Source organism: Corynebacterium fournieri, assembly GCF_030408775.1.
Lineage (GTDB): Bacteria > Actinomycetota > Actinomycetes > Mycobacteriales > Mycobacteriaceae > Corynebacterium > Corynebacterium fournieri.
In genome coordinates this window covers 2,207,082-2,263,851 of the sequence record NZ_CP047210.1, presented here as the reverse complement: position 1 = coordinate 2,263,851, position 56,770 = coordinate 2,207,082, and the positions used below count along the sequence as shown (strand labels likewise).

50 protein-coding genes, 3 rRNA genes and 2 pseudogenes (1 of these 55 running past the window's edge) are annotated in these 56,770 nt (G+C 64.1%); 34 read left to right on the top strand and 21 right to left on the bottom strand.

Annotation, left to right across the window (positions count from 1 at the left end; all coding sequences use genetic code 11):
- Positions 1-86: 86 nt before the first annotated feature.
- Together dnaB and CFOUR_RS10775 are read left to right on the top strand one after the other, a co-directional pair.
- A complete protein-coding gene (dnaB, locus tag CFOUR_RS10780) occupies positions 87-1,592 on the top strand; it encodes a replicative DNA helicase (RefSeq protein WP_085957148.1) in 1,506 nt (501 codons plus the stop codon).
- 119 nt (positions 1,593-1,711) lie between these two features.
- Positions 1,712-1,930: a hypothetical protein gene (locus CFOUR_RS10775; protein WP_085957149.1), complete on the top strand. Its 219-nt coding sequence runs from the start codon at positions 1,712-1,714 to the stop codon at positions 1,928-1,930.
- 45 nt (positions 1,931-1,975) lie between these two features.
- On the opposite strand, the gene CFOUR_RS10770 is transcribed toward CFOUR_RS10775, so the two are convergent.
- The 3 genes from CFOUR_RS10770 to CFOUR_RS10760 are packed head-to-tail and all read right to left on the bottom strand — an operon-like array spanning position 1,976 to position 4,666.
- A complete protein-coding gene (locus CFOUR_RS10770) occupies positions 1,976-4,246 on the bottom strand; it encodes a heavy metal translocating P-type ATPase (protein WP_413540773.1) in 2,271 nt (756 codons plus the stop codon).
- Between the two features lie 9 nt (positions 4,247-4,255).
- Complete coding sequence (locus CFOUR_RS10765) at positions 4,256-4,456, bottom strand: heavy-metal-associated domain-containing protein (protein WP_085957150.1); 201 nt, start codon at positions 4,454-4,456, stop codon at positions 4,256-4,258.
- Positions 4,457-4,465: 9 nt separating this feature from the next.
- Positions 4,466-4,666: a hypothetical protein gene (locus CFOUR_RS10760; protein ID WP_085957151.1), complete on the bottom strand. Its 201-nt coding sequence runs from the start codon at positions 4,664-4,666 to the stop codon at positions 4,466-4,468.
- Between the two features lie 125 nt (positions 4,667-4,791).
- Here CFOUR_RS10760 and trxA point away from each other — a divergent pair, with 125 nt between their 5' ends.
- On the top strand, positions 4,792-5,163 hold the full coding sequence (gene trxA / locus CFOUR_RS10755) for a thioredoxin (RefSeq protein ID WP_085957152.1): 372 nt from the start codon (positions 4,792-4,794) through the stop codon (positions 5,161-5,163).
- An 88-nt stretch (positions 5,164-5,251) separates the two neighbouring features.
- Complete coding sequence (locus CFOUR_RS10750; RefSeq protein WP_085957153.1) at positions 5,252-6,172, top strand: PspA/IM30 family protein; 921 nt, start codon at positions 5,252-5,254, stop codon at positions 6,170-6,172.
- A gap of 113 nt (positions 6,173-6,285) precedes the next feature.
- On the opposite strand, the gene CFOUR_RS10745 is transcribed toward CFOUR_RS10750, so the two are convergent.
- On the bottom strand, positions 6,286-7,722 hold the full coding sequence (locus tag CFOUR_RS10745; RefSeq protein ID WP_085957154.1) for an NYN domain-containing protein: 1,437 nt from the start codon (positions 7,720-7,722) through the stop codon (positions 6,286-6,288).
- A gap of 171 nt (positions 7,723-7,893) precedes the next feature.
- Between CFOUR_RS10745 and CFOUR_RS10740 the strand changes: the two genes are divergently transcribed.
- From CFOUR_RS10740 to rrf, 6 genes are all read left to right on the top strand, one after another.
- Positions 7,894-8,268 (top strand): GntR family transcriptional regulator, encoded by a 375-nt coding sequence (locus CFOUR_RS10740; protein WP_085957155.1) that lies wholly within the window; start codon positions 7,894-7,896, stop codon positions 8,266-8,268.
- A complete protein-coding gene (locus CFOUR_RS10735; protein ID WP_085957156.1) occupies positions 8,265-9,023 on the top strand; it encodes an ATP-binding cassette domain-containing protein in 759 nt (252 codons plus the stop codon). Before CFOUR_RS10740 ends, CFOUR_RS10735 begins: the two co-directional genes overlap by 4 nt.
- Positions 9,023-10,021 carry a hypothetical protein gene (locus tag CFOUR_RS10730; RefSeq protein ID WP_085957157.1) on the top strand — a complete coding sequence of 333 codons (999 nt, stop codon included), beginning with the start codon at positions 9,023-9,025 and terminating at the stop codon, positions 10,019-10,021. The genes CFOUR_RS10735 and CFOUR_RS10730 overlap by 1 nt, the downstream gene beginning before the upstream one ends.
- Before the next feature lie 553 nt (positions 10,022-10,574).
- Positions 10,575-12,092 (top strand): 16S ribosomal RNA (locus tag CFOUR_RS10725).
- A gap of 398 nt (positions 12,093-12,490) precedes the next feature.
- Positions 12,491-15,578, top strand: a 23S ribosomal RNA gene (locus CFOUR_RS10720).
- A 165-nt stretch (positions 15,579-15,743) separates the two neighbouring features.
- Positions 15,744-15,861 (top strand): 5S ribosomal RNA (rrf, locus tag CFOUR_RS10715).
- The 16S, 23S and 5S rRNA genes sit together here, the layout of an rRNA operon.
- An 882-nt stretch (positions 15,862-16,743) precedes the next feature.
- Here rrf and CFOUR_RS10710 read toward each other — a convergent pair.
- Complete coding sequence (locus CFOUR_RS10710; protein WP_230471809.1) at positions 16,744-17,724, bottom strand: pseudouridine synthase; 981 nt, start codon at positions 17,722-17,724, stop codon at positions 16,744-16,746.
- A 22-nt stretch (positions 17,725-17,746) separates the two neighbouring features.
- Here CFOUR_RS10710 and CFOUR_RS10705 point away from each other — a divergent pair, with 22 nt between their 5' ends.
- From CFOUR_RS10705 to CFOUR_RS10680, 6 genes are all read left to right on the top strand, one after another.
- Positions 17,747-17,893 (top strand): hypothetical protein, encoded by a 147-nt coding sequence (locus CFOUR_RS10705; protein ID WP_179154823.1) that lies wholly within the window; start codon positions 17,747-17,749, stop codon positions 17,891-17,893.
- A 58-nt stretch (positions 17,894-17,951) separates the two neighbouring features.
- A complete protein-coding gene (locus tag CFOUR_RS10700; RefSeq protein WP_085957639.1) occupies positions 17,952-18,848 on the top strand; it encodes a universal stress protein in 897 nt (298 codons plus the stop codon).
- Between the two features lie 104 nt (positions 18,849-18,952).
- Positions 18,953-19,222, top strand: a complete 270-nt coding sequence (locus CFOUR_RS10695) for a GlsB/YeaQ/YmgE family stress response membrane protein (protein ID WP_085957638.1) — start codon at positions 18,953-18,955, stop codon at positions 19,220-19,222.
- Positions 19,223-19,334: 112 nt separating this feature from the next.
- Complete coding sequence (locus tag CFOUR_RS10690) at positions 19,335-19,961, top strand: TetR/AcrR family transcriptional regulator (RefSeq protein WP_085957637.1); 627 nt, start codon at positions 19,335-19,337, stop codon at positions 19,959-19,961.
- A 24-nt stretch (positions 19,962-19,985) separates the two neighbouring features.
- A complete protein-coding gene (locus CFOUR_RS10685; RefSeq protein ID WP_435383873.1) occupies positions 19,986-20,831 on the top strand; it encodes a class E sortase in 846 nt (281 codons plus the stop codon).
- A gap of 3 nt (positions 20,832-20,834) precedes the next feature.
- On the top strand, positions 20,835-20,987 hold the full coding sequence (locus tag CFOUR_RS10680) for a hypothetical protein (protein ID WP_179154822.1): 153 nt from the start codon (positions 20,835-20,837) through the stop codon (positions 20,985-20,987).
- Here the strand turns inward: CFOUR_RS10680 and CFOUR_RS10675 are convergent, their stop codons facing one another.
- Together CFOUR_RS10675 and CFOUR_RS10670 are read right to left on the bottom strand one after the other, a co-directional pair.
- Positions 20,988-21,935, bottom strand: a complete 948-nt coding sequence (locus tag CFOUR_RS10675; RefSeq protein ID WP_085957636.1) for a TIGR00730 family Rossman fold protein — start codon at positions 21,933-21,935, stop codon at positions 20,988-20,990.
- Positions 21,935-22,480: a DUF2020 domain-containing protein gene (locus tag CFOUR_RS10670; protein ID WP_085957635.1), complete on the bottom strand. Its 546-nt coding sequence runs from the start codon at positions 22,478-22,480 to the stop codon at positions 21,935-21,937. The genes CFOUR_RS10675 and CFOUR_RS10670 overlap by 1 nt, the downstream gene beginning before the upstream one ends.
- Between CFOUR_RS10670 and CFOUR_RS10665 the strand changes: the two genes are divergently transcribed.
- Together CFOUR_RS10665 and CFOUR_RS10660 are read left to right on the top strand one after the other, a co-directional pair.
- On the top strand, positions 22,479-23,744 hold the full coding sequence (locus CFOUR_RS10665) for a sensor histidine kinase (protein WP_085957634.1): 1,266 nt from the start codon (positions 22,479-22,481) through the stop codon (positions 23,742-23,744). The two genes, CFOUR_RS10670 and CFOUR_RS10665, sit on opposite strands and share 2 nt — an antisense overlap.
- Positions 23,722-24,360, top strand: coding sequence for a LuxR C-terminal-related transcriptional regulator (locus CFOUR_RS10660; RefSeq protein ID WP_085957633.1), 639 nt, complete (start codon positions 23,722-23,724; stop codon positions 24,358-24,360). The genes CFOUR_RS10665 and CFOUR_RS10660 overlap by 23 nt, the downstream gene beginning before the upstream one ends.
- A gap of 83 nt (positions 24,361-24,443) precedes the next feature.
- Here CFOUR_RS10660 and CFOUR_RS10655 read toward each other — a convergent pair whose 3' ends face one another.
- On the bottom strand, positions 24,444-25,079 hold the full coding sequence (locus CFOUR_RS10655) for a DUF6474 family protein (RefSeq protein ID WP_085957632.1): 636 nt from the start codon (positions 25,077-25,079) through the stop codon (positions 24,444-24,446).
- An 87-nt stretch (positions 25,080-25,166) separates the two neighbouring features.
- Between CFOUR_RS10655 and CFOUR_RS10650 the strand changes: the two genes are divergently transcribed.
- On the top strand, positions 25,167-26,642 hold the full coding sequence (locus CFOUR_RS10650) for a TM0106 family RecB-like putative nuclease (RefSeq protein WP_290179441.1): 1,476 nt from the start codon (positions 25,167-25,169) through the stop codon (positions 26,640-26,642).
- Between the two features lie 147 nt (positions 26,643-26,789).
- Here the strand turns inward: CFOUR_RS10650 and CFOUR_RS10645 are convergent, their stop codons facing one another.
- Positions 26,790-27,962, bottom strand: a complete 1,173-nt coding sequence (locus CFOUR_RS10645; protein ID WP_230471808.1) for an MFS transporter — start codon at positions 27,960-27,962, stop codon at positions 26,790-26,792.
- A 182-nt stretch (positions 27,963-28,144) separates the two neighbouring features.
- Positions 28,145-28,747: a superoxide dismutase gene (locus CFOUR_RS10640; RefSeq protein WP_085957631.1), complete on the bottom strand. Its 603-nt coding sequence runs from the start codon at positions 28,745-28,747 to the stop codon at positions 28,145-28,147.
- 90 nt (positions 28,748-28,837) lie between these two features.
- Between CFOUR_RS10640 and msrA the strand changes: the two genes are divergently transcribed.
- Entirely contained in the window at positions 28,838-29,491 is a 654-nt protein-coding gene (gene msrA, locus CFOUR_RS10635) for a peptide-methionine (S)-S-oxide reductase MsrA (protein WP_085957630.1), read from the top strand.
- Here the strand turns inward: msrA and CFOUR_RS10630 are convergent, their stop codons facing one another.
- The gene (locus tag CFOUR_RS10630) at positions 29,492-31,408 is read right to left on the bottom strand and encodes an alpha/beta-hydrolase family protein (RefSeq protein WP_230471807.1); all 1,917 of its coding nucleotides are present in this window, start codon (positions 31,406-31,408) and stop codon (positions 29,492-29,494) included.
- 64 nt (positions 31,409-31,472) lie between these two features.
- Between CFOUR_RS10630 and CFOUR_RS10625 the strand changes: the two genes are divergently transcribed.
- The 7 genes from CFOUR_RS10625 to CFOUR_RS10595 all read left to right on the top strand — a co-directional run bounded on the left by CFOUR_RS10625 (position 31,473) and on the right by CFOUR_RS10595 (position 38,600).
- On the top strand, positions 31,473-32,228 hold the full coding sequence (locus CFOUR_RS10625; protein WP_329955425.1) for a glycerophosphodiester phosphodiesterase: 756 nt from the start codon (positions 31,473-31,475) through the stop codon (positions 32,226-32,228).
- Positions 32,229-32,234: 6 nt separating this feature from the next.
- Complete coding sequence (locus CFOUR_RS10620; RefSeq protein WP_085957629.1) at positions 32,235-32,924, top strand: glycerophosphodiester phosphodiesterase; 690 nt, start codon at positions 32,235-32,237, stop codon at positions 32,922-32,924.
- A 37-nt stretch (positions 32,925-32,961) separates the two neighbouring features.
- Positions 32,962-33,885 (top strand): DUF5926 family protein, encoded by a 924-nt coding sequence (locus CFOUR_RS10615; protein WP_290179437.1) that lies wholly within the window; start codon positions 32,962-32,964, stop codon positions 33,883-33,885.
- A 237-nt stretch (positions 33,886-34,122) separates the two neighbouring features.
- Positions 34,123-35,076 (top strand): carbohydrate ABC transporter permease, encoded by a 954-nt coding sequence (locus CFOUR_RS10610; RefSeq protein ID WP_085957628.1) that lies wholly within the window; start codon positions 34,123-34,125, stop codon positions 35,074-35,076.
- Complete coding sequence (locus CFOUR_RS10605) at positions 35,077-36,069, top strand: carbohydrate ABC transporter permease (protein WP_085957627.1); 993 nt, start codon at positions 35,077-35,079, stop codon at positions 36,067-36,069. It abuts the gene before it with no gap.
- 44 nt (positions 36,070-36,113) lie between these two features.
- Entirely contained in the window at positions 36,114-37,436 is a 1,323-nt protein-coding gene (locus tag CFOUR_RS10600; RefSeq protein ID WP_179154821.1) for an ABC transporter substrate-binding protein, read from the top strand.
- A 33-nt stretch (positions 37,437-37,469) separates the two neighbouring features.
- Complete coding sequence (locus CFOUR_RS10595; protein ID WP_085957625.1) at positions 37,470-38,600, top strand: ABC transporter ATP-binding protein; 1,131 nt, start codon at positions 37,470-37,472, stop codon at positions 38,598-38,600.
- A gap of 184 nt (positions 38,601-38,784) precedes the next feature.
- Here CFOUR_RS10595 and hutI read toward each other — a convergent pair whose 3' ends face one another.
- The 4 genes from hutI to CFOUR_RS10575 all read right to left on the bottom strand — a co-directional run bounded on the left by hutI (position 38,785) and on the right by CFOUR_RS10575 (position 44,365).
- Entirely contained in the window at positions 38,785-39,975 is a 1,191-nt protein-coding gene (gene hutI / locus CFOUR_RS10590) for an imidazolonepropionase (protein WP_085957624.1), read from the bottom strand.
- Between the two features lie 100 nt (positions 39,976-40,075).
- Positions 40,076-41,767 (bottom strand): urocanate hydratase, encoded by a 1,692-nt coding sequence (hutU, locus tag CFOUR_RS10585; RefSeq protein WP_085957623.1) that lies wholly within the window; start codon positions 41,765-41,767, stop codon positions 40,076-40,078.
- A 288-nt stretch (positions 41,768-42,055) separates the two neighbouring features.
- Complete coding sequence (gene hutH / locus CFOUR_RS10580) at positions 42,056-43,597, bottom strand: histidine ammonia-lyase (RefSeq protein ID WP_085957622.1); 1,542 nt, start codon at positions 43,595-43,597, stop codon at positions 42,056-42,058.
- Between the two features lie 33 nt (positions 43,598-43,630).
- Positions 43,631-44,365 (bottom strand): IclR family transcriptional regulator, encoded by a 735-nt coding sequence (locus CFOUR_RS10575; RefSeq protein WP_085957621.1) that lies wholly within the window; start codon positions 44,363-44,365, stop codon positions 43,631-43,633.
- A 37-nt stretch (positions 44,366-44,402) separates the two neighbouring features.
- On the opposite strand from CFOUR_RS10575, the gene hutG reads away from it, so the two are divergent.
- Positions 44,403-45,353, top strand: a complete 951-nt coding sequence (hutG, locus tag CFOUR_RS10570; RefSeq protein ID WP_290179432.1) for a formimidoylglutamase — start codon at positions 44,403-44,405, stop codon at positions 45,351-45,353.
- An 11-nt stretch (positions 45,354-45,364) separates the two neighbouring features.
- On the opposite strand, the gene CFOUR_RS10565 is transcribed toward hutG, so the two are convergent.
- Positions 45,365-46,822 carry a YjiH family protein gene (locus CFOUR_RS10565; RefSeq protein ID WP_085957618.1) on the bottom strand — a complete coding sequence of 486 codons (1,458 nt, stop codon included), beginning with the start codon at positions 46,820-46,822 and terminating at the stop codon, positions 45,365-45,367.
- Between the two features lie 186 nt (positions 46,823-47,008).
- On the opposite strand from CFOUR_RS10565, the gene CFOUR_RS10560 reads away from it, so the two are divergent.
- Positions 47,009-48,562: an alanine/glycine:cation symporter family protein gene (locus tag CFOUR_RS10560; protein ID WP_085957617.1), complete on the top strand. Its 1,554-nt coding sequence runs from the start codon at positions 47,009-47,011 to the stop codon at positions 48,560-48,562.
- Positions 48,563-48,707: 145 nt separating this feature from the next.
- Here CFOUR_RS10560 and CFOUR_RS10555 read toward each other — a convergent pair whose 3' ends face one another.
- A complete protein-coding gene (locus CFOUR_RS10555) occupies positions 48,708-49,034 on the bottom strand; it encodes a heavy-metal-associated domain-containing protein (RefSeq protein WP_063936943.1) in 327 nt (108 codons plus the stop codon).
- A gap of 284 nt (positions 49,035-49,318) precedes the next feature.
- Here CFOUR_RS10555 and CFOUR_RS10550 point away from each other — a divergent pair, with 284 nt between their 5' ends.
- The 3 genes from CFOUR_RS10550 to CFOUR_RS10540 all read left to right on the top strand — a co-directional run bounded on the left by CFOUR_RS10550 (position 49,319) and on the right by CFOUR_RS10540 (position 52,669).
- Positions 49,319-49,528 (top strand): heavy-metal-associated domain-containing protein, encoded by a 210-nt coding sequence (locus CFOUR_RS10550; RefSeq protein WP_034997583.1) that lies wholly within the window; start codon positions 49,319-49,321, stop codon positions 49,526-49,528.
- Between the two features lie 170 nt (positions 49,529-49,698).
- Positions 49,699-52,035 carry a heavy metal translocating P-type ATPase gene (locus tag CFOUR_RS10545; protein ID WP_085957616.1) on the top strand — a complete coding sequence of 779 codons (2,337 nt, stop codon included), beginning with the start codon at positions 49,699-49,701 and terminating at the stop codon, positions 52,033-52,035.
- Between the two features lie 367 nt (positions 52,036-52,402).
- The gene (locus CFOUR_RS10540; RefSeq protein WP_070472106.1) at positions 52,403-52,669 is read left to right on the top strand and encodes a metal-sensitive transcriptional regulator; all 267 of its coding nucleotides are present in this window, start codon (positions 52,403-52,405) and stop codon (positions 52,667-52,669) included.
- A 615-nt stretch (positions 52,670-53,284) separates the two neighbouring features.
- Here CFOUR_RS10540 and CFOUR_RS10535 read toward each other — a convergent pair.
- From CFOUR_RS10535 to CFOUR_RS10525, 3 genes and pseudogenes are all read right to left on the bottom strand, one after another.
- Positions 53,285-53,494 (bottom strand): annotated as a pseudogene (locus tag CFOUR_RS10535) (aa3-type cytochrome oxidase subunit I); the annotation flags it as partial.
- Positions 53,495-53,614: 120 nt separating this feature from the next.
- The gene (gene fdxA, locus CFOUR_RS10530; protein ID WP_085957615.1) at positions 53,615-53,938 is read right to left on the bottom strand and encodes a ferredoxin; all 324 of its coding nucleotides are present in this window, start codon (positions 53,936-53,938) and stop codon (positions 53,615-53,617) included.
- A 271-nt stretch (positions 53,939-54,209) separates the two neighbouring features.
- Entirely contained in the window at positions 54,210-54,545 is a 336-nt protein-coding gene (locus tag CFOUR_RS10525) for a cupin domain-containing protein (RefSeq protein WP_063936938.1), read from the bottom strand.
- Between the two features lie 143 nt (positions 54,546-54,688).
- On the opposite strand from CFOUR_RS10525, the gene CFOUR_RS10520 reads away from it, so the two are divergent.
- Both CFOUR_RS10520 and CFOUR_RS10515 read left to right on the top strand, forming a co-directional pair.
- Positions 54,689-55,414, top strand: coding sequence for a glycosyl hydrolase family 65 domain-containing protein (locus CFOUR_RS10520; RefSeq protein ID WP_076590083.1), 726 nt, complete (start codon positions 54,689-54,691; stop codon positions 55,412-55,414).
- A 251-nt stretch (positions 55,415-55,665) separates the two neighbouring features.
- Positions 55,666-56,542 (top strand): annotated as a pseudogene (locus CFOUR_RS10515) (fructose bisphosphate aldolase).
- A gap of 111 nt (positions 56,543-56,653) precedes the next feature.
- Here CFOUR_RS10515 and CFOUR_RS10510 read toward each other — a convergent pair.
- A protein-coding gene (locus tag CFOUR_RS10510; RefSeq protein ID WP_063936940.1) for a type II glyceraldehyde-3-phosphate dehydrogenase crosses the window boundary here: on the bottom strand, positions 56,654-56,770 show its final stretch. It continues 936 nt past the right edge of the window; the window shows 117 of its 1,053 coding nt (coding positions 937-1,053); its start codon lies off the right edge, out of view; its stop codon occupies positions 56,654-56,656.

The following is a 56,770-nucleotide window of genomic DNA, read 5'->3' as shown; positions in this document are numbered from 1 at the left end:
TGGGGATTGTTCACAGCCCCTGTGGATAACTCGGTGTGCGGTTTGCGTTACGGGGTAGTCTCATACACACAGCGAAAGGGGAGCACATGGGCGCAAACGACAGCTTCGACGACTACGTGCCGCCGCCGGAGCCGGCAACGGACTACGCAGACTTCAGCGATTCCGACTTCGAGACCTTCCAGGGCAACACCGGGGGATCTCAGCGCCGGGATAGCGGCGGCCGCGGCAACAAGTACTCCAACTTCAACCGCGGCAATAACGAGCTGCAGGAGTACCGCACCCCGCCTCACGACGAGCTGGCGGAGCGCTCCGTCATCGGTGCGATGCTGCTCAACCCGGACGTCATCTTGGACGTGGCGGAGGGCCTGCGCCCGGACGATTTCTACTTCCCCGCCCACCAGCTGATCTACCAGGCTGTGCTGGATCTGTTCGCCCAGGGCAGCAACGTCGACGTGCTCATTGTCGCGGGGCGGCTAGACCGGCTCAACGCGCTGGAGCGAGTCGGCGGCGCGCCGTATTTGCACACGCTGATCTCCGAGGTGCCCACCGCGGCGAATGCTCGCTACTACGCGGAGATCGTGGAGGAAAAGTCCATCCTGCGCCAGCTGGTCAACGCCGGCACGCAGGTGGTGCAGCTCGGCTACGAGGGCGAGGAGGGCATGGAGGTCGACGCGATCGTCGACCATGCCCAGCAGAAGGTCTTCTCCATCACCCGCAACCAGGCGGGCGAGGACTACCGTCCGCTGTCGGACCTGCTGAAGCCGACTATCGACGAGCTGACCATGATCGCTTCCGGCGGCGCGCTGGATGCGGGCGTGCCCACCGGCTTTATCGACCTAGACAAGCTGACCAACGGCTTGCACGCTGGCCAGATGATCATCATCGCGGCCCGCCCGGGCGTGGGTAAGTCCACGCTCGCACTGGACTTCATGCGTTCGTGCTCGATCCACGAGGGCAAGACGTCCGTCATCTTCTCGCTGGAGATGAGCGCGTCCGAGATCATCATGCGCATGCTTTCCGCGGAGACGGAGATCAAGCTGTCGTCCATGCGCTCGGGCCAGATGGAGGAGCGCGACTGGGAAAAGCTCACCCAGCGTCTCACGGAGATCCAGGACGCGCCGCTGTTTATCGACGACTCCCCGAACCTGACCATGATGGAAATCCGCTCCAAGGCCCGCCGCCTGAAGCAGCAGCATGGCCTGGACCTGGTGGTGGTGGACTACCTGCAGCTGATGAGCTCCGGCAAGAAGGTCGAGTCCCGCCAGCAGGAGGTTTCGGAGTTCTCCCGCCACCTCAAGCTTTTGGCCAAGGAGCTGGAAGTTCCAGTCATTGCCATTTCCCAGCTCAACCGTGGCCCCGAGGCGCGCACAGACAAGCGCCCGCAGCTGGCGGACCTGCGCGAGTCCGGCTCGCTCGAGCAGGACGCCGACATGGTGTTCCTGCTGTACCGCCCGGACTCACAGGACCGCGACGACGAGCGCGCCGGCGAGGCCGACATCATTGTGGCGAAGCACCGCGGCGGCCCGATCGACACTATCCCTGTGGCGCACCAGCTGCACTACTCCCGCTTCGTCAACATGGCACACGGCTAGCGCGGGTACTCCCCGGTGATGTTGATGCGACCGTGATCCGACGCAAGGTTTGCATGCCCTTTGCGGAGTTAGGAATGCCTTTCCAACGGTGACACGCTGCGCAAACGCGTTTAAGATGCGTGCCACAGCCCGCTAATGAAGGAGAGAGCCATGACCGTGCGTTCATCAACGGCCCTGCCGCGTGCGCCGCAACGGTGGCCAAGCTGGACCCGAGCATCACCGTGGCGAAGTCAGGCGAGGACACGCTCCTGCTCAACCTGCCGCGCAGCATCGACGAGATCGATCAGGCGACGGCGGATACGTCCTTGAAGTCGCGTATCCTGCGCCTGTTTGCTTAGCGACGGCCACGTGACCGTCGTCAAGCAATCGCCCCGCCGCCCCGTCTAGGCAGCAACCGACTGAAACGCCCGCAGGCGCAGCGAGTTCGATACCACGAACACCGAACTGAACGCCATGGCGATGCCGGCCAACATCGGGTTCAAGAAACCGAGCGCCGCCACCGGGATGAGAATGACGTTGTAAGCGAAGGCCCAGAAGAGGTTTCCCTTGATCGTCTTCAGAGTCTTGCGCGACAGGCGGATCGCGTCCGCCGCCGAGACAAGCGAGTTGCGCATCAGCGTGATGTCGGCGGCCTCGATGGCCACGTCTGTGCCGGTGCCCATGGCCAGGCCAAGATCCGCCTGCGCGAGCGCGGCGGCGTCGTTGACCCCGTCGCCCACCATGGCCACGTGCTTGCCCTCTGCCTGCAGGCGCTTGACCACCTCCACCTTGTCTTGTGGCAGCACCCCGGCGGTGACATCGGCAGGGTCGATGCCCACCTCCGCCGCCACGGCCTGCGCGGCGCCGGCGTTGTCGCCGGTGAGCAGGTGCGGGGTGAGCCCCAGATCGCGCAGCTGCGCCACCGCCTCGGCAGAATCCTCCTTCACCGTGTCGCGGACAGCGATCACACCGGCCAGCGCGCCGTCGACCTCCACCGCGACCGGCGTTGCGCCGGCGTGTTGGGCCTCATCGAAGGCGCCGGCCAGCGCGTCCAGGGGCACGGAGGGGCGGCCGACGCGGACAGAATGGCCGTCGACAAGCGCAGAAGCACCATTTCCTACCTCGTTTTGGAATTTCTCAAACTCCAGCACATCGTCCGTGGCGTCCGCGATCGCGCGGGCGATCGGGTGCTCGGAGCCGGACTCCACGCCGGCGGCCAGGCGCAGCACCTCCTCGGCGGTGAATCCGGGCGCGGCGACGACATCCGCGACACTCATCTGCCCGGAGGTGACGGTGCCGGTCTTATCCATGACCACGGTGTCGACCTGGCGGGTGGATTCCAGCACCTCCGGGCCCTTGATCAACAGCCCCATCTGGGCGCCGCGGCCCGTGCCCACCAAAATCGCAGTCGGCGTGGCCAGGCCCAACGCGCACGGGCAAGCGATGATCAGCACCGCCACCGCGGCGGTGAACGCGTGCGCCGTGCTGTGGCCCACCAGCAAGTGCCCGACCAGCGTCACCAGCGCAACTACTACTACAGCGGGCACGAACATCTGGGAGATCCGGTCCACCAAGCGCTCCACCGGCGCCTTGCCAGCCTGGGCGTCGCGCACGAGCTTGCCCATCTGCGCCAGGGTGGTTTCGGAACCGACCCGGGTGGCCTCCACCACCAAGCGGCCGGATGTGTTCAACGTGGCGCCGGTGACTGCGGAGCCCTCCGTGACCTCTACAGGCACGGACTCGCCGGTGAGCATGGACTCATCCACTGCGGAGTGCCCGGACACGACGCGCCCGTCCGTGGCCACCTTTTCGCCGGGGCGCACGATGAACTGGTCGCCCACCGCCACCTGGGAAATAGGCACGCGCACCTCTCTGCCGTCGCGGATGACGGCAGCATCCTTGGCGCCCATGTCCAGTAGCTGGCGCAACGCTTCCGAGGACTGCCCTTTGGCGCGCATTTCAAACCAGCGCCCGAGCAGCAGGAAGGTGATCACCACACAGACGGACTCGAGATAGATCTCGTCCATCCCCGCGTGCGAGGGGAAGAGAGACATCTCCATGGTCATTCCCGGCTCGCCCGCGTTGCCGAAGAACAGGGCCCAGACGGACCACAGGTACGCCGCGGAGGTGCCCAGCGTGATCAGCGTGTCCATCGTCATTGCGCCGTGCTTGAGATTCGTCCACGTTGCGCGGTGGAACACACTGCCAGCGGCGAAAAACACCAGCGTCGTCGCCGCGAACGCCGCCCACTGCCAGTTGGAAAACTGCAGCGCCGGCACCATGCTCACCACCATCACCGGCAGCGACACCAGCGCCGCCCAGATCGTCGTGGTCTTGAGCTTTTCGGCTGCCTCCAGCCGGGCGTTCTCGAGCTTTCCGCCTGATTGCGCCCCTTCGGTCTGACCCTCAACCGCGCCGCCGCCGGCGTCGTCGGTCATTTGAAAGGCGTCGTAGCCTGCGTTTCGTACCTCGTCGATAAGCAACTGCGGCGTTGCCCTGGCGGGGTCGAACTCGACGCTGGCGGTCTCCGTGGAGAAGTTCACGGACGCGTCCACGCCGTCGAGTTTGTTCAGTTTGCGCTGCACGCGCGAGGAGCACGACGAGCAGGTCATCCCCGTCACGCCCAGCTCGACGTGCTGCAATGCTGTGGGGGTTTCAGTCATAACCCCCACCATAGGCCTGGCTTAAGCCAAGGTGTAACCGGCTTCCTTCACCGCCGCGGCGATGTCGTCGGTGGAAAAACCGTCGCCCTCCACGGTCACCTTGCCGGTAGTGTGGTCCGCCTTCACTGCGGTCACACCCGCGACTTCAGAGATCTCTTCCTGCACACTGAGCTCGCAGTGCCCGCAGGTCATTCCCTCGACGTTGAACTCGCGTCCTGCCATTGGATCCTCCTAGATTTCGAGCGTGTACCCGGCGTTCTTCGCCGCTTTCACAATATCCTCGTCCGCAAACGTGAAGCCGACGACGGTGAGTTGTCCCGCCTCGAGGTCCAGTTCAAACTCGTGGGTGCCGTCCACCAGCGACAGCTCGTCTTTGAGCGAATCGACCGCGACTTCGTCCTTCGGGCCCGAGATCCGGTACGTCTTCGTCATGGCTGCTGCAAGCCTCCTACTGTTTCCGCATTGTCCTCGCCCGGCTCGGAATAAGGCGGGCGTTGTTAGGGTTGTACCCGTTGCAATTCCTTCAACAATAACCAAAAAGCCCTAAGGAGCGTATCTTGAGCACCATCGATGTAACCGAGGACACGTTCGAGCAGACCGTTACCCAAGACGGAATCGTTTTCGTCGACGCGTGGGCAGAGTGGTGCGGCCCCTGCAAGCAGTTCGCGCCGACGTACGAGAAGGCGTCTGAAACGCACACCGACGTCGTGTTTGCCAAGCTCGACACGGAAGCGCACCAGCAGCTCGCCTCCGCGCTGGAGATTCAGGCCATCCCGACGCTGATGGCGTTCCGCGACGGCATCATGGTTTTCCGTAACGCGGGCGCTATGCCGCCGGCAGCGTTCGACGACCTGATCCAGCAGGTCAAGGGTCTCGACATGGACGACGTGCGCCGCCAGATTGCGGAGCAGAACGCCTCCGAACAGTAGGCCCGCTGCAGAAGCGCCCGCGACACGGGCGCTTTTTTCATGCGTACACTCGCTTTACGACGCAATCACCTCACGGAAGGACACCCCCATGGCGAACCCGTTTAGCAAGGGCTGGAAGTACCTCATGCAGTCGTTCGACTCCAAGATCGACCAAAACGCGGACCCGAAGGTGCAGATCCAGCAGGCCGTCGCGGCGGCGAAGGAGCAGCACAAGGCCGTTTCCGAGCACGCCGCCAACATCATCGGCAACCGCAACCAGCTGCAGATGAAGATGGAGCGGCTGATCAAGTCCCAGGAGGACCTGCAGACCAAGGCCCGCACCGCCCTGCAGGCCGCAGATAAGGCGAACTCTGCGGGTGATGCGGAGAAGGCGCAGCAGTTCAACGACGCGGCCGAGGTGATTGCCACCCAGCTGGTCTCCGTGGAGCAGGAGCTCGAGCAGACGAAGCAGGCCTACGCTTCTGCCGAGCACGCCGCCAAGGAAGCGCAGGCGAAGCAGCAGCAGTCGGAGGCGCACCTAAAGGAGCAGCTGTCCCAGGTCTCCCAGCTTGAGTCCCAACTCAACCAGGCCCGCATGCAGGAGCAGCAGGCCAAGACGATGGACTCCATGAACCAGTTCAACGACAGCAACGTGCCTACCCTGGACGGCGTGCGCGACAAGATCGAGCGCCGCTACGCCAACGCGCTGGGCCAGCAGGAGCTGATGAAGGACAACATGACGGACCGGATGGCCGAGATCGAGTCCGGCACCGCCGATGTCGCCGCTTCCAGCCGCCTCGACCAGATTCGCGCCTCCATGGGCGGCGAGCTCGAAGCCGGCACGGGTGCTGACCGTCAGATCGAGGCTGGCGACGAGGAGAAGGAGACGCCGGCAGCTTCCGGCAGCTCCCGCCGCATCGCCGCTGAGAACGAGGGCGGGGACGCGAACGAGGGCGCGAACAAGAATGCCGACAAGAACACCGACGACATCCTCGCCGACGCGGAGAAGTACATGAGCGACGAGGACTAGCTGCACCCGATTTGTGCACCCAGCACGCGAGAACGGGTGGGCAAATTTTCAGGTAGGCAAGGCAAAAGGCGGCGCCCCGGCCACTTCGGGGTGCCGCCTTTTTTACCTTGCCGCTATTGCTGCCGGCGGATGTTGATGAGCACGCCGCGGATGCCGGAATGGAACCCGTCGCGCAGGTTGACGCGCTGGGTTTCCGTCAGCGTGTACTCGTGCAGCGTTTCGCAGGCGAACTGCAGCAGCGGCCGGTCGATCTCCGGGGGCAGCCCGCCGCCGGAGAGGAGATGGGCGCTGTCGCGCTGCTCGCTGGACGCAGCGTTTTCAAACCACCAGGTGGCGTACTGCTGGCCCACGTCGTAGGGGGTTTGGAACCCGGCGGAGGTCCACACCTCTTCGGGCAGCGGCACGTAGCGGGAGCGAAGCTTGCGTCGCGGGGCCATCATGGACGGCTTCGGTGCAGGCTTCGGGCCCTGCTTTGGGCCCGGCTTCGGGTTCGGCTTCGGGTTCGGCTTCGCCGTACCCGAAGCGCTGGCGGACAGCGAGGCTGGCGACGGAGCACCGGAGCCCGGCGCGGCTGGATGATCCGGCTCGCTGGAGACTCGGTGGTTGCCGGGCTTGTTTGACTCGTTGTTGGCCTCCACCTGTGCCTCGGAGGGCTCGTCCACCTCTGGCTCGCATGGGCGGTGGGTGCGCTGCTGTGACGCCGGGGTGCCGACAATGTCGGACGGCTTCGGTGCCGGCTCCGCCGCGGATTCCGCCGACGGGGCCGGCTTGGGGGCTGTGTCGGTGCTTGGGTCAGCAGCAGGTTTCGGCGAGTCACCGGTGGGGGCGTCGGCCGCTTTCTCGTCCGCAGCGCCCCCGCCGGAGGCGGCAGCCTCGCCGCCTTTGCCGGCGTCCGGCCCGAGCGGGTCCGGGCCCAAACCGGGCACGGCGGTGGGACCGTCCACCTCGTTGAGCGGAGCTGCGTCGTTAAGCGGGCGCTCCCTGATGCTCGGCGGCAACGGTCCTTCGAGGACCTGCAGGCGCATGGCCTCCGCGAAGTCTTCGCGCGGGTCGAGAATGGTGGTGCTGTCGCATGCGTGGCGCAGGGCGGAGGACATGGAGTCCCAGCCGAAGCCGTAGAGGTGCATGCGCGCACCGTGGTTGGTCACTTCCTCGACACCGGGGATCATGTCCGCGTCGCCGGAGACCAGCACAAAGTCGGTGAATTTCTCGCTCACGGCGTTAACAACGAGGTCGGCGACGAGACGGGTGTCCACGCCTTTTTGGGTGCGACGTTCGCCCCACTCGATGAGTTGGCCGGTGCGCAGCTGCACGCCGTCGCAGGTGCGCAGGGCGCGCTGGTAGCGGTGCGGGCCGGAGTCCGGGATGCCGTCGTACCAGAGCTGGCGGTGGATGGGTTGGTCGAGTTGGTTGGTGATCATTTTGCCGAGGGTCGTCACAACCTCCGGCAGGTCAATTTCTAACTGTGCGCGTGCGCCGATTTCCCACGAGTTGTAAAAGCTCGCAAGTAGGTATGACGTGTCGACGAACACCAGTGTGCGTTCAAGCATGGCTCCTAAATTCCGATTCTTTTCGTTACTAAGTTGCGTTACACGCACCATCTTGCCTGAAAAACCTCGGGTGTTCCATGTCCGGTTTCTCACTTTCCCTTGCAGTCGATCGTCCTGCGTGATAGTTAGTTAGTTACTCGAGTAACTAACCAATCAACCGAAGGGGAGCGCATGAATACGGACGCCGAGCCGCTCTTCGTGCAGATCGCCAGCTTCGTCGCCGACCTCATCGTCGACGGCACTCTCGCCCCCGGGCAGCAGGCGCCGTCAACAAACGAACTCGCCCAGTTCCACGAGATCAATCCGGCGACAGCGCGCAAGGGGCTCGCATTGCTTGTCGACGATCACGTGCTGGAAAAGCGCCGCGGCCTGGGCATGTTCGTCACCGAAGGTGCCCGCGAGCGCATTTTGGCCAAGCGTCGCGACGACTTCGCCGGCGCATTCATCGCCCCGCTGATCGACGAAGCCCTGCACTTGGGCTACTCCCGCTCCGACCTCCACGACCTCATCGACCGCGTCGCAGAAAGTAGAGGCATGTACCAATGACCATCCACACCAGCCAACTGACCCGCACTTTCGGCTCCAAGAACGTCCTCAACGGCGTCGATCTGGACTTAGGCCCCGGTATCCACGGCCTGCTCGGCCGCAACGGCGTGGGCAAATCCACCTTGCTGCGCATCATCGGCGGGCAGCTCAAGCCAACGGCGGGGACCGTCGAGGTGTTCGGGGAACGCCCCTTCGGCAATGCCCGCGTCATGGACCGCACGTGCCTGACCGGCGTGGACACCGCGTATCCGGGCAGCTGGTCCGGTGCGGACGTAATCAAAGGCGCCCAATTGCGCTACCGCACATGGGATGAGCGGCTCGCCAGCGTGCTGGCAGAGGAGTTCTTCCTCGATGAGGCCCTGGAAACCCGCTACGAGAAGCTTTCCCGTGGCCAGCGCGCGATGGTCGCCATCGTCATCGGCCTGGCAGCCGGCACAGACCTTCTGCTTCTCGACGAGCCCTACGTCGGCCTCGACACCCACAACACCTCCGTGTTCTACCGCCACCTGCTCGCGCAGGCCGACACGGGACGCACCATCGTCATGGCCACTCACCACATCGAGGATGCGGCGAAGGTGCTGGATACGGCGGTGGTGCTGGGCCGTGAGGGGGCCGTCGCCAAGCAATGCGCCCCTGCGGACGCCGACGCCTTCGCGGTAGCCGGTGGTGAGCTTTTGCCTATCGACGACGCAACGCGCCATGCCCGTCCCGCGCGATTCGACGACCTCATCGAGCACTACCTGGAGGTGTACTAATGAACACGACCTTGTTTGGATTCTTCCGCCACCAGTTCACCGCGCCGCCGCTGACCAGGCTGTTCTGGATGGTGCCGCTGGGGCTGATGTTCGCCCTCAGCTCGGCCATCACCGATCACCCGCTGAACGCCGTGTTCGCGCCGTCGCTTGTGACCTTGTTTGCCATTGGCGCGCTGTCGACGGAGGAAACCACCTATGCGGCTTACGGCATGCCCCGCAGTTCGAAGCTGCGGCTGAACGCGATGGCCGTGGCACCAGCGGTGATCGTGGGCGCGGGGGTTGCCCTGGCGCTGCGGCCTGATTGGGTCGGAGTGGTGGGTGCGTTGGGGGCTGTCGCGATGGGCCTGATCATGGGGCAGCGCTACGTCACCGGCGAAGTGCCCGGGCCGCGTGAACGCGTTCGGTCGCGGCTAGGTGCGCGCGGCTTCCTTGTGGAGCTGGTGTGGAAGCCGCAGTTGCTCTGGGCTTTGGGTATCGCGGTGGCGCATTGCGTGACGCTGTACCTGGCAAGCTTCATTGGTTCTGAGCCGCTCCGAGCGTGGATTGGGTCTTTGCCGCTGCTGGTTTGGTACTGCGTCTACTCTATGCCCGGCACGGGGATCGCTGGCCCGGACGTGGGCGCGAGCTACGGGGTGCCTCGTCGGCGCTGGCTGGGCGTATCGCTCGCGGCTTCAGGCGTGTCGGTGCTGCTCTATGCGGTAGTCGTTGTTGTCGCCTCGAGTACGAGTTGGGCCGCGGTGGCGGTCGGGGCGGCGGGTGCGTTCGCTTGCGCAGTACTGGGTACCGCCATAAAGGCTCGGCGCAGTGACCTGGGGCTGCTGCCGGCGATGTTTTTGGCCATCCCTGCCTCGCGCACAGTTGAAGTGGAGAGTTTCGCGGACGGTGAAGTCGTATACGTCCTAGGCGTCGCGGGAGCACTATTGCTGATCGGTGCTGCGATGCAGGTGGTGTATTTGGGTGGCTATATGAACCCAAAGACGTCTTATAAAAACCGCTAGAACCCTGGTTTGTGCTGGGGGTTTGTGTTGTTGTTGGGGTGTGTGTAACTTATATCGAGTCAGCGAGACCGACAACGCCCCGCTGGAGAGCAGATAAAAGGTTCTCTGGTTTGTGTGGCGGGCAGGAAAACAATCGCTGATAGATTCCAAAGTCACTTTGAGGCTGGCTCACGTTGTGTGGGTTGGTTTTGGGTGTGCTGGTGTTGTTTGAGAACTCGATAGTGTGCCAATGTACTTTTGTTGCGTGGGTGTGTTTGCCTGCCTTTTCGTGCACTGTGTGGTGCGTGCCTTTTTAAGGGTGTGTGCCGGTGGTGGCGTGGTTGAATTCCATTGATGGATCGCGTCATTGTTTGGATCGGTGTGCGTGGGGTGTGGTTTTCATGTTTCACGTATGTTTTCATCGACCCCTTTGTTTTGCCCCGTCGGGTTGGGGTCGGTGGTTTGAACCTTTGTAATTTTTGGATTTTGCCAGTCTGACACTTTTGTGGTGTTGGTTTGGTTTGTTTTTGGTTGGGTATTGGGCTTTTCACGGCCTGTTTCTGCTGAAACATATTTTGTGGAGAGTTTGATCCTGGCTCAGGATGAACGCTGGCGGCGTGCTTAACACATGCAAGTCGAACGGAAAGGCCCAAGCTTGCTTGGGTACTCGAGTGGCGAACGGGTGAGTAACACGTGGGTGATCTGCCCTGCACTTCGGGATAAGCCTGGGAAACTGGGTCTAATACCGGATAGGACCACTTCTTGGATGTTGTGGTGGAAAGTTTTTTCGGTGTGGGATGAGCTCGCGGCCTATCAGCTTGTTGGTGGGGTAATGGCCTACCAAGGCGTCGACGGGTAGCCGGCCTGAGAGGGTGTACGGCCACATTGGGACTGAGATACGGCCCAGACTCCTACGGGAGGCAGCAGTGGGGAATATTGCACAATGGGCGCAAGCCTGATGCAGCGACGCCGCGTGGGGGATGACGGCCTTCGGGTTGTAAACTCCTTTCGCTAGGGACGAAGCGTTTTTGTGACGGTACCTGGAGAAGAAGCACCGGCTAACTACGTGCCAGCAGCCGCGGTAATACGTAGGGTGCGAGCGTTGTCCGGAATTACTGGGCGTAAAGAGCTCGTAGGTGGTTTGTCGCGTCGTTTGTGTAAGCCCGCAGCTTAACTGCGGGACTGCAGGCGATACGGGCATAACTTGAGTGCTGTAGGGGAGACTGGAATTCCTGGTGTAGCGGTGGAATGCGCAGATATCAGGAGGAACACCGATGGCGAAGGCAGGTCTCTGGGCAGTAACTGACGCTGAGGAGCGAAAGCATGGGTAGCGAACAGGATTAGATACCCTGGTAGTCCATGCCGTAAACGGTGGGCGCTAGGTGTGAGTCCCTTCCACGGGGTTCGTGCCGTAGCTAACGCATTAAGCGCCCCGCCTGGGGAGTACGGCCGCAAGGCTAAAACTCAAAGGAATTGACGGGGGCCCGCACAAGCGGCGGAGCATGTGGATTAATTCGATGCAACGCGAAGAACCTTACCTGGGCTTGACATGCACCAGATCGCTACAGAGATGTAGTTTCCCTTTGTGGTTGGTGTACAGGTGGTGCATGGTTGTCGTCAGCTCGTGTCGTGAGATGTTGGGTTAAGTCCCGCAACGAGCGCAACCCTTGTCTTATGTTGCCAGCACGTTATGGTGGGGACTCGTGAGAGACTGCCGGGGTTAACTCGGAGGAAGGTGGGGATGACGTCAAATCATCATGCCCCTTATGTCCAGGGCTTCACACATGCTACAATGGTCGGTACAATGCGCGTGCGAGCCTGTGAGGGTGAGCGAATCGCTGAAAGCCGGTCGTAGTTCGGATTGGGGTCTGCAACTCGACCCCATGAAGTCGGAGTCGCTAGTAATCGCAGATCAGCAACGCTGCGGTGAATACGTTCCCGGGCCTTGTACACACCGCCCGTCACGTCATGAAAGTTGGTAACACCCGAAGCCAGTGGCCTGTCATGGGAGCTGTCGAAGGTGGGATCGGCGATTGGGACGAAGTCGTAACAAGGTAGCCGTACCGGAAGGTGCGGCTGGATCACCTCCTTTCTAAGGAGTTTTTTGTTTGCCCGCAGTTGTGGGTGTGTGGTGGTTGAGTCGCCGAGTGTGTGACTGCCACTTGTTTTAAATTGTTCACTGGGTGGACATGCACCTGTGGGTGGTTGGTTGCCGGCCGGATGTGTGGTTGGTGGTTGATTGCCTGGTTGTGGGTGTGTGCTGCATGGTGTTGGTGGGCTTGATTGCTTGCGTGATGAGAGTATGTAGTTGGTGCACTGTTGGGTGTCTGGGGCAGCATTGGTTTGTCCTTGTTGGGCCCTGCTTTTCGCTGGTGATGGTTGTTGTTGTCGCTGGTGGGGTGGGGTTGTGTTGTGTGAGAACTGTATAGTGGACGCGAGTATCTTTCTTTTTTGTGTTTTGGTGTTTATACCTTGATTGTTTGTGTGTCCGTGTGTTTTGTTACGGGCGTATGGTGGATGCCTTGGCATGCTGAGCCGATGAAGGACGTGTGAGGCTGCGTTATGCCTCGGGGAGTTGCCAACAAAGCGTTGATCCGAGGATGTCCGAATGGGGAAACCCAGCATCAGTTGTGTGGTGTTACCCGCAGGTGAATACATAGTCTGTGTGGGGGTTGACGCGGGGAAGTGAAACATCTCAGTACCCGTAGGAGAAGAAAACAATTGTGATTCCGTGTGTAGTGGCGAGCGATAGCGGATGAGGCTAAACCGTGTGCGTGTGATACCTGACAGGGGTTGCGTGTGCGGTGTTGTGGGGCGTAGACGTTTGCAGGCTGTCGACTGTGAGCATGATTTATACGTGTCAGCGGAAGCATCTGGGATGGTGCACCGGAGTAGGTGATGAGTCCTGTACGTGAAGGCATGTGTGGTTGTGTTGTTTATGTTTTCCCCGAGTAGCAGCGGGCTCGTGGAATCTGCTGTGAATCTGCCGGGACCACCCGGTAAGCCTAAATACTCAGTGTGACCGATAGTGAATTAAGTACCGTGAGGGAATGGTGAAAAGTACCCCGGGAGGGGAGTGAAAGAGTTCCTGAAACCATGCGCTTACAATCCGTCAGAGCACCTTTTCGTGTGTGATGGCGTGCCTTTTGAAGAATGAGCCTGCGAGTCAGCGGCATGTCGCGAGGTTAACCCGCCTGTGGGGGAGCCGTAGCGAAAGCGAATCCGAAGAGGGTGGCAAGTGGCATGTCCTGGACCCGAAGCGGGGTGATCTACCCATGGCCAGTGTGAAGCAGCTGTAAGAGGTTGTGGAGGCGCGAACCCACTTAGGTTGAAAACTGAGGGGATGAGCTGTGGGTAGGGGTGAAAGGCCAATCAAACTCCGTGATAGCTGGTTCTCCCCGAAATGCATTTAGGTGCAGCGTGATGTGAGCTTGCCGGAGGTAGAGCTACTGGTTGGTTGAGCGGGACTATCATCTTAGCGACGTCAGCCAAACTCCGAATACCGGTTTATAGTGTTGCATTGCAGTGAGACTGTGGGGGATAAGCTTCATAGTCGAGAGGGAAACAGCCCAGATCGCCGGTTAAGGCCCCTAAGGGTGTGCTAAGTGGAAAAGGATGTGGGATCGCGAAGACAGCCAGGAGGTTGGCTTAGAAGCAGCCATCCTTGAAAGAGTGCGTAATAGCTCACTGGTCGAGTGGTTCCGCGCCGACAATGTAGTGGGGCTCAAGCACACCGCCGAAGCCGCGGCAAACATTTTTTGTTTGGGTAGGGGAGCGTCGTGTGTGGGGTGAAGCCGTACCGGAAGGAGCGGTGGACTGCATGCGAGTGAGAATGCAGGCATGAGTAACGAATGGCAAGTGAGAATCTTGCCCGCCGGATGACTAAGGGTTCCTGGGTCAAGTTCGTCTTCCCAGGGTGAGTCGGGTCCTAAGGCGAGGCCGACAGGCGTAGTCGATGGTCAACGGGTTGATATTCCCGTACCCGTATGCACGCGCCCAGTATCGAAGCGGTGATACTAACCACCCTGACCCGCCGACGTTGTTCCACCCTTGTGGTGGGATGGTTGGTGGTGATGCGTGGGGCCTGATCCGTTGTAGGTCAGTGATGGGGTGACGCAGTGAGGTAGCCTATGCCGCTGATTGGATTGCGGTGCAAGCGTGTGGCACGACAGCTAGGTCAAATCCGGCTGTCATAAGTGTGAGGCGTGATGCGTAAACCCGAATGGGTGAAGTTGGTGATCCTGGACTGCCGAGAAAAGCCTCTAGCGATGTGTGTGTACGGCCCGTACCCATAACCGACACAGGTGGTCAGGTAGAAAATACTCAGGCGAGCGGGTGAACTGTGGTTAAGGAACTCGGCAAAATGCCCCCGTAACTTCGGGAGAAGGGGGACCTCAACGCGTTGCCTTCCATACGGTTGGTGTGCGTGTTGGGGTCGCAGAGAAGAGAGGGGAGCGACTGTTTATCAAAAACACAGGTCCGTGCGAAGACGGTTAAGTTGATGTATACGGACTGACGCCTGCCCGGTGCTGGAAGGTTAAGAGGACCCGTTAGGACTTTTGTCCGAAGCGGAGAATTTAAGCCCCAGTAAACGGCGGTGGTAACTATAACCATCCTAAGGTAGCGAAATTCCTTGTCGGGTAAGTTCCGACCTGCACGAATGGCGTAACGACTCCCCTGCTGTCTCAACCACAGGCCCGGTGAAATTGCAGTACGAGTAAAGATGCTCGTTTCGCGCGGCAGGACGAAAAGACCCCGGGACCTTCACTATAGCTTGGTATTGGCATTCGGTGCGGTTTGTGTAGGATAGGTGGGAGACTTGGAAGCATGCACGCCAGTGTGTGTGGAGTCGTTGTTGAAATACCACTCTGACCGTAGTGGATATCTAACCTTGGCCCATGATCTGGGTTGGGGACAGTGCCTGGTGGGTAGTTTAACTGGGGCGGTTGCCTCCCAAAATGTAACGGAGGCGCCCAAAGGTTCCCTCAGCCTGGTTGGCAATCAGGTGTTTAGAGTGTAAGTGCACAAGGGAGCTTGACTGCGAGACTTACAAGTCGAGCAGGGACGAAAGTCGGGACTAGTGATCCGGCACCTACTTGTGGATGTGGTGTCGCTCAACGGATAAAAGGTACCCCGGGGATAACAGGCTGATCTTCCCCAAGAGTCCATATCGACGGGATGGTTTGGCACCTCGATGTCGGCTCGTCGCATCCTGGGGCTGGAGTAGGTCCCAAGGGTTGGGCTGTTCGCCCATTAAAGCGGCACGCGAGCTGGGTTCAGAACGTCGTGAGACAGTTCGGTCTCTATCCGCCGCGCGCGTTGAAACTTGAAGAAGGCTGTCCCTAGTACGAGAGGACCGGGACGGACGTACCTCTAGTGTGCCAGTTGTTCCGCCAGGAGCACGGCTGGTTGGCTACGTACGGGAGGGATAACCGCTGAAAGCATCTAAGCGGGAAGCCTGTTTTAAGATGAGGTTTCATTTGAGGTTCCCAGAAGACGACTGGGTTGATAGGCCGGACCTGGAAGCACAGCAATGTGTGGAGGCGACCGGTACTAATACACCAATAAACACCAACACCAAACAACCAACATAGGGTTGTAAACACCGCACGAAACACAACACAAATGTTGTGCTCGCGTCCACTGTGCAGTCACTGACACAACACACCAACCACCACGCTGGTTGGCCGAACAACTGCATACACCAGTCGCACACGCGACCCAGGCATGCCCCCCAAGGTGTGTCGGTGGTTGATAGCGGCGGGGAAACGCCCGGTCCCATTCCGAACCCGGAAGCTAAGCCCGCCCGCGCCGATGGTACTGCCCCCGGGAGGGAGTGGGAGAGTAGGTTACCGCCGACCCAACAACTTCACAATAAAGCACCCGCCGTTGATCACCACCACGATGACCAACAGCGGGTGCTTTCACATATGCAGCCCCCTTTTGGCCCGCCGCCCGCACACCGCAGCCGGCGCACACCGCCAGCACACCGGCACCCGCATTGCGGAACCACACCCCAACCAACCATTGGAGCACACCAACCAATCACGGGGTCGATCGCCCCAGCGGCTACCAGTTGCGGGCTCACCCATTGCGGAATCCACGCATTGCGGACAAGCAAACCGCCACCAATCATTGGCCACGACCCACCAACCGGAGAGCAGTACGTTGCGGAATTTCCGCATTTCGGATAACCAGACGACCACCAACAATGGCCGACACCAACCAACCGGGCAGGTCCACCAGGCGACCTTCGGTCCCGTGGCTACTGAGGCAGACTGGCCCATTGCGGAATCTCCACATTGCGGACAACCAGACCGACTCCAATCATTGGTCAGCCCCCACCAACCGGAGACCAGTACGTTGCGGAATTTCCGCATTGCGGACAACCACACCACAACCAACAATGGGGCACACCAACCAACCACGTCGGCCACGGGGTTGATCCTCCCGGCGGTTAGTTGGTGCGGAGTGACCCATTGCGGAATCCCCGCATTGCGGACAAGCAGACCGCTACCAACAATGGGTCAGCCCCCAACAACCGGAGCGCAATGCGTTGCGGAACACGAATGCGCACCCACGATGACATCGCCGCTGCGCTGAAAGTCGAGCACCGGACGTCGAATACACCGCCGAAACCGCACGAACTCGATCTCCGCTAGCCGACCAATACGAGCTACCCCACACCGCGGAACTTCCGCATTGCGGACAACCCCGAATACCAACCCCAACAGGCCAACGGCCTAGGGCACCGGCCACTCCCCGTGCAGCTGAAACGCTCGAGGTTCCCCGCTCAACGGATCAGTGAAGCCGAGCAGGGTGCAGCGCAGAAGCATCGGCACTGAAAAGTCCTCGCCGTCGGCGGGAAGAAGCTCCGGGTAGATGCGGTCGCCGAGGATGGGGGCGGCTTCCTGCATCATTTGCACTCGGAGTTGGTGGGTGCGGCCGGTTTCTGGCTGCAACGTGTAGCGGCCGAGGGGTTCGGTGAGGCCGTAGTGGGCCTGCAATGCGGTTTCGACAGGCAGCGGGAGCCGGGAGACGTCGGCGACGACGGTGCGGCTGTTAGGCTCGGCGCCCGGCACGACGCGGGCGGCGGGTTCGCCGGACTGTTTGGTCAAGTGGTGGAGCCAGGGGGTGGCCGGAGGGACGTCGTGAAGCGGGGCGATCGCCTCGTATTCCTTGCGCACCTCGCGTCGCGCGAAAAGCTCCTGGTAGGCGCCGCGGATGGCGCGGCGTTTGGTCAGCAGGAGCAGACCGGATGTGGCGCGGTCAAGGCGGTGGGCGGGTGTGAGTTCTTCGTTTCCGGTGGCGCGTCGGAGGCGCACGGTGGCGGTTTCGGTGATGTGCGAGGCGCGCGGCATCGTGGCCAGAAATGGCGGTTTGTCCACGACGAGGATGTCGTCGTCTTCGAAGACGGTGGTGATGTCGAAGGGGACAGGCCGCTCGGGCGCTGGGCGCCGGTAGAAGTAGACGTCGGTGCCGGGGGCCAGCCACTCATCGGGTGTGAGTGCGGAGCCGTCGCGCTTGACGACGTTTCCTTCGGCAAACCGCGACAACACCGCGGATTCATCGTCCACGGGGTGCCGGTGGCGTTGGGTGGATATGAGGTGCCAGATGAAATCGCCGGCTTTGATGCCCGGGCCTTCTGGCACGCGGGCGCGAGTGGCCCCGAGGCCGTTGCGGGGCGGCAGCGGGCCGGTTTTCTGCGTCTTCTTGCGTGCCATTGTGTGTAGTAGATTAGCCGCCATGGATCTTGGAGCATTGGTTGAGCCGCTGGTGGCGTTCTTCTCGCAGGGCATTGGCAAGCAGGTGTTGGATTTCCTCCGCGTGATTTACGAGGTGCTGTTCCCGGCTAACGCTCCGGCGGCGACCCCGCAAGAACTGCCACGCTAGTGAAGTAAACAGCACTAGACTGTGGGTATAACCAGCCGATCCTAGGGAAGGTGAGTTTATGACCCACGAAGATATCGTTGTAGTTGCCGTCGACGGCAGCCCCGCCTCTGATAACGCAGTGCGTTGGGCTGCAAATACGGCGATGAAGCGCGACATTCCGCTGCGCCTGGCTGCTGCGTACTCAATGCCGCAGTTCCTGTACGCGGAGGGCATGGTGCCTCCGCAAGAGGTGTTCGACGAGCTGCAGCGTGAAACTCTGCAGACCATCGACCGTGCGCGCGACATCGCGCTTGAGGTAGCGCCGGATCTGCGGATCGGCCACGCTCTCGCGGAGGGTTCGCCTATTGACATGCTGCTGGAGATGTCCAAGGACTGCACGATGGTGGTCATGGGCTCTCGCGGCTTGAGCGGCCTGTCCGGGATGGTGCTCGGTTCCGTCTCCGGTGCCGTGGTTTCTCACGCGTCGTGCCCGGTGGTGGTTGTGCGTGAGGACAACGCGGTCACCGACGTGAACAAGTACGGCCCCGTGGTCGTCGGCGTAGACGGTTCGGAGGTTTCGCAGCGTGCTACTGAGGTCGCTTTCGAAGAGGCGGCCGCGCGCGGTGCGGAGCTACTCGCAGTGCACACCTGGGTGGACACCCAGATCCAGGGCCCGGGGGCCGGCTACGCGGTCTCGGAAGACCACTGGAAGGCAGTGCAGGAGGAAAAGGACGAGCTGCTGACTAACGCCCTGAGCGAGCTCAGCGAGAAGTACCCGGATGTGGTGGTGAAAAAGTCCATCACCCGCGACCGCCCAGTGCGCGCGCTTGCCTCTGCCGCGGAGGGTGCGCAGCTGCTGGTCACCGGTTCTCACGGCCGTGGCGGCTTCAAGGGGATGCTGCTCGGGTCCACCTCCCGTGCGCTCCTGCAGGAGGCGCCGTGCCCGATGATGGTCGTGCGTACCCAAGATTCGTAAACGAACCGTTATGTAATTGCATGCGGGGCGTTGCACATCCCGCCGGTTGCAGGGGGATAATGGCCACGGTACTGATAGAGAAAAATGAGAAGGGTTGAAAAACTATGACACCTACCTTGGGCTTTTTGGGTTGGATCATTATCGGCGGTCTGGCTGGCTGGATCGGTTCGAAGATTCAGAACCGTGACGCGCAGATGGGTATCGGCCTGAACATTCTGGTCGGCATTATCGGCGGTCTCCTCGGCGGCTGGCTGCTGTCCGTTTTCGGCGTTGATGTCGCAGGCGGCGGTCTGTTCTTCAGCTTCCTCACCTGCCTGCTCGGCGCGGTGATTCTGCTGTGGATCATCAACATGGTCACCAGCCGCCGCCGCTAGGTTTGGCGCTACAAAATCCCCCGGTGCGTACCGGGGGATTTTTTGTGCGCAGTGGACTATACGTACCGGTTTGTCTATATTGAGAGGCGATCAACGCACGAAGGAGTTTTCCTTGGCCACCACCAGCAAGAAGAAGCCGACGACGCGACGCCGCGATCGGCCGAGCCCGCGCCAGCGGCTGCTCGATGCTGCGACGAAACTGTTCACGGAAGAGGGCATCCGCGTCATCGGCATCGACCGCATCCTGCGCGAGGCCGATGTGGCGAAGGCGTCGCTGTATTCGCTGCTGGGCTCCAAAGACAACCTGGTCATCGCCTACCTTGAGCAGCTGGATGAGCAGTACCGGGCCCGCTGGGGCGAGCGCGCCGCGAAGGCGCCGGACGCGGACGCAAAGATCCTCGCCTTCTTTGACATGGCCATCGATGAGGAGCCCGAAAAGGACTTCCGCGGCTCGCCCTTCCTCAACGCCGCAGGCGAGTACCCGCGGCCCGAGGTGGAGTCGGAGGAGCGCATCGTCGCCGCGTGCGTGGCGCACCGCTCCTGGATGCGCGAGACCATCACCGTGCTTCTCACGGAAAAGAACGGCTACGAGTCCTCGGCGCTGGCGGACGAGCTGCTGATCTTCCTCGACGGCGGCCTGTCGGGCGCGCGGATTCTGCACAGCGTGGAGCCGCTGCGCACCGCCCGCGCGTTGGCGGAGAACACGTTGGGCGCACCGCCGCCGGATTACTCCATCTAGCCGGCTGACGCTACGCTCGTGCGCATGACCACGGCCCACACGCACCCACAGGTGCCAGTGCCTTTCCCAGAGTTCCAGGCGCACCAACCAGAGCAGAAACGCGATCGCGTGAGTGCCTCGCAAGTCATCGGCGAGCTGCTGCTCACCATCGGTGTGGTGCTTTTGCTCTTCGCGTTCTACGAGTCTTTTTGGACCAACATCGCGTCCCACCGCATGCAGGACGAGGCGCAAACGCGTCTGGAGGAGCAGTGGGTCAACCCCCGCCAGGCCAAGACGGGGCAGCTCGGCGACGCGTTTGCCAAGATGTACATCCCGGCGTTCGGGCAGGACTACCAGTTCGCCATTATCGAGGGAGTGCAGGAGCATCAGCTGCTCACCGGACCGGGCCACTACCCGGGCACGCAGCTGCCGGGCCAGGACGGCAACTTCGCCGTCGCCGGCCACCGCGTGGGCAAGGGCGCGCCGTTCAATGACCTGGGCGCGCTCAAGGCGTGCGACGCAGTGGTGGTGGAGACGCAGACGGAGTGGGTGACGTACCGCGTGCTGCCGATGGCGCAGGACCCAGCCGGCCGCCGCGGGGAGGGCGCCGGCTGCCTGCCGGGTCAGCTCAATGAGCGCGTCGCGGCCGGCGACTACGCCGGCGTGCTGGGCCGCGAGATCACGCTGCCCGGCGACATCGAGGTGGTCAACCCCATCCCGGGCAACCGGTCCACGAAGGTCGAGCCGGGCATGGAAGGCCTGATCACGTTGACGACGTGCCACCCGCAGTTCTCCAATGCGGAGCGCATGATCATCCACGCGGTGCGCACGGAGGTTACGCCGAAAGACTCCTCGGGCGCCGTCCCGGACGCTATGAAGGAGGTGCGATAACCCATGTACGCGGCATTGTGGCGCAAGCTTCCCGGCCCCGCCTGGGTGAAGTGGCTGCTCACCCTCATCATCCTGGCAGGTGTGTTCCTCCTGCTCATGGAGGTTGTCTTTCCTTGGGTGTCGTCGTTGATGCCCTACAACGACGTTGCGGTCTAGCTAGAGCCAGCGTGGCACGGGCGGCGCCCAGGCGCGCAGCTTGGCCAGCAGCTCGTGCGGGTCGTCGGCGACGACCATGTGGGCCCGGTCGGTGGGGCGCATGAAACCCTCGGCCACCATGTGGTCCACCATCGCCACCAGCGGCGCCCAGAACGCGCTGCCCAGCAAGCCGATCGGTTTTTGGTGCAGCCCGAGCTGTTGGCTGGTCCATTCCTCGAAGAGTTCGTCGAGGGTGCCGGCGCCGCCGGGGAGGGCGACGATGGCGTCGGCAAGCTCGCTCATGCGCGCCTTGCGCTCGGACATCGTGGCCACCACCTCGAGCCGCTCGAGGCCGTCGTACTGCAGCTCGTAGTTGGCCAGGTGCTCCGTGAGCACGCCGATGCTTCTCGACGATCCTTCGGCCACCTCGCCCATCAACCCCACCTTCGAGCCGCCGTAGACGAGCGTGATGCCGGACTCCGCCAACGCCTCGCCGAAGGAGCGGGCCAGCGCCGCGTTCGCCGGGTTGGTGCCCTCGCGGGCGCCGGCGTAGACCGCCACGGCGGAAATCTCGCGCGAGCGAAGGGCAGGGAAAATCTCGGTGCGCAGCAGCGGCGCAAGTTCTGTGTCGGGGATGTCGGGGGCGGTGGGGTCGATCCAGCGTGCCTCGGCGATCTCGGCGGCGGGCGCCGGTGCCAGGCCCGCGCCGGGGTGCAAGAACACCGTGGAGGTCACCGTGTGGCCGGGCTCGTTGGACGCGGGGGCGCTGAACTGGCCGAGGTAGCTCAGCCGCTCCGGGTCGACGCGCACGCCCACCTCCTCGAGGGTCTCGCGCACGGCCGTGTCCACCAGCGTCTCCCCGTCTTCCGGCTTTCCGCCCGGCAGCTGAAAGCGTGGGCTGGAGTGCTTGCGCACGCACAGCACGCGGCCCTTGTCGTCGGTGAACACGATGGCGGCTACGGAGATCATCACAGAGCTAGGTTAGCGATGACCTTCTCGGCGACGGATTCGGCTTTGACGGACTCGTTCTGGTTGGTGAACACCGCCACCGCCGTTGTCCCCTTGGCCACCGCGAACGCGGCACCGATGCGGCCCGGCACGTCCCCGCCGCCGTGGCGGCCGCCTTCCCAGCCGCCCGGCAGCGAGGCGGGCTGGGTGTTGGCGACCGGGGTTACGTAATCCACCACCGCGCGGGCGCTTTCGACCGAGTCCATGTGGCGCACCATCACCGTCAGCTGCGGCTCCTCCGGGTAGGACCAGTACTGGCAGGCCGGCGGGTCGAAGCGGGTGTCCGTGCCCACGCCGGTGACGCGCTGCCCGTTGGTTTGGGCGACCCATTCGGTGTCCAGGTAGGGGCACTCGGTCCAGCCGTCGCGCGGGGTCTCCGGCAGCGCCTGGACGGGCAGGGCGGGTTCCGGGGAGGGGGTGGCCGAAGGGTCGTCGCTAGGCAAAGGCTCCTGCGAGCACCCGGCGAGGGCGAGCAGGAGCAGGGCGGTGGGTACTCTCAGACGCATGAGCTCCAGATTAGTGCTGTTGGAGCAGCATCCCGGCAAAACCGCCGACTACCGGGCGCTCGACGCGGGCATCACGGTGCTGGCGGTGTGCCTCATGCTCGTCTCGTTCGGGGCGCTGGCGCGGATGCCGCTGAACTCCGCGCTGCTGCACATTGTCATGACATCGGCGTTCGCGTTTTTGCTGTTCTACGGCATGGTGGAGATGTATCGCTGGGGCGCGTGGGGGCGCGTGGCCTGGATGCTGGGCGCGACCGCGGTGTGGGTGGCGGACATGACGGTCTCGCCGGTGGCCGTTTACTGGGTGTTCGTGCTGTTTTTCGTGGCGCTGCGCGCCTTTAGCAACTGGGTCGGCTACGCGTGGGTGGTGGCGTGTCTGGCCATCAGCATCGCTATGCAGATCCCTGAGGGGCTCACGCTCGGCGGGGTGATGGGCCCCGCGCTGTCCGCGGTGGTTGTGGTGGCCATCAACTACGCGTTTGCCACCATCACCCGCGTGAGCCGCGAGAGGCAGCAGCTTATCGACGAACTGTTGGCCACCCGGGACCGCCTCGCCGAGACGGAACGTGCGGCCGGCGTGGCCCAGGAACGCGAACGCCTCGCCCACGAGCTGCACGACACGGTGGCGCAGAACCTCTCCTCCATCCAGATGCTGCTGCACTCGGCGGAAAAGGACATCCGCAGTAGCGGGTTGCCGCAACAGGCCGCGCAACAGCCGCTGCGGAAGATGGAGACGGCGCGCCGGGCGGCGTCCAACAACCTGGCCGAAACGCGCGCCATGATCGCCGCGCTGGCGCCGGCGCCGCTGACGGAGTCGTCCCTGCGGGATGCGCTCGGGCGCGTGGCAGGCGATTTTGGCGCGGCCGGCGGGCTGGACATCGAGGTGGACGTCGACGGCGACGCCGTGCCACTGCCCATGCGGGTGGAGGCCGGGCTGCTGCGCATCGCCCAGGGCGCGGTGTCCAACGTGGTCAACCACGCCGAGGCCACCGCTGCGCGCATCACCCTGACCTACGCGCCGGATGAGGTGCGCCTGGACGTGGTGGACAACGGGCGCGGCTTCGACGTGGACGCCCAAGCCCTCAAACCCAGCGGCCTGGGCCACCTGGGGCTGGATGCGATGCGCTCGCGCGCCGCGGAGCTGGGCGGGCGCCTGGACATCGAGTCCGCCCCCGGCGGGCCGACGGCACTTTCGGTGGCCGTGCCGGTTACTATCAGCCAAAAGATTGTCAAGGAGGGCGACGTTGATCCGGGTATTGCTGGCTGACGACCACGAGATTGTCCGCCTCGGCCTGCGCTCCGTGCTGGAGGAGGCCGAGGACATCAAGGTGGTGGCCGAGGTCGCCACCGCCGAAGGCGCGATCGCCACCGCGCAGGCGGGCGGCATCGACGTCATCCTCATGGATCTGCGCTTCGGCGCGGGGGCGGAGGGCCAGCGGGTGGCCACCGGTGCTCAGGCCACCGCCGCGATCCGCGCGAACATGGCCAACCCGCCGAAGGTGCTGGTGGTGACCAACTACGACACGGACGCCGACATCCTCGGCGCCATCGAGGCCGGCGCCGTGGGCTACCTGCTCAAAGACGCCCCGCCGGAAGAACTTGTCGCCGCGGTGCGCTCCACCGCGCGCGGCGATGCCACCATGTCCCCGGTGGTGCGCGACCGGCTGGAATCGAGGGAGCGCACCCCGCGCTCCTCGCTCACCCCTCGCGAGCTGGAAGTGCTCCAGCTCGTCGCCGCTGGCTCCTCCAACCGGGAGATCGGCCGCCAGCTCATGCTCTCCGAGGCGACGGTGAAATCCCACCTCGTGCACATCTACGACAAGCTGGGCGTGCGCTCGCGCACCTCCGCCGTGGCGTCTGCGCGCGAGCAGGGCGTGCTGTAGCGGCCTCGTTCCTCGGCCGCTACAGCGGAGAAAGTAGGCGTTCCTCGGCCGCTACAGCAGGGGGAAGCCTTACAGTAGCGTTCCTACTTCGACAGCTTGGTGTGCACGTCGGCGGCGAGGTTGTTCAGGTCCTCGTCGATGGAGTTGTGCGCCAGGCGGCGCTGCTCCGGGTTGGCGTGCTCAGCGTTGCGCACGGCCTGCTCCAGCTCGTCCAGACGGACGCGGGCGTCGCCCTTGAACCCCTCGCCGAGGGAGTCGGACTGCTCGATGTTTTGCCGTACGGCGTCGATACGCGCCTTCAGCTCAGCGCCGCGGCCGGAGTGGCGGGCGAGATCCTGCGAGGTCAAGCCCAGACCGGCCGCGCGGTTGTTCACCTGGTTCTGCTGCAGGGAGGTCAGCGCCTTGTACGCCAACGGCAGCAGCACCGGCACCAGCACGCGGGCGGCGGAGACCCACTGCTTGGCTTTCTTCTGGGTGATGCCGGACTCCTCGATGCGCTTCAGGTGCGCCTTGGCCAGATCCTTTTCGTGCTTCTGCTTGCGCTTGAGCCCCTTCTTCTCTTCCTTGAGCAGGCGCTTTTCCGCCTTGTCCAACAGCTTGGCCACGCGCTGGTCGGCCTTTGCCTCTTGCTTGGCCAGCTGGCGGGCGTGGCTCTGCGCCGCCTTGACCTCAGCCTTCGTCTTCGCGCGGGACTTACGGATGGCCTCAAAAACACCCATGGTCTGTTCTCCTCTAATCGTTCGCTCTAACGCCCATTCACTGTACCTGCCAGGGCACTGACCCGGCCCAGGTATCGTTTGGACATTGTGAGCTTCCAACCTGTGCGCGCTTCGGACCTTGTGGGCTGCCGCTTCCGCCTGCGGCAGCGCCGCGCGCACCCGGACGTGCCTGAACTGCCGGAGGCGTTGCTGCGCCAGCCGCAGATCGACGCCGCCCGCGCCGCCGTATTCGATCTGCTGCCGGTCAAGCGTGCACTTGGCGACGGCGCCGGCAAAGTCTTCGTCCGCGTCGACATCGACCCAGCGGGCGACCGCGTCGCAGCCACGCAAGATGCTTTACGACGTCGCGCGCACCTGATCACCAACGCCACCCTCGTCGGCGCGGTGGACGGCGTGGAAGCCGAAGCCGACGTGGACGTCCTCGTGCGCGCCGACGCGGGGTATCTGCCGGTGATGATTTCCAACCACCGCGTCGCCCGCTCACATCCGAGTGCCGAGCTGGAGATGATCCCCACCGGGCGCCTGGGCCTGGGCCAACCGCTGACGGTGCACGCGAAGCCGCGCCACCACACCGTGGACGGCTACCGCGTGGCGCTAGCGCACGTGCTGTTGGGCGAGCGGGCGGACGGCCGCGGCGCGGTCATCGGCCAGGACCGCGCCCGCGCCTACCTGTGCGAGCCCGAGCGCTACGTCGAGCCGCTGCTCCGCGTGCTGGGCGAGCCGTTGCCCACCGAACCGAAGCGACTGAAGCAGTGCGCCACCTGCCGCTTTTGGCCGCTGTGCGAGCCGCGCCTGGTTGCACTCGACGACATTTCGCTGCTCCTGCCCGGCGGCCGCGGCGACGTCTGGCGCGAGCGCGGCATCCACACCGTGCAGCAACTCATCGACGACGCACCTGCCGAACCCGCCGCCCTCGCCCGCGCCTGGCGCGCCGGCGTGCCGGTGCTGCGCCGCCCCAGCCTCGCCCCGGCGCCCCGCGCCGACGTGGAGGTGGACGTGGACATGGAGGCCTACCTGGACCAGGGCGCATACCTGTGGGGCACGTTCGACGGCACCGACTACCGCGCGTTTGTCACCTGGGACGAGGTCGGCGGCGACGCCGAGGAAGGAAACTTCGCCGCGTTCTGGTCCTGGCTGATGGCGCGCCGGTCCGAAGCGCATGCTCAGGGCAAGACCTTCCGCGCCTACTGCTACGCCGCGGGAGGGGAGAACCACTGGCTGCGCTCGTCAGCCAAGCGCTTCGCCTCTGTGGACGCCGAGGAAGTGGCCGCGTTCATCGCCTCCGACGAGTGGGTGGACGTGTTCGCCCACGTGCGCCGCTCGTTGGTGGGCACCGACGGGCTGGGGCTGAAGGTGCTCGGCCCGGTGGTCGGCTTCGAATGGGAGGACGACGACGTGGACGGCGAGCGTTCCGTGGCGCTGCGCCGCGCGGGCCGCCTCGGCGACCAGGCCGCCCGTGAGATGCTGCTGCGCTACAACGAGGACGACTGTCGCGCCACCCGCGCCGTGCGCGACTTCCTGGACTCAGGTGCGCCGGGCGTGCCCGAGTTCGGGGCCGTGTAGCAAAGCGGTATAGCACCGTCCAGTCCGCTGCTATACGGTCCTCGCTGCGCGGCGGCGTTTCCCCAGTTCATATTGGTGACGATGTGCGATAAGAGCATGGTGGTATAGCAGGGCCATCGCGCTGCTATACGGTCTGCATCGGGCGCGCTACCTCTCCGCCTTCCACAGCGCCGCGGCCACCAGGGCAAGCGTGCCGAGCATCGTGGCGAGCACGGCGACGAACCCGACCCACGGCAAACCTTCGTACGCCCAGCCGGTTGCCGCACCGAGGATGGACGAGCCCATGTAGTAGCAGAACACGTACATGCTGGAGGCCTCTGCGCGGTCGCGTTCCGCGATGAGCCCCACCCAGCCGGAGGCGATGGAGTGCAGCGCGAAGAAGCTGGCGGTAAACACCAAAAGGCCCACCAGGGCGACCCACAGGCTGGACGCGGCCACGGCGAGCGCGCCAGCCAGCATCAGCAGCGCAGAGGCGAGCACCACCAGGCCGCGCCCGTAGCGCTTGGAAAACACGCCGGCGCGTGCGCTTGACCAGGTGCCGGAGAGGTACACCACGTAGACCAGGCCGCTCAGTGCCGCGGGCAGCCCGTAGTCCAGCACGGCGCGGAAGCCGAAGAAGTTGTACATGGACACGAACACGCCCATGGCGATGAACGCGGTGGCGTAGAGCCCCACCAGCCTTAGGTTGCGCAGGTGGCCCAGCATCGCGCGCAGCTCCACGCTGGGGCGTATCGATGCCTTCGGGTGAAAGTTGCGCTGCTCCGGCAATGCCCACGCCGCCAGTGCCGCCAGGGTGAAGGCCACCATCGCGCTGCCGAACATGGCCCAGCGCCAGGTGGTCAGCTCCAACAGGGCCGCCGGGATCAGGCGGCCGCTCAAGCCGCCGATGGAGTTGCCGGCGATGTACAGGCCCATCGCGCCGGGCAGGTCGGACGCGTCGAGTTCTTCGGACAGCCAGGTCATCGCCACCGCCGGCGTGCCCGCGATGAGCGCGCCCTGGACCGCGCGCAGGGCGATGAGCTGCCCCGCGGTCTGCGCCAGCGGCAGCGCCGCCCCGAGCGCGGTCGCGCCCAGCGCCGAGACCACCAGCACCCGGCCGCGCCCGTACTTCTCGGACAAAATCGACGCCGGCACCACGCACAGTGCGAGTGCGCCGGTGGCGGCGGAGACAGTCAGCGCGGCGGTGGAGGGGCTGACATCCAGCTCGGTGGTGAAGGTGGGCAACAGTGCCTGGGTGGCGTACAGGGTGTTGAAGATGGCGAGCCCGAACGCCAGCATGGCCAATGTTGCGCGACGGTACTCCAGGCTGCCTTTCTTCATGCCCACCATGCTAGGAAATCCGCAACAAATTTTTGCCGAAATGGTTGCCAGATAAGGCAAGGCTAACCTAGTATGGCTTGTGAGTTCGCAGGGACTCGACGTATCACAGGGAAAGCCAACGCCCGCCCTTCCGGAAACGGAAGTGGCGGGCGCTGGTGTGTGGAGGGCGGAACGAGACGTCGTTAAGCAGATGCCTTTGCGTAGCGCTCGTTGACGTCGTCCCAGTTGACAACGTTCCACCATGCCTCGACGTAATCAGCCTTGACGTTCTTGTACTGCAGGTAGAACGCGTGCTCCCACATGTCCAGCATGAGTACCGGGGTGAAGTCCACGGAGACGTTGCCCTGCTGGTCGGTCAGCTGCTGGATGATCAGGCGGCCAGCGATGTGGTCGTAGCCCAGCACAGCCCAGCCGGAGCCCTGCAGGCCGGTGGCGACACCGGAGAACTGCTTCTTAAAGGCCTCGAAGGAACCGAAGTCGCGGTCGATGGCCTCAGCGATCTCGCCGGTCGGGTTGCCGCCGGCGTTCGGTGCCATGTTCTTCCAGAAGATGGAGTGGTTGGTGTGGCCACCCAGGTTGAACGCGAGGTTCTTGGACAGGGCGCGCAGGCGATCCGGGTTGGCCTCGCCGTTGCGCTCAGCCTCGAGGGCCTCGAGCGCGGCGTTTGCGCCAGCAACGTAGGTCGCGTGGTGCTTGTCGTGGTGCAGCGTCATAATCTCGGCGGAGATGTGCGGCTCCAGCGCGTCGTATGCGTAGGGGAGATCAGGAAGCTCGTAAACAGCCATGATTGATTCCTTTCGTCTGCGAATCAGTTGCGGGGCCCATGGTAGAGAAAATTCGGGAACAGTGTCGCGGGGTGCGTCGTTGTAGAGGGCATGGGATTTTTGTTCGCACCTGAGCCAAAGCTTGTCGACGTCAACTCCGCCCTGCCCGGCCGCCCCGAACCGGTCCTGGCCAACCCGCGCGAGCACGCGGTGCTGGGGACTCCCACCACCGGCCCGTGGCGTGAGGGGCAAAAACGCGTGCTGGTGGGCATCGGCTGCTTCTGGGGCGCGGAGAAGATGTTCTGGCAGATGGACGGCGTGAACTCCACGTCGGTGGGCTACGCCGGCGGGATCACCCCGAACCCGACCTACCGCGAGGTGTGCTCCGGGCAGACCAACCACGTCGAGGCGGTGGAGGTGGTTTACGACCCGCAGGTGACCAGCCTGAAAGAAATTGTCAAGGCAGCGCTGGAGGCGCACGACCCGACACAGGGCTACCGCCAGGGCAACGACGTGGGCACGCAGTACCGCTCCGCCTTCTACACGGACACCGAGCAGGAGGCGGAACAGATCCGCGGGTGGATCCGCCAGTACGACTCGGAGCTGAAAAGCGCCGGCTACGGCGACATCACCACCGAGGTGAAGTCCGTGGAAAAAGACGGCGTGCGCTACTACCTCGCCGAGGAGGAGCACCAGCAGTACCTGCACAAGGTGCCCGACGGCTACTGCCCGCACCACTCCACCGGCGTGGCCTGCGGTATCTAGTTAGTAGCCGTGCTTGGAGGGGAACCCGCCTTTGGGCTTGCGGGTCTTCGTGGCGTCGTTGTGGATCCAACGCGCCACGCGCACGAGCTCGGGGCGGGTGAGTAGCCCCTCGCCGGCGGAATCGCCCTGGCCGTGGACCACGGCGTTCCAATACGCCACGGTCTCGTCGTGGTAGTTGTGCCCGTGCGGGGAGGGGTAATCCTTCGACGGGAGCTGGTCGATGCCGATCTGCCAGTAGGTGACCAGGGGCATCCAGCGCATCGTGTCCAGCGCGTCCAAGTGCTGCGCGGCCGGGGCGGGCACCCCGCGCGAGCCGGGCTCCTTGAGCCAATCCGGGGCCTTCCACGCCAAGGACGGCTCCCACCACACCACCGGGTCGGAGGCGTGCTGGGCGAAGACGAACCGGGGCGCGTCCCAAGCGTGGGCATAGTTGTTGCCCTGGAAATCGCGGCGGATGTGCGTGGGGTGGGCGGTGAAGCGGACGTGGCGGCCGCCGTCGATAAGCGGGAGGCGCTGCGGGGAGCCTTTCTCGCGGTGCTTCGTCAGCTCGCTGTGGTTGCGCGCGAAGCCCGGTGTGCCGGTGAACACGCCGCCCGCGGTGTGTTCCAAAAACTCCTCCACGTTGTCGAAGGCGTCGGAGACCCCGTACGCGCCGAGGGATTCGCCGCCGACGTAGAGCCTTGGGCGCCTGTCCGGCTCGATGGTCTCCAGCTCGCGGCGGATCGCCTCGATGAGCACGCGCGAAGAACGCACCGGGTTTTTCCGGTCCGCCATGTACGAGTACGCCGACGGCAAGTAGGAGTACTGCATGGACACGATCGCGGAATCGCCGCGGGTGACAAACTCGAACCCGGAGGTGTGAAAGTCGTTGATCCACCCCGTGCCCGCCGCCGACATCACGGCGATGTGGCTGCGCTCGAACGCGCCGGTGCGGCGCATTTCCTGCACCGCAACGGCAGCCATCTCCTCAAAGTCCGGCTCGGTGTCTGACTCGGTGTCCAGCCCCACGAAGATGCGGATCGGCTCCATCGCCTCGCCGCTGACCAGGCGCTCGATGTCCTTTTGACCCGGCCCGCCGGCGACCACCGCGCGGCCCTGACGGCCCATCGTGTTCCAATCCACCGCAGAACCGGGCGAGCCCGCGCGCTCCGGACGCTGCGGCTGCGCCGCGCCGCGCATGAACTCGCGATCCAACTCCAGCGCCTGGCGGCTGACGCGCTCCGCAAAACGGCGCACCACCATCCGGTCGCCCACTAGCACCAGCACCGCGGTGCCGCCGGCGATCGCCAGGGGCCACGACGCCACCGGCGGCAGCTTCTTGCCCAACAGCTCGTTGATGGCGTCGATGAACGCCTGAATTGCGTCGCCCACCAGCAGGACCGCGCCGTAGCCGAGGGTGCCCAGCGTGATGCCCAGCGCTTGGGAGCTGACCTTGAACGTGTCGTCGCTTTCCACCAGCGCTTCCTGCTGGGCGCGGCGGCGCAGGGCTGTGACGAAAACGCCGCAGGTCACCCCCGTCATAGCCAGCCGGAGCGGGGCAGGAATGGTGGCCCTTGGCGAGTCTGGGACTGCGGGGCGGATGGCTTGCGAAGCTACCGTCGCAAAGCCATGCCCAATGCCCTGCAACACCCCCACATTCGCGGCAGTCGCCCACCAGCTGTGCGGCAGCAACGACGGTGAGACCGCGCCCCACGTGGCCACCTCCGCACCCGCCAAGCCAGCGCGGAAATTCGGCGGCAAACGCCGCAGTGCCCCCATGCGCACGCCCGGAGTGATGTCGCTGAGCACCTCCAGCGCGCCCATAGGCAACGCAAGCACACCGTCGCGCCTGACGGAATAACGCTTCCGGGCGCGCGCAAACGCATCGGGGAGCTTGAGCACGGCCTCACGGGCATTGCGGAAAAGATCGTCTGGCACGACTGCGATTGTTCCAAATTTGTTCCGGTCGCGGGGACGATAGCGCCGGGGTAGCCTCGCAGCCGTGAACGCGAAGATGCCAAAGATCGTGGCCCACCGCGGATTGTCCGGGCACCACCCGGAACTGACGCGCCGGGCGTTCGAAGAAGCGCTGAAACTGCCCATCCACGGCATCGAATGCGACGTGCGCCTGACCCGCGACGGGCGCGTGGTGGTCTTCCACGACGCCTCCGTGGCCCGCACCACCGACGGCCGCGGGCGCATCGACTGCCTGGACTTCGCCGATCTGCGCGAGCTCAACTGCGGCACCGAAGACGAACCGCAGCAGATCATGTGCCTGGAAGAGCTGCTGGAACTCATGCAGGACTACCCGGACAAGCACATCTATATCGAAACCAAGCACCCCACCATCTACGGCCCCGAAATAGACGAGCAAACCCTGCGCACCCTGCGGTACGCCGGCCTGCACGAATCCGAGAACGTGCACGTGATCTCCTTTTCCCACCGCGCCGTGCGCTACTTCACCCACATGGCGCCCGAGCTGGAGACCTTCTACCTGTTCCGCCTCAAAGAGATGCGGTGGAACCGCAAAGCCCGCATGTTCTCCCGCCCCTACGGCGTGGGCCCGGCCCTGCAGCACCTGCAGCTGCGACGTGAGCTGTTGGGCTACCGCGGGCTGAAAACGTACACGTGGACCGTGAACACCCCGCGCCAGATGCGCTGGTGCGCGGACAACAACGTCGACGTCATCGCCACCGACCTGCCCGACGTGGCGCTGACGACGTTCGAGCAGGTGCCGGCCGCGGCGATTGCGGGGTAAGCAGCCGTGACCGGCATCATTGCGCACCGCGGCTTCAACGGCCTGTACCCGGAAAACACCCGCCGCGCCTTCGAGGAGGCGCTCAAGCTGGACATCGCGGGCATCGAATGCGACGTGAACCTGTCCAAGGACGGCCAGGTGGTGGTCATCCACGACCTCACCGTGGACCGCACGTCCAACGGCAGTGGCGAGGTGGCGCAGCTGCTTGTCGACGATCTAAAGCAACTCAACATCGGCACCGACGACGACCCGCAGGAGATCATGCTGCTCGACGAGCTGCTGGACCTGCTGGACGAATACCCGGGCAAGCACATCCTCATCGAGACGAAGCACCTGTCGCCCTTCGGCGCCGAATTGGAAGAGGCGGTGGCGCACGTCCTGCGCGCCCGCGGAATGGAGGCGGACGAGCGGGTGCATCTGATCTCCTTCAACCCCGAGGCGATCGAGCGTTTCCAGCACCTGCTGCCCGCAATTGAGACATTTCTCCTGGTGGATGAGCCGTTCGTTCAGGTCGGCGACTGCAGCGCCGGGCCGAGTGTGCGGGAGGCGAAAGCGCATCCGGAGCTTTTTGACGGCCAGCTGCGCACCTACGTGTGGACCGTCAACCTGCCCCGGGACATGGAGTGGCTGCACCAACACGGGGCCACGCTGATCGGCACCGACCTTCCCCACATCGCGCTGCAGACGCTGTCTTAGGCGTTTTCGCGCGCGGGTGTGCTGTAGATTTGCGCCCATGGTGCAACGCAAGCCGAAAAAGAAGAAAAACCGCGAAGAGCTGCCCGAGGGCATGTCCCGCCGCGAGGCGAAGCTGGCCGCCCGCGCCGCCGAGCGCGCCCAGTTTCAAAAGGACCCCCGCCCGTTCGGCGGGCTCGCCGCAGAGGCGGACCTGGTCGCGCTGCAGGAGTTCGTGCCGTCGGCCGTAACCGCGTACGACATCAAGGGCACGCCCGTCAACATCGTCACCGTTCTGCCGGGCGCGGTTGCCGCGCTGGTGCGCGAGGAGTCCGAGGGCGGCGAGCGCTTCGTCGCGCTGCAGGTCACCTCCCACTCGCAGAACCCGGGCCGCGACCTCGCATACGCGCTGAACTGGGTAGTCGACGCCAAGCCGGGCGAGACGCTGCAGTCCACCATCGCCGACGGCTCGCAGCCGGAGCTTTCCTCGCTCATCGACGGCTCCGCCACCCCCGACATCACCACCTACCAGGACTTCTCCTGGTGGTTCCCCGCGGGCGCGAGCGTTCCGCCGCAGATCCAGCAGGCGCTGCAGCAGGCCAACGACGCCGTGCTGCCCTCCGAGAAGGTCGGCGCGGACCTGCCGGGCGCCGTCTGGTGGGTCAACCCGGGCGGCGGCAAGGCTCACATCCGTTGGGTGCGTACCGAGGACAACGAGGCACAGATGCTTTCCGCGCTGGCCCGCATCGCCGCACGCGGCGAGCTGAACCTGGGCGAGGGCACCAAGTTCGCCGGCGCCTTCCGCACCCACGGCCTGGTCGTTCCGGTGTTCGACCTCGATCCGTCCGTGGAGGCAGACTCGTACGAAAAGGCCCTGGCCGCGCTGAACACGCAGATCGAGGCGGAGTACACCAACGACGCCGCGCTGAACGCCGAAGAGCGCAAGCAGTTGGACAACATCAAGTCCCGCCAGGTGACCATTTAGCGGTCCGGCGCGGGCACCCCGGTACTCCAGCACCCCGGCGCCCCGGCATCCCGCGCCGGATCCGGCTACTAGGATCCGGCTACCCGTTGGTTTTTCAACGGGTAGCCGGTTCTTGCTAGCCGGTTTCGCGGGTTGGGGCGGGCGTTGCGTGGCGCGCACTGTTCGTTGGGTGAACGTTTTCTTTAATAAAACTCTAAGTTAACTGCGAGTTCATGCTCAGGTTCTACTGTGCCCGCTATGAACGCGATGATCCCGGCTGTCTCCGTGGAGCCGCAGGTCTCCGAGGAGTACGCCGCCTCCCGGGGTAAGAGGCGCCACAAGGTGGATTGGCGCCAGGTGGGTCTTGCCGCACTGCTGATCGGCCCGAACCTGCTGCTGTTGATCCTGTTTACGTACCGTCCGCTCATCGACAACATCAGGATCTCGTTTTACAACTGGAACATCTCCTCGCCGTCGATGACGTGGGTGGGCCTGCAAAACTACATCGACTGGTTCCAGGCCCCGGAGACGAAGACGATTGTGTGGAACACCCTGATCTTCACCTTCTTCGCGGTGGCAGGATCCATGGTGATCGGACTCGCGCTCGCGGTGTTGCTCGACCAGAAACTCTTCGGGCGCGCGGCGGTGCGCTCCATGGTGTTCGCCCCGTACGTCATCGCGGGCGCGGCGATTGGTGTGGTCTTCCAGTTCGTGTTCGACCCGCGGTACGGGTTGATCCAGTACTTCCTCAACCTGCTGCACACCCCGGTGCCGAACTTCTACCAAAACTCCGGCTGGGCGCTGTTCATGATCACGGTGACCTACATCTGGAAAAACGTCGGCTACGTCTTCGTCATCTATCTCGCCGCGCTGCAGGGCCGCCGCCACGACCTCGACGAGGCAGCCGAGATCGACGGCACCCCGGCAGCGCGCCACTTCTTCCGTGTGGTGCTGCCCCAGCTGCGGGGAACCACCTTCTTCCTGCTCATCACCGTGCTGCTGAACTCGTTCCAGGTCTTCGACGTCATCAACGCGATGACCAGGGGAGGCCCATTCACCTACGGCACCACAACCATGGTGTTCCAGGTCTACACCGAGACGTTCGTCAACGGGCGTGCCGGTTACGGCGCCGCCGTTGCCACGGTCATGTTCCTCGTGGTCCTGGTCATCACCGTGCTCCAGATCAAGCTGCAGGAAAGGCTGGACAAGTAGATGTCGACGAAATTTTCGGCAGATGCCGGCAAAGCGAAGCTGACGTCGCAAAGCCCAGCCGCAATCGAACGCGACGAAAACGCCCTGCCGCCGGTGCCGGGCAGCCAAGCAGCGGGGGAGCCGGTCGTCACCGACGCGCAACGCAAACGCAAAGGCGCGCCGGCGGAGACGAGCTCCAAGGGGATGAAAACAGCTGGCTACGTCGCACTCGTGCTCACCGTGCTGCTGATCATGGTGCCGCTGTACTTCATCGTGATCACCTCGTTTAAGACCTACCAGGACGTCTACTCCGACCCGATCACGTTCTGGCCCGACCCGGTGGTGCCCGAAAACTACGCGCGGGTGTGGGAGACCTCCGGCTTCCCGCAATACCTGCGTAACTCCATCGGCATCACGCTCATCCTCACCGTGATCAAGGTGGTCCTCGGCGTGCTGTCCGCCTACGCGTTCGCGTTCCTCCGGTTTCCCGGACGCAACCTGCTGTTCCTGCTGGTGATTGCGGCACTGATGGTGCCCAACCAGATCACCATCATCTCCAACTACGCACTGGCCGCCTCACTCGGCTGGCGGGACACCTGGACAGGCGTGGTCGTGCCGTTGGCGGGCGTGGCGTTCGGGTGCTTCCTCATGCGCAACCACTTCCAGTCCCTGCCAACCGAGATCATCGAGGCCGCAGAGATGGACGGAGCGGGCTTTTTTACCAAGCTGTTCAAGGTCGTCTTGCCCATGTCGTGGCCCACGCTCTCGGCGTTTTTGCTCATCACCGTGGTCAACGAGTGGAACGAATACCTCTGGCCGTTCCTGATCACCGATACGCCGGCCGCGGCGACGCTGCCCGTCGGCCTGACCCGCCTGCAGGACGCGGAAGGCGTGACCAACTGGGCGCCGGTGATGGCAGGCACGGTCCTGACGACGCTGCCCATGATCATCGTGTTCATCCTGCTGCAAAAGCAGATGATCAAGGGCCTGACCGCGGGCGCTGTCAAGGGCTGACCCGCCACAGATTTCCCCACACCAACTCAAGAATGGAGAACCCTATGTCCACCAACTCCCTGACCAAGCGTCTCGGCGCCGCAGCCCTGGCTGCACTCACCGCAGTTTCCCTGACCGCATGCGCGGGCGGCTCCACCAGCGACTCCGGAAACCAGGGCGGCAATGCCGCCGGCGACGAAAACAAGATCGTGTTCTGGTCCAACCACCCGGGCAAGTCCCGCGACCTGGAGCAGGAGCTCATCGACGCGTTTGAGAAGGAAAACCCGGACCTGAGCGTCGAGCTCGTGGACGGCGGCGCGAACTACGAGGAGCTCGCCCAGAAGTTCAACGCTGCGCTGGCCGGCTCGGACCTGCCGGATGTCATCGTCGCCTCCGACGTGACCTGGTTCAACTTCGCGCTCAACGACGCCACCACCCCGCTGGACGAGCTCTGGGAGTCCGAGAACATCAACTCCGACTCCTACGTTGACACCCTGCGCGACGACTACCTCTTCGAAGGCAAGCACTACGGCGTGCCCTACTCCCGCTCCACCAACCTGATGTACTGGAACACCGACGACCTCAAGGCAGCAGGCTTGCCGACGGACCGAGGGCCGGAGACCTGGCAGGAATTCGACGAGTGGGCAGGCAAGCTCAAGGAAAAGACCGGCAACCCGTCGCTGGTGATCCCGGACGGCTCCAGCTACCTGGACTGGTACTTCCAGGGCATGGTGTGGGCGTTCGGCGGCGGCTACTCCAAGGAGTGGGAGCCGACCTTCACCGACCCGAAGACCATCGAGGCGGCGAAGTTCCTGCAGGATCAGGTGCAGAAGGGCCACATCGAGATCAGCACCGACCCGACCGTCGCGTTCGGCAACGGCAACGCGTCGGCTCTGCTGGAATCCACCGGCTCTCTCGGCGGGCTGAAGGAGTCCGCGACTGTACCGTTTATCACCACTTACCTGCCGGGCCCCGGCCCGTCCGCAGCCACCGGTGGTGCTGGTCTGGCGGTGCCCAACGGCATCTCGGACGCGCGCAAGAAGAACGCGGTGAAGTTCATCGACTTCATCACCAACACCGAAAACACCATCAAGTTCTCCCAGAAGACGGGGTACATGCCGGTGCGCAAGGACGCTCTGGAAAACGCTGAAGAGCGCACGTTCCTCGACGAGAACCCGAACGCGGAGACCGCGATCAAGCAGCTCAACGAGAACACCAAGCCGCAGGACTTCGCCCGCGTCTTCGTGCCGGGCGGCGGCAAGCGCATCGGCGGCGCCCTGGACCGCATCACCGTCGGCGGCGAGGACGTGGAGAAGGTCTTCGCTGACCTGGACAAGGAAACCCAGCAGGTCATCGACCGCGACATCACCCCGAAGCTGAACAAGTAGCCCACCCGGCTCGAGCACACGAAGGAGCCGCACATGGCAACCGTTGAGTTCCGCCAAGCGTCCCGTATCTACGACCCGTCACGCCCTCCCGCAGTCAGCCGCGTGAGCCTGGACATCGCCGACGGCGAATTCCTGGTCCTCGTCGGACCGTCCGGCTGCGGAAAGTCCACGACCTTGCGCATGCTCGCAGGACTGGAGCCGGTTGATGAAGGGCAGGTCTTCATCGACGGCAAGGACGTAACGGAAACGCGTCCGCGTGACCGCGACGTTGCCATGGTGTTTCAGTCGTACGCGCTGTACCCGAACATGACTGCGCGCCAGAACATGGCGTTCGCGCTGGAAAACGCCAAGGTGGATAAGGCAACCATCGCGGAGCGCGTGGACTTCGCGGCAAAGATGCTGGAGCTTGAAGACCTCATCGACAAGAAGCCGGCAGCAATGTCGGGCGGCCAACGGCAACGCGTGGCCATGGGACGCGCGATCGTGCGCCAGCCCAAGGTGTTCCTCATGGACGAGCCGCTGTCCAACCTCGACGCGAAGCTGCGCGTGTCCACCCGCGCGCAGATCCTCCAGTTGCAGCGCAGGCTCGGCACGACCACGGTTTACGTCACCCACGACCAGACTGAGGCAATGACGATGGGCGACCGCGTCTGCGTGCTGAAAAAGGGCATCCTCCAGCAGGTGGACACCCCGACGAACCTGTACAACAACCCCGGCAACACCTTTGTGGCTACCTTCATCGGCTCGCCCGCCATGACGTTGATCGAAAACGTGCCGTTCATCGACGGGCACGTCGTCGGCGGCAAGGGCCACGCGCTGGACTACTACATCCCCCGCGAGTTGGCGGCGAAGGTTGATTCCGAGCGCGTGATTGTCGGCGTGCGACCCGAAAACTGGGAGATCGTCGGCGTGAACCAGCCCGGGGAGCACTACGGACTGCCCGTGCAGGTGGACATCGTGGAGCACCTCGGCTCGGAGCTGTACGTCTACGGCCACCGGCAGGAGAGCGCTGACGACGTCATCGCCGTGCGCGGCGACCGCATCACGGTGAAAGTCCCACGCGGTATCGAGGTCGACCAGGGTGACACCATCTACCTGCGGCCGATGGAAGGCGGGGTTGTCTTCTTCGACCCCGAGACAGAGATCAATTACGACTACCTCTGACCCTGCCCCTGAGCCCGGCACCCTGGCGTCCCGCGCTGGATCCGGCTACTAGGAACCGGCTACCCGTTGGTTTTTCAACGGGTAGCCGGTTCTTGCTAGCCGGTTTCGCGGGTGAGGGGGCGGGAGGGCGCCCACGGGCAAAGGGGGAGCGCCCATCGGCAAGGGAGGGCGCGCTGGGCGGCCCCTAGCCGTAGACCTTCTCGCCCGCCACCCAGGTCTGCCAGGTAATCGGCATGCCCGGGCGGTACGCCAGGTTGATGGCGTTTTCCGCGTCGAGGATGTGCAGGTCGGCTGCCGCGCCGGGGACGAGGGTGCCCTTCGCGGGGCGGCCTTGGGGGTCCTTGCCGTTGCCGACATTGTGGCGTCGCAAGGCTTTGGCTCCGCCAGTGGTTGCGGCCTCGATGGCCTCGTCGAGGGTGAGGCGCTGCTGCAGCACTGCGGTGGTGACGCAGAAGTTCATCGAGGAGGTAAAGCTCGTGCCCGGGTTGAGGTTGGAGGCGATGGCCACGGTCGCGCCGGCGTCGATGAGCTTGCGGCCGGGGGCGAGCTCCTCGCGGGTGGACAGGTCGCAGGCGGGCAGCAGCGTGGCCACGGTGTCGGAGTCGGCGAGCAGCTTGATGTCCTCGTCCGACAGGTAGTTCACGTGGTCCACGCTGGCCGCGCCCATCTCCACGGCGAGCTTCACGCCCGGGCCTTCGCCGAGCTGGTTGCCGTGCACGCGCACACCGAGCCCGGCCTTCTTGCCGGCCTCGAGGACGCGGCGGGACTGCTCCTCGTTGAACGCGCCGCGCTCGCAGAACACGTCGATCCACTGCACGTGGTCCTTCACCGCGTCGAGCATCGGGCCGACGACCTGCTCGACGTATTCCTCTGCGTCTGCCTCCGGCGGCACGAGGTGGGCGCCGAGGAAGGTGACCTCGTCCACGTGGCGGGAGGCCACACGCGCGGCCTCTGCCTCGGATTCGACGTTGAGGCCGTAGCCGGTCTTGGTTTCGAAGGTGGTGGTGCCCAGCGCGTGGCCTGCGGAGACGCGTTCTGCGACCAGTTTGTCCAGGCGCTCCTCGCCGGCAGAGCGGGTCGCTTCCATGGTCACGGCGATGCCGCCAGCGGCGTAGGACTCGCCGGCCATGCGCGCTTCGAATTCCTCGGCGCGGTTGCCGTCGAAGACCATGTGGGTGTGCGAGTCCACCCAGCCAGGCAGTACAGCACGCTTGTCGACGTCTACAGTTTCCGCCTGCTTCGCCTCCTCGGGCGCCTGGTCGGCGGGACCGACCCAGGCGATCACGCCATCGTTGATCAGCAATGCCGCGTCTTTGATGGTGCCGAGCTCGGAGACGGTGCGCAGCTCGGAAATACCGGTGATGAAGGTGCTCATAGGTGCCTTTCTTCGGGTGTTTTGCAGGGCCCAGGGTAACGAAATGCGACAGCGCTGACGCCGCCTGCGAAAAGGCGGTGCCAGCGCTGTGGCGGATGGGTTAGTCGCGTGCCTTGAACTCCATCGGGATGCGCACGCCGCGCTCCTCGGCCACCTCGTTTGCGCGGGTGTAGCCGGCGTCGACGTGGCGGATCACACCCATGCCCGGGTCGTTGGTGAGCACGGCCTTGAGCTTCGCCTCGGCGAGCTCGGTGCCGTCAGCCACGGTGACCTGGCCGGTGTGGATGGAACGGCCCATGCCCACGCCGCCGCCGTGGTGGATGGACACCCAGGTGGCGCCGCCGGAAACGGCGGTCATGGCGTTGAGCAGCGGCCAGTCCGCAACGGCGTCGGTGCCGTCGAGCATGGACTCGGTCTCGCGGTACGGCGACGCCACGGAGCCGGAATCCAGGTGGTCGCGGCCGATGACGATCGGGGCCTTGACCTTGCCCTCCTTGACCAGGTTGTTGAAGATCACGCCGGCCTTGGCGCGCTCGCCGTAGCCCAGCCAGCAGATACGCGCCGGCAGGCCCTCGAACTCGACGTACTCCTCGGCGGCGTCCAGCCAGCGGTGCAGGTGCTCGTTGTCCGGGAAGGCTTCCTTGATGGCCTGGTCGGTGACCTTGATGTCCTCCGGGTCGCCGGAAAGGGCAACCCAGCGGAAGGGGCCGAGGCCCTCACAGAACAGCGGGCGGATGTAGGCCGGGACGAAGCCCGGGAACTCGAAGGCGCGGTTGTAGCCGGCCTTGCGGGCCTCGTCGCGGATGGAGTTGCCGTAGTCGAACACCTCGGCGCCCTCGTCCTGGAACTCGACCATGGCCTGCACCTGGGCGGCCATGGACTCGCGGGACTTCTTGGTGAAGGTGGTCGGGTCCGAATCTGCCTCGTTGTTCCAGTCCTCGAACGGGATCTCAGACGGCAGGTAGGACAGCGGATCGTGTGCGGAGGTCTGGTCGGTGACGATGTCGACGGTGAACTCGCCCGCGCGGTGGCGGCGCAGCATCTCCGGGAAGATCTCCGCGGCGTTGCCCACAAGGCCCACGGACAGCGCGCGCTTCTCGTCCTTCGCCTCGGTGACCAGCTTGATCGCTTCCTCGAGGTCGGTGGTGACCTCGTCGAGGTAGCGCTTGGACTGGCGGCGCTTCAGGCGGGCCTCATCCACATCCACGATCAGGCAGGCGCCGCCGTTCAGGGTGACGGACAGCGGCTGTGCGCCGCCCATGCCGCCGCAGCCGCCGGTCAGGGTCAGGGTGCCGGCCAGCGTGCCGTCGAAACGCTTCTTGGCAACGGCCGCGAAGGTCTCGTAGGTGCCCTGCAGGATGCCCTGGGTGGCGATGTAGATCCAGGAGCCGGCCGTCATCTGGCCGTACATCATCAGACCCTCGTCCTCGAGCTTGCGGAAGTGCTCCCAGTTCGCCCAGTCGCCGACCAGGTTGGAGTTGGCGATGAGCACGCGCGGCGCCCACTCGTTGGTCTTCCACACGCCCACCGGCTTGCCAGACTGGACCAGCAGGGTCTCGTCGGATTCGAGGTCCTTCAGGGTCTCCACAATCGCGTCGAACGCCTCCCAGCTACGAGCGGCGCGGCCGGTGCCGCCGTAGACGACGAGGTCATCGGGGCGCTCCGCAACCTCCGGGTCGAGGTTGTTCTGCAGCATGCGCAGCGGAGCCTCGGTCTGCCAAGACTTCGCGGAGATCTCCGTGCCGCGCGGGGAGCGGACCTCGCGTGCGCCCTCGGACCAGTTCTTCGCCATGTGGGAATCCTTTCTCTTGTTGCCCAATCGTGCTAACGGGTAGACAGTAACGCCCGTCACACGTTTGAGAAAGAGTGTTCCGTGATTGGCTGTCTCGTATACGAGACATTCTTGCGGGGCGCTTGTGGCTGCGCTCAATTCCTTCGGGAGCAACCTGGAGCATGCCCGGGTTTGGAGCGCACCCTGGGCAGCGGACCCTGGGAACGCGCCAAATTCGGCCATTCCCAGGGCCTGGCTCCCAGGGTGTGTTGGGAAGGGGGCGAGGCTGGAAGGCGGTCTCGGGATCTCCTACCGCAGCTGGCCTACCACGGCCTCCACCGCCCCGACGTAGTCGCCGCCCTTGACCAGCTGCACGGACTGCTCGATCTCGGGGGCGAGGAAGCGGTCGGTGCTGGGACCTGCCACGCGCGTGCGCAGGGCAGACACCGCCGCGCCGGTTCCGGCGGACGGATTGCCTTCGCGCATGTCCAGGGCGCGCGCGGCGGTGAGGATCTCCACGGCGAGCACGCGCTGCAGCCCGTCGATGCTGCGGCGCAGCTTGCGCCCGGCGGACCAGCCCATGGAGACGTGGTCTTCCTGCATCGCCGACGAGGGGATGGAATCCGCGGAAGCGGGCACCGCGTTGCGCTTGAGCTCGCCGACGATGCCTGCCTGGGTGTACTGGGCGATCATGTGGCCGGAGTCCACGCCGGGGTCGTCCGCAAGGAAGGCGTTGAGGCCGCGGTTGCGTGCGGGGTCGAGGAAGCGGTCGGAGCGGCGCTCGCTTATCGACGCCAAGTCCGCCACCACAATGGCCAAAAAGTCCAGCACGTAGGCCACGGGCGCGCCGTGAAAGTTGCCGTTGGAGGCCACCCGGCCGTCCTTGGCCACCACTGGGTTGTCGTTGGCGGCGGCAAGCTCACGGTTGGCCACGGTGGTGACGTGGTCGAGGGTGTCGCGGAACCCGCCGGCGACCTGCGGGGTGCAGCGGATGGAGTAGGCGTCTTGGACGTCGTTGGCCTTGAACCCCTCGAGCGCGGCGGCGAGGATCGGCGAGTTAGCTGCGACGGTGCGGATGTTGTAGGCGGAGTCGGCCTGGCCCGGGTGGGGGCGCAGCTGCTGCAGGTCGTCGTCGAAGACGGACAGGGTGCCGTTGAGGCCCTCCACGCTCATGGCGGTGGCGATGTCGGAGACTTTGGCTGCCTCGCGCAGGTCGGCGATGGCCAGGCACAGCATGCCGAGCATGCCGTCGGTGCCGTTGATTAGCGCCAGGCCTTCCTTCTCGCGCAGCACGAGCGGTTCGATGCCAGCCTCGGCCAACGCTTCGGCGGCCGGGACGATCTCACCGCCGCGGACGCGGACCTCGCCCTCGCCGAGCAGCGCCAGCGCGCAGTGTGCCAGGGGCGCGAGGTCGCCGGAGCAGCCCAGCGAACCGTACTCGCGAACCACCGGGGTGATGCCGGCGTTGAGGGCCGCCGCGTACGTTTCTGCCACCACCGGGCGCACGCCGGTGCGGCCGGTGCACAGGGTGGACAGGCGCAGCAGCATCAGGGCGCGGATGACCTCGTCTTCCACCTCCGGGCCGGAGCCTGCGGCGTGGGAGCGCACAAGCGAGACCTGCAGCTGGGCGCGCATGTCTTCCGGGATGTGCTTGGTAGCCAGGGCGCCGAAGCCCGTGGACACGCCGTAGACCGGGGTGGGGTCTGCGGCGAGTTCCTCCACTCGCTGACGGGTGGCGGCGATTTCTTCCAACGCGGCCGGGTCGATGGCGACCTCGGCGCCGTGGCGGGCGACGGCCACAACGTTCTCCACGGACAGGGCCCCAATTCCTACAGCAACTGTTTGTGTCATGAGCGCGATATTAGGCCACCTTCGTGGCCTCCATCACACATTTCCGAAGAATTGTTCTCGTAGCCCAGACGCCGCCTCCGCCAACGCTGTGACCAGGAGCTGCGTGTCCGCGCTGCCAACGGGAAACGTCACCGCCAGCGCCGCTGCGGGGCGAGCCACGTGGTCGAGCACCGCAACCGCCACGGACTCCTGGCCTCGGGAGATGGCTTCGCGCTCGGTGGCGAACCCTTGGCGTCGATAGGCAGAAAGCTCCTGCTTGACCTCGCTGTAGCGGCGGCGCTCGCCCGAGGAGCTATAGGCCGCGCGCAGCTCCGCCTCCGGCAGATGCGCCAGCATGATGCGCCCCGAAGCGGTCAGCAGCGACGGCAGGCGCACCCCCACCTCAGTGACCAGCGATACCGCGCCGGGAGCGCGAACCTCGTGCAGGTACACAATCTCCGAGCCCGCCAGGCGCGTCAAGTGCGCCGAACCGCCCGCGAGCTGGGCGATGCGCGCCAGCGGCTTCGTAGCCAAGCGCACCAGCGGCTGCTGCGTGGTGTAGGCCTGCGCCATCCGGTAGGAAGCGAGCCCCAACCCGTACGTGCTCGGCTTGTGCAGGTGCACAACAAACCCGGAATCTTCCAGCTCGCGCAGCAGGTGGTAGGTGGTGGACCGCGGCAGAGATAACTCGCGCTGGATGCGGGTGGCGGAAATCGGCGCGTCCGTGGTGGACAACAGCGCCAGGATGCGCAGGACGTTGTGCGCGGCGGGGACCTGGGGCTTATTCATCGCCCTTAGTATGCCTGCGGCGCTAGGCTCGGAACGCATGAATACCGTTACCGCTGATCTTTTCACCCCCGCATCCGACTGGTCCGGCCGCGACGACGGCCCTGGCCCCGAGCACGCGCGCTGGCACAGCGTCGTGGACACCGCCGCCGCGCCGACCGAAGGGGCGGTGCACCTGATCGGTTACGCCTCCGACGAGGGCGTCGAGCGCAACGGCGGCCGCCAGGGCGCGGCGAAGGGTCCGGAGGCGTTGCGCGCCGCACTCGGCTCGCTCGCGGTGCACGAGGCAAGCACGCTTATCGACGCCGGTACCGTCACCACCCAAAACGACGACCTCGAAGGCTCCCAGCGCGAGCTGTCCGACCGGGTGCGCGACCTCGTCGGCGCCCAGGGCGCTGAAGGCATGACCGTCGTGCTCGGCGGCGGGCATGAAACCTCCTTTGCCACCCACCGAGGCGCCTACGAAGCCATCGGCCCGATGCAGGTGATCAACTTCGACGCCCACTTCGACCTGCGCTCCGCCACCCGCCCCACCTCCGGCACCCCCTTCCGGCAGATCGCGGGCCTGGTCGGCGACGACTTCGACTACTCCGTATTCGGCATTTCCAAGCCCAACAACACCAAGGTGCTGTTCGACACCGCTGCCGAGCTTGGCGTGACCACCGTGCTCGACACCGAGTTGGCGGAAATGACCGTGCGCGAGGCCGCCGAGCGCGCCCTGGCCGCAGTGGAGGGCGACCTGCCCATCCACCTCTCCATCGACCTGGACGTCCTGCCTGCCGCCGTGGCTCCGGGCGTGTCCGCCCCCGCCGGCTTCGGCGTGGAGTACGCCACGCTGCGTGCCATGGTCGCCGCGGTGGCGGCCACCGGGCGTGTGGCGCTGCTGGACGTGGTCGAGCTCAACCCCGACTTCGACGTAGATAACCGCACCGCCAAGGCCGCCGCGCGGCTCGTTGACGATGCGGTGGTGGGTGCGAAGCTGCGTCGATAAGCAGCTGCTTTCTAGAAGATCAGGTGCGCCACCGGCACCGTGATCAGCACGGTGAGCACCACGCGGATGAACCAGATCTGCACCATCTTCCAGATGCTCAGCGGAATGTCGGTGGCCAGCACCGCCGGCACCATCGCCGAGAAGAAGAAGATCTGGCTCACGCAGACCACGGCGACGGTGAACTTCAGCACCATGTCGTCCGAACCCGCGGAAAGCGTGGCCGGCAGGAACATCTCCGCCAGGCCCGACGCCAGCGCGCCCGAGGTCGCCCACGGATCCGGCAGCTGCAGTGCCCACACCAGCGGGTAGAACGCCACTCCGAGCACCTTGAACACCGGGGTGTAGGTGGCCAGCACCAGGCCGATCGTGCCCACGGCCATGATGCCCGGGGTGACCTGCACAGCCATGATCAACCCGTCGCGGAAGTTCGCCCACAGCACCTTGCCCAAGGACTCGGCGCGGTTGAGCTCCAGCTTCGCCTCGCGCCACGCCGCCTTGAAACGGTTGCCCGTGATCTCCTTTTCCGGGTGCGGGGTGGCGCCCGGGTAGTAGTCCTCGGGGATGCGCGACGTCGGGGGGATGCGCACCGTGATCGCGGTGACGATGAACGTGATGATGAAGGTGATGAAGAAGTACGCCGTCCAGTGCTCCATCATGTCCAACGTCTTGGCCACGATCACCATGAACGTCGCGGACACAGTGGAAAAGCCCGACGCGACAATCGCCGCCTCACGGCCGTTGTAGCTGCCGTTTTTGTACATGCGGTCCGTGATAAGCAGGCCGAGCGAGTACGAACCCAAAAACGACGCCACCGCATCCACCGCGGACTTGCCCGGGGTGTGGAACACCGGGCGCATAATCGGCTGCACCAGCACGCCGATGAACTCCATCAGGCCGAAGCCGACCAAGAGACCGAGGAAGATCGCGCCGACCGGGATGAGCAGGCCGACGGAGATGACCAGCTTGTCCAGGATGAACGGGCCGATGTCCGGATTGAACAGCCACGCCGGGCCGAAGCCGAAAGTGAGCATCGCGCACAAGACGATGGCCAGCACCGACAGCGCGGCGAACGCCATACGTGCGTAGTCCTCCTTCCAGCGTCCGGAGACGAACTGGTAGACCGTGCCCGCGATGATGGCGAACAGCGCCAGGAAGCGGGTGCCTTCCCCGAGCGTGGTGGTGATCCAGGTGACGATGTGGTCCAGCAGGATCGTGGACTTTGAGCCGTTGATGGAAAACGGGACGAAGAAGGCGAAGATGCCGATGGCGGAGTAGACGAAGAAGCGCCACACGCCCTTCGCCTTCGGGTCCGACTCACCGGCGGCGCCGACGGTGGGGTCGGCACCGTCGCCGAACGCCGGGTTGTCCAGCTCATCTACGAGCACGCTCGAACCGGCCGGCAAATCCTTGACCGGCCAAGCAGGTGAGAACCGGCGCCGCGAGTGCGGCTGCGGGTCGGTTGTTTCCATCTGAGTCCTTCCAGATTCGTGCCGCCACCCGGGGCGTTAGCTGGGTGACAGGACATTTTTTTCGGTGCTGGGGGATAATTTTTACACGAAACGTGACGCGAAGCACAGTTGGGTGGCCTATGTTCCTTAGTTACTTGCACGTTTTTCCTGCAACGTCCCACTGCACTCCCACGTAAGGAGACTCCCGTGGAAGGTTTCATCGACACCGTCAACGGCGTCATTTGGTCCAATTGGCTTGTCTTTTTGTGTCTCGGCGCAGGCGCGTACTTCACCCTCGTCACCCTGTTCTTGCAGATCCGCTGCCTGCCCGACATGATCAGGCAACTGAAGTCAGGCGAAAGCTCTGAGCAGGGCATTTCTTCGTTCCAATCGCTGATGATCTCCCTGGCCGGCCGCGTCGGCGTGGGCAACATCGCCGGTGTGGCCACCGCGATCGCTTTCGGCGGCCCCGGTGCGGTGTTCTGGATGTGGCTGGTGGCCCTGCTCGGCTCCGCCACCTCCTTCATCGAGTGCTGCCTGGCGCAGATTTACAAGGAGACGGACCGCGACACCGGCGAGTACCGCGGCGGCCCCGCCTACTACATCGAAAAGGCGTACAAGCACACCTCCGCGGCCCCGTTCATGCTGGTCTACGCCATCATCTTCGCGGTGTGCATGCTGCTGGCCACGTCCTACTTCCTGCCGGGTATTCAGGCCAACGGCGTGGCTGCGGCCGTCGATAATGCATGGGGCATCAACATCTGGGTCTCCGCCACCATCATGACCGTGCTGCTCGCGTTCATCATCATCGGCGGTGTCAAGCGCATTGCGAACTTCGCCTCCATGGTTGTGCCGTTCATGGCCGGCATCTACATCATCATTGCCATCGTGGTGCTGTTCGCCAACGCTTCCCAGATTCCCGAGGTCTTCGGCACCATCGTCCGCGCCGCCTTTGACAAGGAAGCCGCGTTCTCCGGCATGCTCGGCGCCGCCATCATGTGGGGCGTCAAGCGCGGCATTTACTCCAACGAGGCCGGCCAGGGCACCGGCCCGCAGTCTGCAGCAGCAGCCGAGGTCTCCCACCCGGCCAAGCAGGGCTTCGTCCAGGCGTTCGCCGTCTACATTGACACCCTGTTCGTCTGCTCCGCCACCGCCTTCATCATCATCTCCACCGACATGTACAAGGTCTTCGAGGGCCAGTCCGAAGACGGTGCGTTGATCTACGAGGGCTCGCTTGCCGACGGCATTCCTGTCGGCCCCGGCTTCGTCCAAGAAGCCCTGAACTCCTTCTCCGCCGGCCTGGGCCCGTCGTTTATCGCCCTGGCGATCATGTTCTTCGCCTTCACCACCGTGCTGGCGTACTACTACATGGCAGAGACCAACTTCACCTACCTGAACCGCTGGGTGAAGAACGAAGGTGCACGTAAGGCCATTATTTGGGTCCTGCGCGCCCTGATCCTCGTGGCTGTCTTCATCGGTGCGACCACCACCCCGGGCACCGCCTGGGCGCTCGGCGACATCGGCGTCGGCGCGACCGCGTGGCTCAACATCGTGGCGATTCTCTTCCTGCAGGTCCCGGCGCTGAAGTGCCTGTGGGATTACCGCCGCCAGAAGAAGGCTGGCATCGACCCGCACTTCGACCCCGAGGCGCTGGGCATTAAGAACGCCGACTTCTGGGTCGAGCGCAAGAACCGCATGATCGAGGCTGGCACTTGGCCGGGCGTTGAGGGCAAGGTTGTCACGACGACCCGCAACAACTAGCCGTAATCAAACCGGCTACCTAGGCGGGTGTGGTCTGTTTTCCGGGGCGGGGTGATCACTATGGTGATCTCCGGAATGGTGGGGAGTGCTCATGAGGTTCCTTCCGCATCAACCCGGTCGGGGTCGAGATGATGGGTAAAACTGATCAGGATAAGACGGTGTAGCCGGCCTCTTCGATGGCCCGGCGAACCATCTCCGGAGGTACGGCACCGGTGACCGTGACGGTGGAAACACCACCAGCGGCGAGATCAATCTGGACGTCGTCGACCTGGGGGAGGGCCTGAAGGGCCTGGGTCACGCTTTTCACGCAGTGCCCGCAGGTCAGGCCGGTGACCTGGTAGCTAGGGGAGGATCCTCCTGCTGACGAGTCGCTGGCGGCAGGGGTGGAGGCGGTGTCGGCATGTGAGGCGGGTCCGCAACAGCTGCAGCCGTGGGAGGCCATCGGCAAGAGGTGGGGCGGGGAGGTGGTCATGGGAAAGCTCCTATGGGTCGTTGGGATGCGGTAACGCTCGTTAGCATATACCCCCCGGGGGTACATTTTCAAGGGGTGGAGGGCACGGCCCTCACGCGGGGCAGGGTGTGGTCACCGAGCAGCCTCCTCACTGTCGGGAGGGGACAGCGGGAGGCGGAGGGCAAACACCGCTCCGCGACCGGGTCCGGGCACCTCCTTGACTGATACCCCCCATGGGTATAGGTTGAAGGTTGTTGGGGCACCTCCACTTCTGCCCCTCAGGACATCAAGGAAAGGATCATCTGATGAGCGCCGTAACAAAGAAGTACATCATCGAAGGCATGACCTGTGGACACTGCAAGTCCTCCGTGGAGGAGGAGATCGGCGAGGTCGCCGGTGTGACCATGGTGGAGGCCACCGTGGATACCGGGCAGGTGACCGTCACGGGTGAAAACTTCACCGACGACGATGTTGTCGCCGCTGTCACGACAGCCGGCTACACCGTCAAGCCCTAATCCCTGGGCCCGGTCCCCGCCTCACGTAGACACGGCCGGGCCAACCCTGCTGGATATGCCCATCAGGCCCAGCCATGCCGGTTCGATATCCCCGACGGTGCATCTGTGGGCGGGCCTTTTGGGACCTCGGAGATGCACCTCACCACTGTTTGCTGAAGGACTGATCACTGATGATTCAAACTCAACCGTCGGTTGACCTATTCCAGGTCGATCTGGGCGTCACCGGCATGACCTGTACGTCGTGCTCAGGGCGGGTGGAGCGCAAGCTCAACAAGCTCGATGGCGTGGAGGCCACCGTCAACTTCGCCACCGAATCCGCCTCCGTCAGTTACGACCCCACCAAAGTCGACGCCGATCGGCTGATCGAAACCGTGCGGGGTGCCGGATACGACGCGTTCACCATGGGGGATCAACACGCCTCCGCCGTGGACAGCGGCCCGGAGGAGGACACCGAGGTGGTCGGTGACCGCCACGAACAGGCCCGCGAGGCCGAGGCCACAGACCTGAAGTCGCGTCTGATCGGGTCGACGATCCTCTCCGTTCCGGTGGTCGCGATCTCGATGATCCCGTCCCTGCAGTTCATGAATTGGCAGTGGGCCCTACTCGTCATGTCCACCCTGATCTACTTCTACGGTGGCGCCCCGTTCCACCGGGCGACCTTAACCAACCTGCGTCACGGCTCGACCACGATGGACACACTCGTGTCTCTGGGCACTACTGCTGCGTATCTGTGGTCGCTGTGGGCCTTGTTTTTCGGCAACGCCGGGCACCCCGGCATGGTCATGGAGATGAGCCTGCTGCCCCGCGATGACGGCATGGACCACATCTACCTCGAGACCATCGCCGTAGTCATCACCTTCCTGTTGCTCGGCCGGTGGTTTGAGGTCCGCGCCAAGGGCCAGTCCTCCGCGGCGCTGAAGTCCCTGCTGGACATGGGTGCGAAAGACGCCGCGGTGATCCGCGACGGTGAGGAAGTCCGCGTCCCGGTCTCCCAGCTGACAGTCGGTGACGTCTTCGTCGTCCGCCCGGGTGAGAAGATCGCCACCGACGGTCGTGTCATCGAGGGCACCTCGGCCATCGACGAGTCGATGCTGACCGGCGAGTCCGTTCCCGTCGAGGCCGCCCCCGGCACCCCGGTCACGGGCGCGACGATCAACACCTCCGGTCGACTGCTGGTCGAAGTCACCCGCACAGGTTCGGAGACCACGCTGTCCCAGATGGCCAAGCTGGTCACTGACGCCCAGGCGAAAAAAGCCCCGGTCCAGCGCCTGGTGGATAAGATTTCCTCGGTCTTCGTCCCGACGGTCATTGTCGTCTCCATCATCACCCTGATCGTCCACCTCGCCGCCGGCAGCGGGGCGAACTGGGCCTTTTCCGCCGCAGTCGCGGTGCTGATCATCGCTTGCCCATGCGCCCTGGGACTGGCCACCCCGACCGCCCTGCTGGTGGGCACCTCCCGGGGCGCACAGCTTGGCTTGTTGATCAGGGGCCCGGAGGTCCTTGAATCCACCCGCCAGGTCGACACCATCGTCATGGACAAGACCGGCACCGTCACCTCCGGGGTCATGTCGGTCACCGGCGTCCACGCCGCCGACGGCTACACCAACAACGAGGTCCTCGCCTTGTCGGCGGCCGTCGAAGCAGGCTCCGAGCACCCCATCGCCAAGGCGATTGTCACCGAGGCCGAGCGCTCCGGGAACATCCAGGAGGCCACCGACTTCGACAGCACCGCCGGCCGGGGCGTCACGGCCACCGTCAAGGGTCACGTCGTCACCGTCGGCCGCCCCGCCGGCCAGCTGCCCCGTGACCTCACCACCGCCTTCGACCACGCACAGTCGCAGGGCGCGACCCCGGTGGCTGTCTACGTCGATGACCAGCCCGCCGGTGTGGTCGTGGTGCGCGATGTCATCAAAGACTCCTCAGCGGAAGCGGTCGCCCAGTTCCGCAGGCTGGGGTTGAGGCCGTACCTGCTCACCGGCGATAACGCGAAGGCCGCGGCCGCCGTCGCCCAAGAGGTGGGCATCGATGCGGCCAATGTGAGTGCCGAGGTCATGCCGCAGGACAAGGTCGCGGTCATCGAGAAGCTACAACATGAGGGCAAGAAGGTCGCCATGGTCGGCGACGGCGTCAATGACGCGGCCGCCCTGGCCCAGGCCGATCTGGGTCTGGCCATGGGGGCGGGCACGGATGTCGCCATCGAGGCCTCCGATATCACTTTAATGAACAACGACCTGCGCTCCGCGGGCGATGCCATCCGTCTGTCACGTCGCACGCTGGGCACCATCAAGGGCAACCTGTTCTGGGCGTTCGCCTACAACGTCGTGCTGATCCCGGTCGCCGCGATCGGTTTCCTCAACCCGGGGTTGGCGGGCATTGCGATGGGCTTCTCCTCGGTGTTCGTGGTCTCCAACTCCCTCACGCTGCGTAGATTCAAGTCCTCCCACGACAACACAAGTTCCTCACCGCAGCCCGCTCGCCCCTCCGTGCGGCAGCCGGTCACCGCCTAATCCGCATCCTTTGCTAGCGGTAAGGAACCCCGTATCCTCCTCCTGCGGCTGAGTCCCTCCAATAACACTCAAACCTCCGTCCCCAAGTACCTGCTCCTGACCTCTCCCCCGGCCCCACCCGGCAGGCCCCTCCGGGCTGACAATTTGCCGACTACTTATCCGAATAACGCCACAGGGCGTGGGAACCATGAGGTTCTCACGCCTCATTCCATACCCTCGGGCTTTCCATCCTGATCGACCCGCAACTGACTCAGGACATACCTGCCCCCTTTTTTTCAGCAAGGAGACCATTGTGGATACTCGCACCCCTGATCAGACCGTTTCCTCTTCGGGTGGGGCCGACACCTGTCACACCACCCATGGCTACATCAACGACAAGGATCGCTATCTCGCCCGCCTCAAGCGCATCGAGGGACAGGCCCGGGGCCTGCACAGCATGGTCGACGAGGAACAGTACTGCATCGACATCCTTACCCAGATCTCCGCGGTCAATGCTGCCCTACGCAGCGTTGCCCTGGGACTACTCGATGACCACATGAAACACTGCGTCCGTGACGCCGCCAAGTTAGGAGGAGAGGAGGCCGACGCCAAGTTCCAGGAAGTCACCGACGCTATCGCCCGTTTCGCCCGGTGACAGGCCGGGACCCGACCACCACACCCCCGTCGAGAACGGCGGCCAGGCCACTCTGACCGCCCCTGTTGCCGGCTGGAGGCTTCGGAGTCCTGCTGCTGGCGGCGACATGATCGGGTTGATGGCCACTGTTGCTGCTGGTCGAAAAGATCGCGCCACTGAACAACCTTGACCACATCCCCACCTGCAACATCAACCGGTGCTGTTGCAAAGTTGGGGGGAGAGCCGCAGCCCTGAAGGCGGCCGACGGTCAATGACCTCGAGCGCTATCCTAACCACGATCTGCGCGCACTTCAGGGTTTTCGGGATCAGGGACAACAGCACCGCTGCGATTAGATGTATCTCTAGCCCTCTGTGTGCACGCAAGTCCGGAGTTTGTCCGACGATAGCGGGGTTAATGAACCCTGTGGGCGTTGTGGAAGATCCACCACTCGTACAAGCACATCACCGCGGCGACGCCCTCCCAGCAGCCGACGGCGAAACACCATCGGCCCCGCCGGCGCCGCTGCTCAGGAAGCCAGTGGAGTGGCACTCACAGACCTCCGAGACTGCGCCGACAGAAGGCGCGCCTCCCCTGCCCCGTGGGGGCCGTCTCTGCATTCGTGCGTTCAGCGCCCGTTACCTCACGCCAGCATGGTCGTCCTCCGGGGCGCCGGTCTGCGTGGTGTCGGCACGTTCGTCGCGTGCGGTGACATGCCCCTCGCGTCGCATGCGTTCAACCATGTGCGGGTAGTGCAGTTCGAACGCAGGCCGCTCGGAGCAGATACGCGGTAGCGAGGTGAAGTTGTGGCGCGGCGGCGGGCAACTAGTCGCCCACTCCAGCGAGTTGGGTGCTGTTGCAAACAGGAATTCCAAATAACTAACTATTTGTTAGTGTGCAGCACAACGCTGGTACCGGATCCGCCGTTTTCGTCGAAAACGCGAGTTTGCAACAGCACCTATCAGGTCCTAGTTCTGGTTCTGTGGCGGCAGCGCCGCAACGAGCTGGACGTCGAAGTCCTGCGGACCCAGGCTGGCGGCACCGCCTGGCGAACCGAGGTCGTCGAAAAAGGCGGCGTTAGCGTCGATGTAGTCCACCCACTTGTCTGGGACATCGTCTTCGTAGAAGATGGCCTCAACCGGGCAAACGGGCTCGCAGGCACCGCAGTCGACGCACTCGTCGGGGTGGATGTAGAGCATCCGTTTGCCCTCGTAAATGCAGTCCACGGGACATTCTTCGACGCAGGCTCGATCCAGGACATCAACGCAGGGCTGGGCGATTGTGTAGGTCATCGGATCTCCGATACTACGGATAAAGACGTGGAAAATAGGTTCACTGTCATCCTACTAGCTCCCCGATCCTTCACCAATGGGCACATATCTTCGATTACCCCCGCCGCCAGTAGCGGTAAGGATAGTGGAACCGGTCAGCTGGTCACCGTCGCATGCTGGTACAAACATCAGCGACAGGAGGCCGGTGATCGAACGGTGCCGGTCCATGGTCTCGCCGCGAAAAACGGACCCTCGGCGGGCTCAAACACCCCAGGGGAAGTCCCTATCTTTCTTATTGCTTCAGTTTGGCAATGGTGATCAAAACAGCGGAGTCCTCGATTGCCTCGAGGCTGTGCCGAGATCGCGGCACGATCAACAGATCACCGCTGCGACCTATCCAGGTCTCATCGCCCGTCCTGAGTTGGACACGCCCTTGTAGGACATAAATCGTGGATTCATCGTGATTGTCGCGCTCTCCGAGCTCGGCACCCTGACGTATCCCGACGACGGTCTGCCGCAGAACTTTTTCGTGTCCGCCGAAGACGGTATCGGCGGCACGAGCACTAGGGGCGATGACGGCCTCTTTAAGTTGCTTGCGGGCGAGGGCCTCGATCGATATTTTGTGCATATAAACAACCTTTCGGAGCCGGTCTGGGAAGCATCGAATGGTGAGGAGACCATGTTTTTGTTCATGCGCTTTCCCTGATGGCCCAAGAAGTTAACGCAGTACGTAAAAAGTGGACTCTGACGTGTCAGTGGTAGGGATCCTCCGTGGGCGGGCCGATGCGCAGGATAGCGGTCAGCGCTTGGTTTCGGTTACTGACATCGTACGGCAATATCGGTCGGCTCGACCTGATCCTGGAAGCCGAAAACGACACCACCAATCGGTATAAACTGGCCAAACAGGCCGACGTACTGATGCTCATCTATCTGTTGGGACCAACCGGTGTCATCAACCAACTCGGCAGGCTCGGTTATTCCTTCTCCGAAACTGACCTGAAACGCACCGTAGAGTACTACGTGTCCCGCAGCTCAGAAGGATCCACACTCAGCCGGGTGGTCCATTCCTCGGTGCTCTCCCGCTTCAACGAGGACCGGGCCTGGGCCCTTTTCCGCGAAGCCGTGGTCGCGGACCTGGATGACACCCAGGAGGGAACCACCCGCGCAGGAATTCATCTGGGTGCGATGGCGGGCACGGTGGATATCCTAACCCGCTCTTTTGCCGGTCTTCAGACCGAAGCCAACGCCCTTACCTTCGATCCTCGACTGCGTACCCACCTGGAAAAAGTGGAATTCCAGATCCAGTACCGCGGGCACCTGATCGATGTTGCCCTGAGCATCGATAGTCTCCTGATCCGACTACACCCCAGTACTGCGCCACCCATCTACGTGGGGAGCGCGGGAGCGTATGTGGAACTCGCCGGTGGGGAGTCAACGGACCTATTCGAGGCACGACGCGGCCTGCAGAACAAACCTACCCCGGACCTAACCAGGTGAGAAAACCCATGATGTCTGCCAAGCAGGCCGAAGCCAGGAGCATGACCGGTTCCCTTCGGCGGAGAGCACAGCTGCCGAAGACCCACGCTGGCCGGGCACCACCGGGGAAGAACCGTCATGACGCAGATCCTCGGTATTTACCTAACTGGACTGGAACCGTACCGGGATACGACAACGAGCACAGTTGCCTGGGACCGGGGCACAGTGGGCTCCACGACATGGTCACAACTCGCTAGGCGGAAGGACGTTTCATGGACGTAGGAAAATACGACAAGGTCAGGGCCGGTACCGGCTTCATCGCGGCGTTGGATCAAAGCGGGGGCAGTACCCCGAAAGCGCTGAAACTTTATGGGATCAACGAGGACGCCTACTCCAGTGGGGAGGAGATGTTTGGTCTGGTGCATAAGATGCGCACGCGCATCATTACCAGCCCCAGTTTCGACGGTGACCGGATCCTCGGGGCGATTTTGTTCGAGGACACAATGGACCGCGACATCGGGGGAATGCCTACAGGGGATTATCTGTGGAAAGTCAAAGACATTGTGCCGTTCCTCAAGATTGACAAGGGCCTGGCGGAAGAAACCCACGGGGCTCAGGTCATGAAGCCCCTCCCTGATCTGGACAACCTGCTCGAGCGTGCGGTAAGCAAGCACATGTTCGGCACCAAAATGCGCTCGTTCATCAGGCTTCCCGGGGAGGGGGGGGTGGACGCTGTCGTTGCGCAGCAGTTCGCGATCGCTCAGCAGATCCTCCGGTTCGGGCTGGTACCCATTGTCGAGCCTGAGGTCGACATCCACAGCCCCCGGAAGATCGAGGTAGAAGACCAGCTCCGGGTGACCCTGCGCAAAGAGCTCGACCAGCTGAAGGAGGACCAGGCGGTCATCCTCAAACTGACGCTTCCCGAAACTGATGACTTCTACCGCGAGCTCGTGGAACATCCGCGGGTGCTGGCACTATCAGGCGGCTACTCGCGCGGAAGCTAACGCTCGCCTGGCACGCAACCCCGGAATAGTCGCCAGTTTCTCCCGCGCCCTGACCGAAGGGCTCACCGTCACCCAGGACGACCGCGAATTCGACGCTGTCCTGGATGAAACAATCGGCACTATCGCGGAAGCCTCACGCACCTGACTACGCCTTCCGAAAAGGCGCGGTGCGCCTGATCAACTGCTTATACAGCGGTGCCCGACCCGGACATGAGCGATCTGGGTCGGGCACCGCCGTGGGTGTCTCCTGCTGGAATCAGCCGTTGGACAGAGGTGAGAAAAAGTCCGCGCGCACCCCCAGGGCACGGTCGGTGCGCTGGATGGACTCATCACCGTCTTCCACGGTGCCAGCCAGGGCACGGATTGCGTCGAT

Coding starts and splice junctions, on each gene's coding strand:
- hutI (WP_085957624.1), bottom strand. CDS start 39,975: ATGAGCACCTTCATCACCGGTATTTCCGAGCTGCGCACCGTCTCCGAG.
- CFOUR_RS10655 (WP_085957632.1), bottom strand. CDS start 25,079: ATGGGTGTTTTTGAGGCCATCCGTAAGTCCCGCGCGAAGACGAAGGCT.
- CFOUR_RS10595 (WP_085957625.1), top strand. CDS start 37,470: ATGGCAACCGTTGAGTTCCGCCAAGCGTCCCGTATCTACGACCCGTCA.
- CFOUR_RS10740 (WP_085957155.1), top strand. CDS start 7,894: ATGAATACGGACGCCGAGCCGCTCTTCGTGCAGATCGCCAGCTTCGTC.
- CFOUR_RS10640 (WP_085957631.1), bottom strand. CDS start 28,747: ATGGCTGTTTACGAGCTTCCTGATCTCCCCTACGCATACGACGCGCTG.
- CFOUR_RS10670 (WP_085957635.1), bottom strand. CDS start 22,480: ATGCGTCTGAGAGTACCCACCGCCCTGCTCCTGCTCGCCCTCGCCGGG.
- CFOUR_RS10695 (WP_085957638.1), top strand. CDS start 18,953: ATGACACCTACCTTGGGCTTTTTGGGTTGGATCATTATCGGCGGTCTG.
- CFOUR_RS10600 (WP_179154821.1), top strand. CDS start 36,114: ATGTCCACCAACTCCCTGACCAAGCGTCTCGGCGCCGCAGCCCTGGCT.
- CFOUR_RS10665 (WP_085957634.1), top strand. CDS start 22,479: ATGAGCTCCAGATTAGTGCTGTTGGAGCAGCATCCCGGCAAAACCGCC.
- CFOUR_RS10705 (WP_179154823.1), top strand. CDS start 17,747: ATGGATCTTGGAGCATTGGTTGAGCCGCTGGTGGCGTTCTTCTCGCAG.
- CFOUR_RS10575 (WP_085957621.1), bottom strand. CDS start 44,365: ATGAATAAGCCCCAGGTCCCCGCCGCGCACAACGTCCTGCGCATCCTG.
- CFOUR_RS10745 (WP_085957154.1), bottom strand. CDS start 7,722: ATGCTTGAACGCACACTGGTGTTCGTCGACACGTCATACCTACTTGCG.
- CFOUR_RS10765 (WP_085957150.1), bottom strand. CDS start 4,456: ATGGCAGGACGCGAGTTCAACGTCGAGGGAATGACCTGCGGGCACTGC.
- hutU (WP_085957623.1), bottom strand. CDS start 41,767: ATGGCGAAGAACTGGTCCGAGGGCGCACGCGAGGTCCGCTCCCCGCGC.
- hutH (WP_085957622.1), bottom strand. CDS start 43,597: ATGACACAAACAGTTGCTGTAGGAATTGGGGCCCTGTCCGTGGAGAAC.
- CFOUR_RS10565 (WP_085957618.1), bottom strand. CDS start 46,822: ATGGAAACAACCGACCCGCAGCCGCACTCGCGGCGCCGGTTCTCACCT.
- CFOUR_RS10680 (WP_179154822.1), top strand. CDS start 20,835: ATGTACGCGGCATTGTGGCGCAAGCTTCCCGGCCCCGCCTGGGTGAAG.
- CFOUR_RS10610 (WP_085957628.1), top strand. CDS start 34,123: ATGAACGCGATGATCCCGGCTGTCTCCGTGGAGCCGCAGGTCTCCGAG.
- msrA (WP_085957630.1), top strand. CDS start 28,838: ATGGGATTTTTGTTCGCACCTGAGCCAAAGCTTGTCGACGTCAACTCC.
- CFOUR_RS10750 (WP_085957153.1), top strand. CDS start 5,252: ATGGCGAACCCGTTTAGCAAGGGCTGGAAGTACCTCATGCAGTCGTTC.
- CFOUR_RS10550 (WP_034997583.1), top strand. CDS start 49,319: ATGAGCGCCGTAACAAAGAAGTACATCATCGAAGGCATGACCTGTGGA.
- CFOUR_RS10700 (WP_085957639.1), top strand. CDS start 17,952: ATGACCCACGAAGATATCGTTGTAGTTGCCGTCGACGGCAGCCCCGCC.
- CFOUR_RS10545 (WP_085957616.1), top strand. CDS start 49,699: ATGATTCAAACTCAACCGTCGGTTGACCTATTCCAGGTCGATCTGGGC.
- CFOUR_RS10770 (WP_413540773.1), bottom strand. CDS start 4,246: ATGGTGGGGGTTATGACTGAAACCCCCACAGCATTGCAGCACGTCGAG.
- hutG (WP_290179432.1), top strand. CDS start 44,403: ATGAATACCGTTACCGCTGATCTTTTCACCCCCGCATCCGACTGGTCC.
- CFOUR_RS10645 (WP_230471808.1), bottom strand. CDS start 27,962: ATGAAGAAAGGCAGCCTGGAGTACCGTCGCGCAACATTGGCCATGCTG.
- CFOUR_RS10730 (WP_085957157.1), top strand. CDS start 9,023: ATGAACACGACCTTGTTTGGATTCTTCCGCCACCAGTTCACCGCGCCG.
- CFOUR_RS10760 (WP_085957151.1), bottom strand. CDS start 4,666: ATGACGAAGACGTACCGGATCTCGGGCCCGAAGGACGAAGTCGCGGTC.
- CFOUR_RS10605 (WP_085957627.1), top strand. CDS start 35,077: ATGTCGACGAAATTTTCGGCAGATGCCGGCAAAGCGAAGCTGACGTCG.
- CFOUR_RS10555 (WP_063936943.1), bottom strand. CDS start 49,034: ATGACCACCTCCCCGCCCCACCTCTTGCCGATGGCCTCCCACGGCTGC.
- CFOUR_RS10710 (WP_230471809.1), bottom strand. CDS start 17,724: ATGGCACGCAAGAAGACGCAGAAAACCGGCCCGCTGCCGCCCCGCAAC.
- CFOUR_RS10615 (WP_290179437.1), top strand. CDS start 32,962: ATGGTGCAACGCAAGCCGAAAAAGAAGAAAAACCGCGAAGAGCTGCCC.
- CFOUR_RS10735 (WP_085957156.1), top strand. CDS start 8,265: ATGACCATCCACACCAGCCAACTGACCCGCACTTTCGGCTCCAAGAAC.
- fdxA (WP_085957615.1), bottom strand. CDS start 53,938: ATGACCTACACAATCGCCCAGCCCTGCGTTGATGTCCTGGATCGAGCC.
- dnaB (WP_085957148.1), top strand. CDS start 87: ATGGGCGCAAACGACAGCTTCGACGACTACGTGCCGCCGCCGGAGCCG.
- CFOUR_RS10685 (WP_435383873.1), top strand. CDS start 19,986: ATGACCACGGCCCACACGCACCCACAGGTGCCAGTGCCTTTCCCAGAG.
- CFOUR_RS10525 (WP_063936938.1), bottom strand. CDS start 54,545: ATGCACAAAATATCGATCGAGGCCCTCGCCCGCAAGCAACTTAAAGAG.
- CFOUR_RS10675 (WP_085957636.1), bottom strand. CDS start 21,935: ATGATCTCCGTAGCCGCCATCGTGTTCACCGACGACAAGGGCCGCGTG.